The organism is Pseudomonas sp. FW300-N2F2 (assembly GCF_017351655.1).
GTDB lineage: Bacteria > Pseudomonadota > Gammaproteobacteria > Pseudomonadales > Pseudomonadaceae > Aquipseudomonas > Aquipseudomonas fluorescens_AA.
The window spans coordinates 1,030,998-1,087,516 of sequence record NZ_JACNDQ010000002.1; the positions used below are offsets into that span (position 1 = coordinate 1,030,998).

Annotated in this window: 52 protein-coding genes and 1 pseudogene (1 of these 53 only partly in view); 16 read left to right on the forward strand and 37 right to left on the reverse strand. The window is 61.3% G+C overall.

What is annotated here, in order from left to right:
* From J4E63_RS19285 to J4E63_RS19295, 3 genes are all read left to right on the forward strand, one after another.
* Positions 1–9, forward strand: the 3' end of a protein-coding gene (locus tag J4E63_RS19285; RefSeq protein WP_053122788.1) for a hypothetical protein. The gene continues 441 nt to the left of window position 1, outside the view; the window shows 9 of its 450 coding nt (coding positions 442–450); its start codon lies beyond the left edge, outside the window; the stop codon is at positions 7–9.
* 152 nt (positions 10–161) lie between these two features.
* Entirely contained in the window at positions 162–1,172 is a 1,011-nt protein-coding gene (locus tag J4E63_RS19290; protein ID WP_060741746.1) for an ABC transporter substrate-binding protein, read from the forward strand.
* A gap of 138 nt (positions 1,173–1,310) precedes the next feature.
* Positions 1,311–1,748: a DUF3995 domain-containing protein gene (locus J4E63_RS19295; protein WP_092204856.1), complete on the forward strand. Its 438-nt coding sequence runs from the start codon at positions 1,311–1,313 to the stop codon at positions 1,746–1,748.
* A 201-nt stretch (positions 1,749–1,949) separates the two neighbouring features.
* Here J4E63_RS19295 and J4E63_RS19300 read toward each other — a convergent pair whose 3' ends face one another.
* The 7 genes from J4E63_RS19300 to J4E63_RS19330 form a co-directional block, all read right to left on the reverse strand.
* Entirely contained in the window at positions 1,950–2,312 is a 363-nt protein-coding gene (locus tag J4E63_RS19300) for a Na+/H+ antiporter subunit G (RefSeq protein WP_207283004.1), read from the reverse strand.
* Positions 2,309–2,587, reverse strand: a complete 279-nt coding sequence (locus tag J4E63_RS19305) for a K+/H+ antiporter subunit F (RefSeq protein WP_003202841.1) — start codon at positions 2,585–2,587, stop codon at positions 2,309–2,311. Before J4E63_RS19305 ends, J4E63_RS19300 begins: the two co-directional genes overlap by 4 nt.
* On the reverse strand, positions 2,584–3,072 hold the full coding sequence (locus J4E63_RS19310; RefSeq protein ID WP_207283005.1) for a Na+/H+ antiporter subunit E: 489 nt from the start codon (positions 3,070–3,072) through the stop codon (positions 2,584–2,586). Before J4E63_RS19310 ends, J4E63_RS19305 begins: the two co-directional genes overlap by 4 nt.
* Entirely contained in the window at positions 3,069–4,754 is a 1,686-nt protein-coding gene (locus J4E63_RS19315; protein WP_207283006.1) for a monovalent cation/H+ antiporter subunit D, read from the reverse strand. The genes J4E63_RS19310 and J4E63_RS19315 overlap by 4 nt, the downstream gene beginning before the upstream one ends.
* Positions 4,751–5,095 (reverse strand): Na+/H+ antiporter subunit C, encoded by a 345-nt coding sequence (locus tag J4E63_RS19320; protein ID WP_003202835.1) that lies wholly within the window; start codon positions 5,093–5,095, stop codon positions 4,751–4,753. The genes J4E63_RS19315 and J4E63_RS19320 overlap by 4 nt, the downstream gene beginning before the upstream one ends.
* Positions 5,095–8,019, reverse strand: a complete 2,925-nt coding sequence (locus tag J4E63_RS19325) for a monovalent cation/H+ antiporter subunit A (RefSeq protein WP_192262340.1) — start codon at positions 8,017–8,019, stop codon at positions 5,095–5,097. The genes J4E63_RS19320 and J4E63_RS19325 overlap by 1 nt, the downstream gene beginning before the upstream one ends.
* A 205-nt stretch (positions 8,020–8,224) precedes the next feature.
* A complete protein-coding gene (locus J4E63_RS19330; protein WP_177431720.1) occupies positions 8,225–9,229 on the reverse strand; it encodes a DMT family transporter in 1,005 nt (334 codons plus the stop codon).
* A 12-nt stretch (positions 9,230–9,241) separates the two neighbouring features.
* Here J4E63_RS19330 and J4E63_RS19335 point away from each other — a divergent pair, with 12 nt between their 5' ends.
* Both J4E63_RS19335 and J4E63_RS19340 read left to right on the forward strand, forming a co-directional pair.
* Positions 9,242–9,805: a helix-turn-helix domain-containing protein gene (locus J4E63_RS19335; protein WP_060741753.1), complete on the forward strand. Its 564-nt coding sequence runs from the start codon at positions 9,242–9,244 to the stop codon at positions 9,803–9,805.
* A 17-nt stretch (positions 9,806–9,822) separates the two neighbouring features.
* Positions 9,823–11,262, forward strand: a complete 1,440-nt coding sequence (locus tag J4E63_RS19340; protein ID WP_207283007.1) for an FAD/NAD(P)-binding protein — start codon at positions 9,823–9,825, stop codon at positions 11,260–11,262.
* 178 nt (positions 11,263–11,440) lie between these two features.
* Here J4E63_RS19340 and J4E63_RS19345 read toward each other — a convergent pair whose 3' ends face one another.
* From J4E63_RS19345 to J4E63_RS19355, 3 genes are all read right to left on the reverse strand, one after another.
* Positions 11,441–12,556, reverse strand: a complete 1,116-nt coding sequence (locus J4E63_RS19345; protein ID WP_207283008.1) for a Gfo/Idh/MocA family protein — start codon at positions 12,554–12,556, stop codon at positions 11,441–11,443.
* A gap of 233 nt (positions 12,557–12,789) precedes the next feature.
* Positions 12,790–13,557, reverse strand: a complete 768-nt coding sequence (locus tag J4E63_RS19350) for an SDR family oxidoreductase (RefSeq protein ID WP_003180553.1) — start codon at positions 13,555–13,557, stop codon at positions 12,790–12,792.
* 23 nt (positions 13,558–13,580) lie between these two features.
* A complete protein-coding gene (locus J4E63_RS19355; RefSeq protein ID WP_207283009.1) occupies positions 13,581–14,648 on the reverse strand; it encodes a phosphotransferase family protein in 1,068 nt (355 codons plus the stop codon).
* Positions 14,649–14,843: 195 nt separating this feature from the next.
* Here J4E63_RS19355 and J4E63_RS19360 point away from each other — a divergent pair, with 195 nt between their 5' ends.
* Complete coding sequence (locus J4E63_RS19360; RefSeq protein ID WP_072404866.1) at positions 14,844–15,239, forward strand: DUF4280 domain-containing protein; 396 nt, start codon at positions 14,844–14,846, stop codon at positions 15,237–15,239.
* 172 nt (positions 15,240–15,411) lie between these two features.
* Here the strand turns inward: J4E63_RS19360 and J4E63_RS31330 are convergent, their stop codons facing one another.
* Together J4E63_RS31330 and J4E63_RS31335 are read right to left on the reverse strand one after the other, a co-directional pair.
* On the reverse strand, positions 15,412–16,329 hold the full coding sequence (locus J4E63_RS31330; protein ID WP_404943342.1) for a methyl-accepting chemotaxis protein: 918 nt from the start codon (positions 16,327–16,329) through the stop codon (positions 15,412–15,414).
* A gap of 3 nt (positions 16,330–16,332) precedes the next feature.
* A pseudogene (locus J4E63_RS31335) lies at positions 16,333–17,439 on the reverse strand (FIST signal transduction protein); the annotation flags it as partial.
* A 341-nt stretch (positions 17,440–17,780) separates the two neighbouring features.
* On the opposite strand from J4E63_RS31335, the gene J4E63_RS19370 reads away from it, so the two are divergent.
* Positions 17,781–18,887, forward strand: coding sequence for a hypothetical protein (locus J4E63_RS19370; protein ID WP_207283011.1), 1,107 nt, complete (start codon positions 17,781–17,783; stop codon positions 18,885–18,887).
* Positions 18,888–19,119: 232 nt separating this feature from the next.
* On the opposite strand, the gene J4E63_RS19375 is transcribed toward J4E63_RS19370, so the two are convergent.
* Entirely contained in the window at positions 19,120–19,494 is a 375-nt protein-coding gene (locus tag J4E63_RS19375) for a hypothetical protein (protein WP_207283012.1), read from the reverse strand.
* Between the two features lie 220 nt (positions 19,495–19,714).
* On the opposite strand from J4E63_RS19375, the gene J4E63_RS19380 reads away from it, so the two are divergent.
* The 3 genes from J4E63_RS19380 (at position 19,715) to J4E63_RS19390 (ending at position 22,125) form a co-directional block, all read left to right on the forward strand.
* On the forward strand, positions 19,715–20,386 hold the full coding sequence (locus J4E63_RS19380) for a transposase (RefSeq protein WP_259334033.1): 672 nt from the start codon (positions 19,715–19,717) through the stop codon (positions 20,384–20,386).
* A 1,037-nt stretch (positions 20,387–21,423) separates the two neighbouring features.
* Positions 21,424–21,714, forward strand: coding sequence for a DUF3077 domain-containing protein (locus J4E63_RS19385; RefSeq protein WP_207283014.1), 291 nt, complete (start codon positions 21,424–21,426; stop codon positions 21,712–21,714).
* 141 nt (positions 21,715–21,855) lie between these two features.
* The gene (locus J4E63_RS19390; protein WP_207283015.1) at positions 21,856–22,125 is read left to right on the forward strand and encodes a hypothetical protein; all 270 of its coding nucleotides are present in this window, start codon (positions 21,856–21,858) and stop codon (positions 22,123–22,125) included.
* 303 nt (positions 22,126–22,428) lie between these two features.
* On the opposite strand, the gene yghU is transcribed toward J4E63_RS19390, so the two are convergent.
* From yghU to J4E63_RS19415, 5 genes are all read right to left on the reverse strand, one after another.
* Positions 22,429–23,268 carry a glutathione-dependent disulfide-bond oxidoreductase gene (gene yghU, locus J4E63_RS19395; protein ID WP_207283016.1) on the reverse strand — a complete coding sequence of 280 codons (840 nt, stop codon included), beginning with the start codon at positions 23,266–23,268 and terminating at the stop codon, positions 22,429–22,431.
* Between the two features lie 43 nt (positions 23,269–23,311).
* A complete protein-coding gene (locus tag J4E63_RS19400; protein WP_207283017.1) occupies positions 23,312–24,046 on the reverse strand; it encodes an ABC transporter substrate-binding protein in 735 nt (244 codons plus the stop codon).
* Between the two features lie 28 nt (positions 24,047–24,074).
* On the reverse strand, positions 24,075–25,418 hold the full coding sequence (locus J4E63_RS19405; RefSeq protein ID WP_207283018.1) for a diguanylate cyclase: 1,344 nt from the start codon (positions 25,416–25,418) through the stop codon (positions 24,075–24,077).
* Position 25,419: 1 nt separating this feature from the next.
* The gene (locus J4E63_RS19410; protein WP_207283019.1) at positions 25,420–26,178 is read right to left on the reverse strand and encodes an ABC transporter substrate-binding protein; all 759 of its coding nucleotides are present in this window, start codon (positions 26,176–26,178) and stop codon (positions 25,420–25,422) included.
* Between the two features lie 123 nt (positions 26,179–26,301).
* Positions 26,302–27,297, reverse strand: a complete 996-nt coding sequence (locus J4E63_RS19415) for an aldo/keto reductase (RefSeq protein WP_207283020.1) — start codon at positions 27,295–27,297, stop codon at positions 26,302–26,304.
* 113 nt (positions 27,298–27,410) lie between these two features.
* Here J4E63_RS19415 and J4E63_RS19420 point away from each other — a divergent pair, with 113 nt between their 5' ends.
* Entirely contained in the window at positions 27,411–28,334 is a 924-nt protein-coding gene (locus J4E63_RS19420) for a LysR family transcriptional regulator (RefSeq protein WP_207283021.1), read from the forward strand.
* Positions 28,335–28,564: 230 nt separating this feature from the next.
* Here the strand turns inward: J4E63_RS19420 and J4E63_RS19425 are convergent, their stop codons facing one another.
* The 7 genes from J4E63_RS19425 to ppk2 all read right to left on the reverse strand — a co-directional run bounded on the left by J4E63_RS19425 (position 28,565) and on the right by ppk2 (position 35,528).
* Complete coding sequence (locus tag J4E63_RS19425; protein WP_207283022.1) at positions 28,565–29,308, reverse strand: SDR family NAD(P)-dependent oxidoreductase; 744 nt, start codon at positions 29,306–29,308, stop codon at positions 28,565–28,567.
* Between the two features lie 185 nt (positions 29,309–29,493).
* A complete protein-coding gene (gene phnE / locus J4E63_RS19430; protein WP_207283023.1) occupies positions 29,494–30,261 on the reverse strand; it encodes a phosphonate ABC transporter, permease protein PhnE in 768 nt (255 codons plus the stop codon).
* A complete protein-coding gene (locus J4E63_RS19435; protein ID WP_207283024.1) occupies positions 30,258–31,085 on the reverse strand; it encodes an ABC transporter permease in 828 nt (275 codons plus the stop codon). The genes phnE and J4E63_RS19435 overlap by 4 nt, the downstream gene beginning before the upstream one ends.
* Positions 31,079–31,879, reverse strand: a complete 801-nt coding sequence (locus J4E63_RS19440; protein WP_207283025.1) for a phosphonate ABC transporter ATP-binding protein — start codon at positions 31,877–31,879, stop codon at positions 31,079–31,081. The genes J4E63_RS19435 and J4E63_RS19440 overlap by 7 nt, the downstream gene beginning before the upstream one ends.
* The gene (locus tag J4E63_RS19445) at positions 31,876–32,727 is read right to left on the reverse strand and encodes a putative selenate ABC transporter substrate-binding protein (RefSeq protein WP_092204319.1); all 852 of its coding nucleotides are present in this window, start codon (positions 32,725–32,727) and stop codon (positions 31,876–31,878) included. Before J4E63_RS19445 ends, J4E63_RS19440 begins: the two co-directional genes overlap by 4 nt.
* 196 nt (positions 32,728–32,923) lie before the next feature.
* Positions 32,924–34,543: an inorganic phosphate transporter gene (locus tag J4E63_RS19450; RefSeq protein WP_207283026.1), complete on the reverse strand. Its 1,620-nt coding sequence runs from the start codon at positions 34,541–34,543 to the stop codon at positions 32,924–32,926.
* 67 nt (positions 34,544–34,610) lie between these two features.
* Positions 34,611–35,528, reverse strand: coding sequence for a polyphosphate kinase 2 (ppk2, locus tag J4E63_RS19455; protein ID WP_207283027.1), 918 nt, complete (start codon positions 35,526–35,528; stop codon positions 34,611–34,613).
* A 222-nt stretch (positions 35,529–35,750) separates the two neighbouring features.
* On the opposite strand from ppk2, the gene J4E63_RS19460 reads away from it, so the two are divergent.
* The 3 genes from J4E63_RS19460 to J4E63_RS19470 all read left to right on the forward strand — a co-directional run bounded on the left by J4E63_RS19460 (position 35,751) and on the right by J4E63_RS19470 (position 39,305).
* On the forward strand, positions 35,751–36,686 hold the full coding sequence (locus J4E63_RS19460; RefSeq protein ID WP_060741775.1) for a Ppx/GppA family phosphatase: 936 nt from the start codon (positions 35,751–35,753) through the stop codon (positions 36,684–36,686).
* Between the two features lie 251 nt (positions 36,687–36,937).
* Positions 36,938–38,035, forward strand: a complete 1,098-nt coding sequence (locus J4E63_RS19465) for a carboxynorspermidine decarboxylase (RefSeq protein ID WP_207283028.1) — start codon at positions 36,938–36,940, stop codon at positions 38,033–38,035.
* A gap of 25 nt (positions 38,036–38,060) precedes the next feature.
* Positions 38,061–39,305, forward strand: coding sequence for a saccharopine dehydrogenase family protein (locus tag J4E63_RS19470; RefSeq protein ID WP_041476374.1), 1,245 nt, complete (start codon positions 38,061–38,063; stop codon positions 39,303–39,305).
* Between the two features lie 964 nt (positions 39,306–40,269).
* On the opposite strand, the gene J4E63_RS19475 is transcribed toward J4E63_RS19470, so the two are convergent.
* From J4E63_RS19475 to J4E63_RS19485, 3 genes are read right to left on the reverse strand one after another with little or no spacing between them, the layout of a single operon-like run.
* Entirely contained in the window at positions 40,270–41,025 is a 756-nt protein-coding gene (locus tag J4E63_RS19475; RefSeq protein ID WP_207283234.1) for an NAD-dependent protein deacylase, read from the reverse strand.
* A gap of 14 nt (positions 41,026–41,039) precedes the next feature.
* Positions 41,040–41,519, reverse strand: coding sequence for a hypothetical protein (locus J4E63_RS19480; RefSeq protein WP_060741778.1), 480 nt, complete (start codon positions 41,517–41,519; stop codon positions 41,040–41,042).
* On the reverse strand, positions 41,512–41,940 hold the full coding sequence (locus tag J4E63_RS19485; RefSeq protein WP_207283029.1) for a DUF1810 domain-containing protein: 429 nt from the start codon (positions 41,938–41,940) through the stop codon (positions 41,512–41,514). Before J4E63_RS19485 ends, J4E63_RS19480 begins: the two co-directional genes overlap by 8 nt.
* Before the next feature lie 246 nt (positions 41,941–42,186).
* Here J4E63_RS19485 and J4E63_RS19490 point away from each other — a divergent pair, with 246 nt between their 5' ends.
* Positions 42,187–42,969 (forward strand): hypothetical protein, encoded by a 783-nt coding sequence (locus J4E63_RS19490; protein ID WP_207283030.1) that lies wholly within the window; start codon positions 42,187–42,189, stop codon positions 42,967–42,969.
* Between the two features lie 31 nt (positions 42,970–43,000).
* Complete coding sequence (locus J4E63_RS19495) at positions 43,001–43,621, forward strand: response regulator transcription factor (protein WP_259333970.1); 621 nt, start codon at positions 43,001–43,003, stop codon at positions 43,619–43,621.
* Positions 43,622–43,625: 4 nt separating this feature from the next.
* Here J4E63_RS19495 and J4E63_RS19500 read toward each other — a convergent pair whose 3' ends face one another.
* From J4E63_RS19500 to J4E63_RS19540, 9 genes are all read right to left on the reverse strand, one after another.
* Positions 43,626–45,278: a sensor domain-containing diguanylate cyclase gene (locus tag J4E63_RS19500; protein ID WP_207283032.1), complete on the reverse strand. Its 1,653-nt coding sequence runs from the start codon at positions 45,276–45,278 to the stop codon at positions 43,626–43,628.
* Positions 45,279–45,426: 148 nt separating this feature from the next.
* On the reverse strand, positions 45,427–46,125 hold the full coding sequence (locus J4E63_RS19505; protein ID WP_207283033.1) for an outer membrane protein: 699 nt from the start codon (positions 46,123–46,125) through the stop codon (positions 45,427–45,429).
* Between the two features lie 56 nt (positions 46,126–46,181).
* Positions 46,182–46,703: an SRPBCC family protein gene (locus tag J4E63_RS19510; RefSeq protein ID WP_219738716.1), complete on the reverse strand. Its 522-nt coding sequence runs from the start codon at positions 46,701–46,703 to the stop codon at positions 46,182–46,184.
* Positions 46,704–46,710: 7 nt separating this feature from the next.
* Positions 46,711–50,121: a beta-ketoacyl synthase N-terminal-like domain-containing protein gene (locus tag J4E63_RS19515; RefSeq protein ID WP_207283034.1), complete on the reverse strand. Its 3,411-nt coding sequence runs from the start codon at positions 50,119–50,121 to the stop codon at positions 46,711–46,713.
* 74 nt (positions 50,122–50,195) lie between these two features.
* Positions 50,196–51,287, reverse strand: coding sequence for an acyl carrier protein (locus J4E63_RS19520; protein WP_207283035.1), 1,092 nt, complete (start codon positions 51,285–51,287; stop codon positions 50,196–50,198).
* Between the two features lie 119 nt (positions 51,288–51,406).
* Entirely contained in the window at positions 51,407–53,170 is a 1,764-nt protein-coding gene (locus tag J4E63_RS19525; protein ID WP_207283036.1) for an FAD-dependent monooxygenase, read from the reverse strand.
* Between the two features lie 3 nt (positions 53,171–53,173).
* The gene (locus J4E63_RS19530) at positions 53,174–53,785 is read right to left on the reverse strand and encodes an HAD-IB family hydrolase (RefSeq protein ID WP_103309456.1); all 612 of its coding nucleotides are present in this window, start codon (positions 53,783–53,785) and stop codon (positions 53,174–53,176) included.
* Positions 53,775–55,295: a class I adenylate-forming enzyme family protein gene (locus J4E63_RS19535; RefSeq protein WP_207283037.1), complete on the reverse strand. Its 1,521-nt coding sequence runs from the start codon at positions 55,293–55,295 to the stop codon at positions 53,775–53,777. Before J4E63_RS19535 ends, J4E63_RS19530 begins: the two co-directional genes overlap by 11 nt.
* 81 nt (positions 55,296–55,376) lie before the next feature.
* On the reverse strand, positions 55,377–56,390 hold the full coding sequence (locus J4E63_RS19540) for an SDR family oxidoreductase (RefSeq protein ID WP_060741788.1): 1,014 nt from the start codon (positions 56,388–56,390) through the stop codon (positions 55,377–55,379).
* Positions 56,391–56,519 lie beyond the last annotated feature (129 nt).

A 56,519-nucleotide genomic window follows, 5' to 3' on the forward strand; every position in this document is an offset into this window, starting at 1 on the left:
AGTGAGTGACCGTTTCTGGGCCTGTGCGCCCACACCACTGACAGTTTCGCAAGAACTCGCTGGAACCTCGGCTACAGTCAATTGACTGAACTATTCAGGGACTTGCGTTCGGTTACGCAGGGCCGTTCAGCTATTGCGGTATCTGGCATGAGGTGCAAAGCATGAAACGAGTTCGACAGTGGCTGGCTGCCTGGGCCACCTTCGCTGTGTTGGTTTCACCCCTTCCGGTGTCGGCCGCCACCGCGCCGATCCACTTTGCCGACTTGAACTGGGAAAGTGGCAGCCTGATCACCGATATCCTGCGAGTCATCGTGGAAAAGGGCTATGGATTGCAGACCGATACATTGCCCGGCACCACCATTACCCTGGAAACCGCCCTGGCCAATAACGACATACAGGTGATCGGCGAAGAATGGGCCGGCCGCAGCCCCGTGTGGGTCAAGGCCGAGGCCGAAGGCAAGGTGGTTGCCTTGGGCGATACGGTCAAAGGCGCGACCGAAGGCTGGTGGGTGCCCGAGTACGTCATCAAGGGCGACCCGGCCAAGGGCATCAAGCCCCTGGCGCCGGACCTGCGCAGCGTCGAAGACCTGGCGCGCTACAAGCACGTGTTCAAGGACCCGGAGAGCCCCGACAAGGGCCGCTTCCTCAACAGCCCCATCGGCTGGACCTCCGAGGTGGTCAACAAACAGAAGCTCAAGGCGTATGGCTTGTCGGACAGCTACGTGAATTTTCGCAGCGGCTCGGGGGCGGCGCTGGATGCGGAAATCAGCTCGACGATCCGCCGGGGCAAACCGATCCTGTTCTACTACTGGTCGCCCACGCCGCTGCTCGGGCGTTTCAAACTGGTGCAGCTGCAAGAACCGCCGTTCGATGCCGAGGCCTGGAAGACCCTGACCGACGCCGATAACCCCAACCCGAAGCCGACCCGCTCCCTGGCCTCGAAGCTGTCGATCGGTGTCTCGGCGCCATTCCAGAAGCAATACCCGGAGATTGCCGAGTTCTTCAGCAAGGTCGACTTGCCCATCGAGCCGTTGAACAAGACCCTGGCCGACATGAGCGAGAAGCGCACGCCACCCCGTGAAGCCGCCGAGGCGTTCCTCAAGGCCCATCCTGAGGTCTGGCAGGCCTGGTTGCCCAAGGAGGTCGCCGACAAGGTGTCCGCCGGCCTCTAGCGGGCGCACGTGCCAGCGGGCTGAACGCTTGATCCTGGGCAATGAATCATTCACTGGAAACTGGCAACCTGCGCCCGTCCAGCGAAATACCAAATTCGAGCTAGGATGATTGTTCAACCTTTTTCAGGAGGCTGGCGAATGACGCTTTTATTGGCTCGGTCGCTGGTCGCAGTGTTTGCGACCATCAGCTTGATTCATTTGTATTGGGCCCTGGGTGGGCGGTGGGCGGCCCTGGCGGTGGTGCCCCAGGTGCCGGTGAGGCAGGGGGAGGCGCTGCGACCGGCGTTCGACCCTTCGGGCTGGCTGACGTTGCTGGTCGCCCTGGCACTGCTGATGATTGCGCTGCTGGTGTGCCTGCGAGGCGGTCTGCTGGCGCAGCCAGTCACCCATCGGGCGTTGCAGTGGCTGATCAGTGCGATCGCCTTGCTGATGTTCGCCCGGGCCATTGGCGAGTCGAACCTGGTGGGCTTCTTCAAGGAGGTCAAGGGCTCGACATTCGCCAGGCTCGATACCTGGGTCTATTCGCCGTTGTGCGTGGTGCTCGGGGCCGGGTTGTTGACGGTGGCGTGGGCTTGAACGGCAGTGCAAGGGTGGGAGGGACTTACACAAGACGACCCGCTTTTGTGGCGAGGGAGCTTGCTCCCGCTGGAGGGCGCAGCCCTCCCAAAAGCTGAACACAAACAGCCTGACACTCCGAGGTGACAGGTCTCGGGGCTGCTGCGCAGCCCAGCGGGAGCAAGCTCCCTCGCCACAAGGGTGTTCGCCGCAAGGTAGCGGTCAGCCGTCCTGTCCGGTTCGGCGACTGCTCACTTCCGCCGGCACATCATCCCCAGCCATGCGTTTGCGGAACAACGCCGCCCGAGCCAGCAGCAGGGTGGTCACCGGTACGGTGATCGATAGCAGGATCGGGATCAGCCAGGCGTGCAACACCGGCCCGGACTTGAGCGCCGAAAAATACACGATCGAGGCCAGCGCCACGCACCAGGCCCCCAGTGTGGAGGCCAGGGCCGGCGGGTGCATGCGCTGGAAATAATCCTTCAAGCGCATCAGGCCGATCGCCCCGGCCAGGGCGAAAAGGCTGCTGAGGACCAGCAGGATCGCCACCGGGATTTCGACCCACATCGACAGTTCGCCGTTCATTCGATCACCTCGCCACGCAGCAGGAACTTGGCCAGGGCAAACGAGCCGACAAAGCCGAACAGGGCGATCAGCAGCGCCGCCTCGAAATAGGTGTCACTGGCATAGCGGATGCCCAGCACCAGCATCATCAGCATCGCCACGATGTACAGGTAGTCCAGGGCCAATACCCGATCCTGGGCCGAAGGGCCCTTGAACAGCCGCCACAGGGTCAACACCATCGCCAGGGAGAACAGGAACAGGCTCAACAGGATCGCATTGGACAGCAACGGGCTCATTCGAAAATCTCCATCAACGGGCGCTCGTAGGTGGCCTTGAAATGCGCGATGAATGACGCCTCGTCGGCCAGGTCGAACACGTGCATCAACAGGATGCTGCGATCCAGGGCCAATTCCGACCAGACGGTCCCGGGAATCACCGTGGTGATCATCGACAGCGCGGCCAGGCCGTTGGCATCGCGCAGGTCCAGCGGCACCTTGATGAACCGCGAGCGAGGTGGCCGGCGCCCGGCGTTCAGCACACCCCAGGCCACCGCCAGGTTGGACATCAGCACGTCGCGGCCCACCAGCAGGAACAAGCGCAACACCACCCACGGCCGGCGGATGCGGATGGGCCGCGGTCGCAACGGGCGCATCATCAACGGGGCCAGGAACCCCAGTGCAGCACCCAGCAGCAGATGGCCGGCGCTGAGGGACACGTTCAACACCAGCCACAACAAGCACAGCGCCAGGGACAACCATGGGGCAGGAAACAGGCGCTTCATGGCTGCACCTCCCGCAACGCGGCGCGGGTTTCGGGGTTGGGCACGGCGCGGGTGGCAAGTACCGACATCACGTAATGTTCCGGGTTGTTCAGCGCATCGGCGGCGGATTGGGTATAGCGCAGCAACGGCTCGGCCTTGAAGGTCAGGGCGATGCCCAGGCCCAGCAGCACGACGATCGGCAGGCATTCGAACGGTCGCAGCAACGGCGAGGGTCGCTCCTGCGGCGTCCAGAAGCGCTGGATGCCCAGGCGCGAGAAGGCGATCAACGAGGCCAGCCCCGACAGGATCAACAACGCCAGCAAGCCCCAGGCCTGGTTCGACACCGGCGTTCCGGCGCTGGCCTCGAGCCCCTGGGGATTGAGCAGGGCACTGAGCAGGCTCAGCTTGCCGATGAACCCCGACAGCGGCGGCATGCCGATGATCAACAGCGCACAGAAGATAAAGCTCAAGCCGAGGAAGGCCATGGTCCAGGGAATCACCTGCCCGACCACGGCTTTTTGCTCGTCATCGAGGTTGATGCCCTTGGGCGGCTGCAAGGATTCCAACGGTCGCGGCAACGTGTCGAAGTCGTCGTCCAGGGACAGTTCATTGGCCGAGCGCGAACGTTCGATCAGTTCGGCCAGCAAGAACAGCGCACAGAGCGCCAGGGTCGAACTCACCAGATAGAACAGCGCCGCACCCACCAGGTTCGGTTGGGCGAAGCCGATGGCCGACAACAGGATCCCGGCCGAGACCAGGATGCTCAGGCTCGCCATGCGCTCCAGGCGCTGGGCGGCGAGAATGGCGATGGCGGCGCAGACGATGGTCGCCATGCCGCCGTAGACCAGCCAGTCGGCGCCGAAATACGCCGAGGCGCCGGCCTGGCCGGAGAACAGCAGCGTCCACAGGCGCAGGAGCGTGTAGACCCCGACCTTGGTCATGATCGCAAACAGCGCCGCCACCGGTGCGCTGGCGGCGCTATAGGCCGGCACCAGCCAGAAGTTCAGCGGCCACATGCCGGCCTTGGCCAGGAACGCCACCGCCAGAATGCCTGCCCCGGCGTGCAGCAGGCCGCGGTCGGCCTCCGGCACCAGCGGGATTTTCAGGGCCAGGTCGGCCATGTTCAACGTGCCGGTGACGCCATAGATCAGCGCCGCGCCGATCAGGAACAACGACGAGGCCAGCAGGTTGATGGAGATGTAATGCAGGCCCGCCGACACTCGCGCCCGGCCCGAACCGTGCAGCATCAGGCCGTAGGAAGCCGCCAGCAGCACTTCGAAGAACACGAACAGGTTGAACAGGTCCGCCGTCAGGAAGGCGCCGTAGAGGCCCATCAACTGGATCTGGAACAGCGCATGGAAACTGGCACCGGCGCGGTCCCAGCGGGCCGTGGCGAAGAGCAGGGCGCTGACGCCGATGATGCCGGTCAGTACCAGCATCAGCGCCGACAGCCGATCGACCACCAGGACGATGCCGAACGGCGCCTGCCAATTGCCGGGCAGGTACACGCCAATGGAGGCAGGCAAGGCCTGGTCCTGGGTCCAGTAGAGCAACAGCACGGCGATGCCCAGGCCCAGCAGGCTGGAAAACAGGTTGATCCGGGCCTTGAGCGGGCGGTGTTTCTCGCCCAGCATCAGCATCACCGCGGCGGTCAGCAGCGGCAGCAGGATGGGGGCGGCGATCAGATGGGGCGTCACTATCATTCCTTGGGCTCCCGACCGTCCACGTGGTCGGTACCGGTCAGGCCCCGGGACGCCAGCAGCACCACCAGGAACAACGCGGTCATGGCGAAGCTGATCACGATGGCGGTCAGCACCAGGGCCTGGGGCAGCGGGTCGGTGTAGTGCAGCAGGTCCTGGGGCACGCCGTCCTTGATGATCGGCTCCTTGCCGATGAACAGGCTGCCCATGCTGAAGATGAACAGGTTGACGCCATAGGACAGCAGGCACAGGCCCATGACCACCTGGAAGGTCCGAGGCCGCAGCACCAGCCAGACGCCGGAGGCGGCCAGTACGCCGATTGCGATTGCGATGACTTCTTCCATCAGACGGTGGCTCCTTTGGCGGGGGCGATGGGTTTGGCTTGCAGGCCCGGCTTATGTGCCCGCACCGACTGGTGAGCCAGGGCGGTGAGGATCAACAGGGTGGAACCGACCACCACGGCGTACACGCCAATGTCGAAGAACAGCGCGCTGGCCAGGTGAATGTCACCCAGCAACGGCAATTCGAAATGCCAGGTATGGGTGGTCAGGAACGGATAACCCACGGCCATCGCCCCCAGGCCGGTGGCGGTGGCGAACAACAGCCCGGTGCCCATCCAGCGCAGCGGGCGCAGGCTCATTTGCGCCTCGACCCACTGGGTGCCGGCGACCATGTATTGCAGGATGAACGCCACCGACATCACCAGCCCGGCCACGAAGCCGCCACCGGGTTGGTTGTGGCCGCGCATGAACAGGTAGAACGACACCACCAGGGCGATCGGCAGCAGCAGGCGCACCAGCACCGACGGCACCATCATGAAACCCAAGGCGGTGTCGCTGGCATGGCGCGGGTTGACCAGGTCGGTGACCACGTCCGGTGCCAGCAGGCGCTGTTGCGCCGGCAGTTGCATGCTTTCCTTCGGTGGTCGGAAACGCCGCAACAGGGCGAACACCGCCAGGGCTACCGCCACCAGCACGGTGATTTCCCCCAAGGTGTCGAAGCCACGGAAGTCCACCAGCATCACGTTCACCACGTTGCTGCCGCCGCCTTCGGGCAGGGCACGGCTCAAGTAGAACGAAGAAATGTCGTTGGGCGTCTGCCGCGTCAGCATCGCATAGGACAGCAACGCCATGCCGCCGCCCACCGCGATGGACAGCAGCAAGTCCCGCAGGCGCCGGATGCGCGCGCGCCGCTCGCTGTTGGGCAGTGGCGAGACGTCCTCGATCCGCCGGGGCAGCCAGCGCAGGCCCAGCAGGATCAGCACCGTGGTCACCACTTCCACCACCAGTTGCGTCAAGGCCAGGTCGGGGGCAGAGAACCAGACGAAGGTCACGCAGGTCATCAGGCCGCAGACGCTGACCATGGTCAGGGCCGCGAGCCGGTGATACTTGGCCTGCCAGGCCGCGCCCAGGGCACAGATGATTGCCAGCAGCCACAAGGTGACGAAGACGATGGAGCCGGGGATCTTCGGTCGGTCGCCCCAGACCAGCGTGCTGTGCAGCATCGGGATCAACCCGGCGAGCACGGCGGCCAGGACCAGCCAGAACAACTGGGCTTGCAGGCGCCGGGTGCTGATCCGTCGTTCCAGGCGCCGGCCCTGGCGCATCATCAGCACCAGGCAGCGCTCGAACAGGCGCTTGCCGCTGAGTCGGCCAATGAATGGCGGGTGCTTGATGTGGCCTTGCCGGAACTGATTGCGCAGCAACAGGTACAGGACGATGCCGCCGGACATCGCCACCAGGCTCATGATCATCGGCGCGTTCAGGCCGTGCCAGATCGCCAGGCTGTACTCGGGCAGCGTGCCGCCCACCACCGGCAACGCGGCGGCGGCGAGCAACGAGCCGACCACCTGGGCCGGAAAAATCCCCACCAACAGGCAGGTGAACACCAGCAGCTCCACCGGCGCGCGCATCCAGCGCGGTGGTTCGTGGGGGGTATGGGGCAGGTCGGTGGCGGTGGGGCCGAAGAACACATCCACGGTGAAGCGCAGGGAGTAGGCGACGCTGAAGGTCCCGGCGATGGTGGCGATGATCGGCAACGCCAGCTCGACCCAGGCCGTGGCGGAAATGAACACCGTCTCGGCGAAGAACATTTCCTTGGACAGGAAACCATTGAGCAGCGGCACCCCGGCCATCGCTGCGCTGGCGACCATGGCCAGGGTGGCGGTGAACGGAATCAGCCGCACCAGGCCGCTGAGCTTGCGAATGTCCCGGGTGCCGCTTTCGTGGTCGATGATCCCGGCGGCCATGAACAGCGACGCCTTGAAGGTGGCATGGTTAAGGATATGGAACACCGCCGCCACGGCCGCCAGCGGACTGTTCAGGCCCAGCAACAGGGTGATCAGCCCGAGGTGGCTGATGGTGGAGTAGGCCAGCAAACCCTTGAGGTCGTTCTGGAACATGGCGCAGTAGGCGCCCAGCAGCAAGGTACAGGCCCCCGCGCCGCTGACGATGTAGAACCATTCTTCACTGCCCGACAGCGACGGCCATAACCGCGCCAGCAGGAACACCCCGGCCTTGACCATGGTCGCCGAGTGCAGGTACGCCGACACCGGCGTCGGGGCGGCCATGGCGTGGGGGAGCCAGAAGTGGAAAGGGAATTGCGCGCTTTTGCTCAGGGCGCCGATCAGGATCAGAGGCAACAGGATGGGGTAGAGGGCATGAGCGCGGATCAGGTCGCCAGCGGCCAGGACCTTGTCCAGCTCATAGCTGCCCACCACATGGCCGAGCAGCATCACCCCCGCCAACAGGCAAAGCCCGCCGGCACCGGTCACCATCAAGGCCATATAGGCACCGCGCCGCGCGTCGGCGCGGTGGTGCCAGTAACCGATCAGCAGGAACGAGAACAGGCTGGTCAGCTCCCAGAAAAACACCATCTGGATCAGGTTGCCGGAGATCACCAGCCCGAGCATGGCGCCCATGAACGCCAGGAAGAAGGCGAAGAAGCGTGGCACCGGATCGTCCGGCGACATGTAATAGCGGGCGTACAGCGACACCAGCGTGCCGATGCCCAGCACCAGCAACGAAAACAGCCAGGCGAACCCGTCCAGGCGCAGCACGAAATCCAGCCCCAGGCTGGGCAACCAGGCATAGTGCTCGCGGATCACGCCACCGTCGGCGATCTGCGGGTACAGCAAGGCCACCTGAACGGTACCGGCCAGGGCTACGAGGCCGGCCAGCAGGGATTCGGCGTTACGGGCGTTATGCGGCAGCAGCGCCGCGACACAGCTGCCGATGAAGGGCAAAAGCAATAGAACTATCAGTGACATAGGCTTCTATTCGGCGGGAGGTTGTGAGGGATCATACGTGGCGTATTCCCGATCACCAACCGTGAGGGTGTCGCAGAATCCTACAAGGTAGGCAGTGTTTTCCGACTTTGCAGGGTTTCAGATGACCTCGGACGAAGCGTCAACGCCGGAATGGCCGCTGTCGAGGCGGCTTTTTTTTCGGTGGCGAATGGATTGCTGGCCGGCCTCAACCTTCCCGCTCAAGCGATTCATCGGCTGCAATGGCATCTTTGCTGCGGGTCTTCAGCTCACTGACAATCACCGCCGCCACGATCAGCGCCGCGCCGAACAACGCGATCGCCGGCAACCGCTCACCGGCCAGGCGCCCGGCGATGCCGGCCCACACCGGTTCGCCGGCATAGATCAGCGTGGCGCGGGTCGGCGAGACGCTTTTCTGCGCCCAGTTCATCGCTACTTGGATCGCGGCGCTGGCGGCGCCCAGGCCCACGGCACTGACCAGCAGCAACAGGGAAAAATCCGGGATCGCTTCCTGGGTCGGCACCACCATCAGGAACGCCAGCACAGCCGTGCTCGCCAGTTGCACCACGGTCACCCGACGCACGTCGACCTGGCCGGCATAGGCGCTGATCAGGATGATCTCGGCGGCAATCGCGATGGCGCTGATCAACGTGGCGATTTCACCGGGGCTGAAATTCAATGAAGCGCCCGCCGGCCCCGACACCAGCATCAAGCCGGTGAACGCCAGCATGATCCCGATGCTGGGCATCAGCCCAGGGCGACGGCCCAGCACCAGCCATTGCAGCAAGGGCACGAAGGGCACGTAAAGCGCGGTGATGAACGCCGACTGGCTGCTGGGAATGGTTTGCAGGCCGACGGTCTGCAAACCGTAGCCGAGCATGATCGCCACGCCGATGAAGCACCCGGCCTTGAGTTCGAACAGTGTCAGGTCGCGCAGGTGCCGCCAGGAAAACAGTGCGACGAACGCGGCGGCGGCCGCGAAGCGCAGGCCGACGAAAAACATCGGCCCGCTGACCGTCATGGCGTGCTGTACCAGCAAGAACGTTCCACCCCAGATCATGGTGATCAGCACCAGCACGCATTCGGCCTTGCTGAACCGGGAGAAACGGGGGGAAGCTTGAGGAGAGTTCACCGATGCCATGACCTTGCGCGCCACTTGAGGGGGACGCACAATGCGCCCGAAGGTGGGCAGTATAATGCGCAACCCAGCCATGTGAGCAATATAGTGCACAAAGAATCCGGCCAGCGGGCCTCCGTCCTGCAACACGTCAGCCAGAACGTCCGTCGTTTGCGGCATGCCGCCGAGCTCAGCCAGACCGCACTGGCGGAATTGTCCGGGGTCAGCCGGCGCATGCTGGTGGCCATCGAGGCTGGCGAAAAGAACGTCAGCCTGACGACGCTTGATCGGGTCGCCGAAGCCCTCGACGTGGCCTTCAGCGATCTGATCCAGGCCCCCGAGGCGCGAGATCCGAGCCGCATCAATGAACTGGCCTGGGCCGGCACCATCCCCGGCAGCAAGGCCGTATTGCTGGCCAAGGCCACCGCCAGCCGTGAAGTCGAGCTTTGGGAATGGCGCCTGGAGCCCGGCGAGCATTACCCTTCAGAGCCTGACGCCGACGGTTGGAGCGAGCAGCTCTATGTCTTCGAGGGTTGCCTGACCCTGCTGTTGGGCAGCGAGGAGCGCCGCATTGGCGCCGGTGAGTTTTTCATGTTCGCCAGCAACCAGCCCCATGCCTATCGCAACGATGGCCCGGTGGCGGCGAGATTCGTACGCAACGTGGTGATTTGATTCCTGGGGAGAGCGGTATGGACACAGCGCTGGAACGACAGGGGAGTGGCCTCATCCGCGAAGCCGACATCCTGATTATCGGTGGCGGCCTGAGCGGTGCCATGCTGGCCGCGCAGTTGCTGCGCCTGCCGGGCCGGCGCGAGGTGTTGATCGTCGAGCCGCGCAGCGAGCTGGGCCGGGGCGAGGCCTACAGTGCCGTGGAACTGGGACACACCTTGAACGGCAACGCCGCGCGGATGAGCGTCGATCCGGACAACGCCGATGACCTGACCCAATGGCTCACCGCGTTCATCGAAGCCGGCGGCTGGCCCGAGTCGGATCAGCAGCACGTGCCGATCAGCGAGTTGTTCCCGCCCCGGGGAATCTTTGGCCTGTATGTGCAGCAACGCCTGGCCGAGGCCCGCGAGTTGGGCGCACAAAGCGGTTCGACCGCCGAGCATGTGCGCGGAGAGGCTGTGGACCTGCGGCTTGCCGACGATGCCGTGATGGTTACGCTCGCCGACGGCCAAGTCTTGCGGGGCGGTTTCGCGGTGCTGGCCACCGGCATGTTCCCGGCGGCGCGCACCCCGCAAACCGAATCCAGCGGCTTGAATGCCGCAGCCCTGGATCCCTGGGATGTGGCCGCGATGCGTCAGCTCGATCCCCAGGCCACGGTGCTGATCATCGGCTCGGGGCTGACCATGGTCGACGCCGTGGTGTCCCTGGAGCAGGCCGGGCACCGTGGCCCCATCGAAGTGTTTTCCCGCCATGGGCTGTTGCCCCACGTGCGCCGCCAGCCGCCGGCCTGGGTGGATTTCCTCGCCGAAGACCACAGCCTGCGTTCGCCACGCCAGTTGATGTGCGCCCTGCGTGAGCAATGCCGCCAGGCTCAAGCTCAAGGCATCGATTGGCAAGCGCCGCTGGACACCGTGCGTGCGCATATCGGGCGCTTGTGGAACCAGGCCAGCGATGTGCAGCGCCGGCAGTTCGTGCGGCATGTGCGGCCGTGGTGGGAGAGTCATCACCATCGCTCGCCACCATTGAGTGCGGAGTTGGTGGCGCGTTTGCATGGGGAAGGGCGGTTGCGGATCCAGGCGGCGTCGTTCAAAGGGTTGGTACCTTCTGCCGGAGGGGCATTAAGTATCTACATCCGCCGACGGGGCGAGGCCGGGCTGACGGTGGTGGAGGGCGCGGCACTGATCAACTCCAGCGGCATCGAGTACGACTGGCGTCGCGTTGCACGGCCGTTGCCGCAACAGTTGCTGGCCCGAGGGCTGGTCCAGCCGGGGCCGTTGGCCCTGGGCATCGCCGCCCGCGCCGATGGTGCGGTGCTGGATGCTCGAGGCGAACCCGCCGAGCGCCTGTTCGCCATGGGCCCGCCGTTGCGGGGGATATGGTGGGAAAGCACCGCCGTGACCGATGTGGCGAGCCAGGCCAAGGCGTTGGCGGGGCGGTTGGTTCAATTGCAAACCCAGTGAACGCGATCCCCCGTGGCGAGGGAGCTTGCTCCCGCTGGGCTACGAAGTAGCCCCAAAACCATTCACCCGGGTGTGTCAGGTTGGTCGCATTCAGCATTCAGTTCTTTGGGGTTGCTGCGCAACCCAGCGGGAGCAAGCTCCCTCGCCACAGGGAGTTCACTGAAGTGAGCGGTTGCGGTTACAGCTCGCTGACCTTGACCCAGCGCTGCTCCCGCGCCGCCATCCGAATCGCTGCCGCCAGCCGTTCCACTTCCCAGGCCTCGTCGAAGTCCGTGCCGCTGCCGCCTTCGCCAGCGAGGGCCATGATCAGTTCCTGCACCTCCAACGTCTTCAATTCGTTGTACCCCAACTGGTGTCCGGCGGCGGGGCTGAATGCGGCATAGCCGGGCAGGTCCGGACCGGCCAGCAGGCGCTGGAAACCTGGCTGGCCGGCGCGACACAGGCGCAGTTCATTGAGCCGTTCCTGATCGAAGGCCAATGTGCCGAGGGTGCCGCTGATCTCGAAACTCAGATGATTCTTGTAGCCATGCTTGAGCCAACTGCTGCTCACCGTGCCCCGGGCGCCATTGGCGAAACGCAGCAGCCCGTGGACGTGGTCGTCCACCGCGATGGCCCGTTGTTCGGCATTGCCGGCGCTGGCAGGGCGTTGGTGATGCACGGTCTGGCTGTCGGCGCACACGGCCTCGACATCGCCCAACAAGTGCCGGGCCATGGCCAGCAAGTGGCTGCCCAGGTCGGCCAGTGCGCCACCGGCGTGGCTCGCTTCGCAACGCCATGACCACGGTGAAGTGGGATCGGCCATGAAGTCTTCGCTGAACTCACCCTGGAAGCTGATGATCTGTCCCAGTTCGCCGCGCTGGATCATGTCCCGCGCCAGTTGGATGATCGGGTTGTGCTGGTAGTTGTAGCCGACCCGCGTCACCACCCCCGCAGCCTTGGCCGCCTGGCGCATCTGCTCGGCCTGCTCCAGGGACACCGCCAGGGGCTTTTCACAATAGACCGGCTTGCCCGCCGCCAACGCCGCCATGGCCATGGGGAAGTGCAGGTGGTTGGGGGTGGTGATGGCGATCAGGTTGACCTTGGGGTCGTCGATCAGCTGTTGCCAGTCACTGTGGGCCGTCTCGAACCCCCAGCTTTGGGCGCACTGCCGGGCACGCTGCGGATCGGCGTCGGCCAGGGCCGCCAGTGTCAGGTTCAGGGGGAGGTCGAACACCGCCTTGGCATTGTGGAACGCCAAGGCATGGGCACGGCCCATGAAGCCGGTGCCAATCAGACCGATGCCGAGTTCACGCATGAGAAAGAGCCCTTTGAATTGTTATTTTCAGAAGGCTCTTTATGGAATAAATATTCTCAAATTGCAAATGTTGGAATAAATATTCATTTGCGCGATCGCAGAGGACCCCTTGTGGGAGCGAGCTTGCTCGCGATGGCGGCGTGTCAGTGAAAAAGATTCTTGGCTGACACACCGCCATCGCGAGCAAGCTCGCTCCCACAGGGTTTCTCACAGGTCTGCCATGGAGTTCGCTATCAGGACAGGAACCCACCATCCACATTCAACGCCACACCCGTGGTGTAGCTCGACGCATCGCTGGCCAGGTACAGCACCGCGCCGGCCATTTCGCTCGGGTCGGCCACGCGCTTGAGGGGGATCTGCGCCAGGGCGGTTTTCAGGATGGCGTCGTTCTTGACCAGCGCCGAGGCGAACTTGGTGTCGGTCAGGCCCGGCAGCAGGGCGTTGCAGCGGATGCCGAACTGCGCGCATTCCTTGGCGAAGACCTTGGTCATGTTGATCACCGCGGCCTTGGTCACCGAATAGATGCCCTGGAAGATCCCCGGCGAGATGCCGTTGATCGACGCCACGTTGATGATGCTGCCGCCGCCGTTTTCGCGCATCAGCTTGCCGGCTTCCACCGACATGAAGAAATAGCCGCGGATGTTCACGTCCACGGTTTTCTGGAACGCACCCAGGTCGGTGTCCAGGACGTTGCAGAACTGCGGGTTGGTGGCGGCGTTGTTCACCAGGATGTCCAGGCGCCCGAACTGTTCGCGGATACCGGCGAACACCTGGCTGATCTGCTCCATTTCCCCGATGTGGCAGGCGATGGCGGTGGCCTTGCCGCCGGCAGCGATGATCGCATCGGCCACGTGCTGGCAACCGTCGAGCTTGCGGCTGGACACGATCACATGGGCGCCTTGTTGGGCCAGCAGTTTGGCGATGGCTTCGCCGATGCCGCGGCTGGCGCCGGAAACGAAGGCGATTTTACCGTCGAGGTCGAACAACTGGGTCTTGGACATGCTGTTTCCTTGTGATGGGGCGCTCAGAGCGTGGATTTACCGATGACCTGCAGGCTCATCTGCTCCAGCAGTTTGTTCATCTGAACGAACTGCGCGAAGCGTTTGTCCTGGGTCTGGCCGTGGAAGAAGCGGTAGTAGATCTGCTGGACGATCCCGGCCAGGCGGAACAGGCCGTAGGTGTAGTAGAAGTCGAAGTTGTCGATGCGGATCCCGGCGCGCTCGGCGTAGTAATCGACGAATTCGCGGCGGGTCAGCATGCCGGGGGCGTGGCTCGGCTGGCGGCGCATCAGTTGCACCGGCGCCGGGTCGTCCGCCTCGATCCAGTAGGCGAGGCTGTTGCCCAGGTCCATCAACGGGTCGCCCAGGGTGGTCAATTCCCAGTCCAGCACACCGATGATCTGCATCGGGTTCTCCGGGTCGAGGATCACGTTGTCGAAGCGGTAGTCGTTGTGGACGATGCTCGAAGTGGGGTGGTCGGCGGGCATCTTGTCGTTGAGCCAGGCCTTGACCGCCTCCCATTTCGGCGCATCGGGGGTCAGGGCTTTTTCGTAGCGGTCGCTCCAGCCACGGATCTGCCGGGCCACGTAGCCTTCGGGCTTGCCCAGGTCGGCCAGGCCGCAAGCGGTGTAGTCGACGCGGTGCAGTTCGACGAGCCGGTCGATGAAGCTCTTGCACAGCGCTTCAGTGCGGGCAGCGTCGAAACCCAGCTCCGGCGGCAGGTCGGAGCGCAGGATAATGCCCTTGACCCGTTCCATCACGTAGAACTCGGCGCCCATCACCGACTCGTCAGTGCAGTGCACATAGGCTTTGGGGCAGTACGGGAACGCTTCGCGCAATTGGTTGAGGATGCGGAACTCACGGCCCATGTCGTGGGCGGACTTGGCCTTGTGGCCGAACGGCGGCCGACGCAGGACGAATTCCTGTTCGGGGTATTCCAGCAGGTAGGTCAGGTTCGACGCGCCACCGGGAAACTGGCTGATCCGTGGCAGGCCGGTCAGGCCGGGAATGTGGGCCTTGAGGTACGGGTCGATCAGGTTGGCATCGAGTTCTTCACCGTCGCGCACGCGGGTGGACTGATCAGTAAACGCCATGCTTATCCCTTCTGCTTATTTTGGAGGCCATCGATCATTGGCTAATCTAATGGCGCGTGGGAGGCGTCACAAGCACGCCAAGGTCTTATAGGTTAGCGTGTTGCCGGATAATCAGCGGGCTTGATGCATGGCGGCGTGCGCGTCGGAAGCGGGCGAGCTATGGTTCGGGGAGTCGCTGTCAAAGGAGCCACCGCGATGGGATGCCCGCAAGTCTGTAGCACCGCGACCCTGCAATGCAGCTTCGGCGCAGCCCCCGCGGTGCTCAATGTGCTGCCGGTCAATCGCCTGCTGACCGGCGGGATGCCGGCGGCGAACATCATGGATCACATCCCGCTGGTGAACATCACCACCTTCGGCATGTGCATGAGCCTGGCGAACCCCACCGTGGCCGCCGCCACCGCGGCGGCCCTGGGCGTGCTGACCCCCATGCCCTGCATCCCGGCCACTGCGGCGCCATGGATCCCCGGCGGCGCCCCGACCCTGTTGCTGGGCAACATGCCGGCCATCGACGCCAACAGCACCTTGATGTGCACCTGGGCCGGGGTGATCAAGATCGTCGTGCCGGGGCAGGTGCAGATGTTGATTCCCTGACGGTGACGCCTGTGAACAACCACAAACTCCCTGTGGGAGCGAGCTTGCTCGCGATGACGTCGGCACAGTCAATCACCGCAAACTGATCTACCGCTATCGCGAGCAAGCTCGCTCCCACAAGGGGACGTGTGCTGATCGCTCAATCTTGATCCATCGCCGGGGCGACTCGGCCTCAAGCATTGGCGTGGGTCAGCCCGGTCAAGGTGTCGGCGATGGCCTTCGTGCGTTGTGCCGTGCCTTCGGTGGTACGGCTGGAGTCTTCCAGGGCATCGAGCATCTCCCGCAGGGCGCTCACGGCAACGGACTGGTCTTCGATCTGTTGGGCGACGCCTTGGATCTCCGTCGAGAGCAGGCCGATGTCCATGCCGATTTCCGCGGCATTCTGGCGGGTGATTTCCGCAAGCTTGCGAACCTCATCGGCCACCACCGCAAAGCCTCTGCCCATCTCACCGGCCCGCGCTGCTTCGATGGCGGCGTTGAGGGCCAACAGGTTGGTCTGTCCGGCGATTTGCTGGATGACCTGTACGATCGACTGGATACGCAAGCTCGAGCTGGCGAGCGCACGGGCACCGACCACCGCTTCACCCGCTTGCGTGGCAAGCTGCTCGACGGTGGTGCCGGCCTGCTCGGCGACGCTGTTTTGCCGGTCGATGGTGCCCGTCAGGTCATCCATCGACAGGTGCAGTTCGCCGGAGTAATGCTTGATTTGCGTCACCATCGACGCTTGTTGCTGGCTGGCCTGCGCCAATACCTGGCCCAGGTCCGTCAGGCCGTCGAACACCGGCAGGATCGTCTGGTCCAGGCCGCGAGTGTCCAAGGCGCTGCTGAAGTCATTCATCTTGAACGCCATGATCTGCTTGACCACGACATGATTCAGGCCCGCCAGCTTCTTGATCTGGCGGCGCAGGAAAAATGCCTTGAACTCGCCATAGTGGGTGATGAAGTGATCGACGTACTCGTCGACAAAACCGGCGCCCTTGGTGACCCTGAAGAAGAAAATCGCCGTGAGTGTCTGGTTAAGATTCAAACCGAGGATTTCACCAAACGTCGAGAAGCCGGCCAGGGGCACATCCCCGAAAATACCGGCCATGCTGCCCAGGTCGCTGCTGTTGTTGAGCCGGCGCAGGATGCAATCGTTGAGAATGGCGGCCACCGGCTGGCCACCTTTACCCTTGAGGAATTTCTCGTAGTCGAGCCGGGTCGCCTCGCGCAGGGGCGTGCGCTTGACCATCACCAGCTCTTCGCCGGGCGCCACGTCGCAGAACAACTGGATGATCTGCTGCTGATGGTCGATGCGGGCAATGGAACGGACGAACAGCTCATCACCCACGCGGATGGCGAATGAATAATCGGCCAGCTTCTTTTCCAGCGCCTGGGCACTGCACTCGAAGGCCTCGCACAGCGCCTGGACCATGCTCTTGATGTTTCCACGACTGTCGATGACCTGGTCGATGGTGCGGTCTTCGACCGACGCGGTCAGCACGCTGAATGTCAGCCCGGCAGGTTGGAAGTTCTGGCTCTTGAACACCCCGAAGCGCACATCCGCCGCGGTTTTCAGAAAGACAATCTGCGCATGGTTCTGGTAACTGCGCTGCCCATCACTGATCAGGGTCTTCTTGAAATCCGCCTTGCCACCGGCTGAGCCGCCGACGAACAAGCACGGGAAGCGTCCAGACTCATAAAGCGCCTCCATAAAGAACGACTCGGAAGCCGAAAGACCATCGAACACCACGTAGGCCAAGGTATCGCGATGGTCAATGGGCGTGCTCACCTGCGCCTGCTTGATGTTATTCACCAATCGAGCGATTCGCTCACGCATGGCCAGGCGCTTGCCGCCACCGCGAATGTCCTCGCACTCCAGCGGCACCATCACCACCTCGGCCGACGCAATCACACTGGTGTCGAACAGCTGCAGCACCACCCGGTCCCAGGTCTCGCCGGTCTGGCAGTACAGCGTGTTCGCACCGTTGTACAGCTCACCGGACGTCGTGCACAGGCTGATGGCGCTTTGGGGAAAGCGCTGCTTAACCTTGGCGGCGACCCGGTCGATGTCCAGGTGAGGGGAGACAAACCCGGCGATCAATACCGGTGTGATGCGTACGTTGGCCAGCGCCGGGTCCAGTTCGCTCAACGTGCAGGCCAGGCTGACCGCCCCTTGTGTGCGGGCTCGGGCTTTGTTGAAGAGGTTCGATAGGTTCATGGCGGGACTCGGTTGAGCGCGACGTGACGCGTACGAGGTATGCGTGCGGAGTCCTTTCCCTGTAGCGATCACGGCTGGGGACTTGTATGGGCGTGAGCTTGTGCTATTTGCGGGGGCGGTCCATAGGGGCTTTTGGTTGGGGTTTACTCCGTCTGTTGGACGGCGACTTTCGTATCGGTCCCGGGAAACCTACGGAAAAAATCAGCGTTTGCTCGCTGGACGACAAAGCCCCACCCGCTATGCTATCGACGATGGCGTCTTGCCATTTACTATGCCCACCACAACCCATCCCCGGCGCGAGACGAGAACCTGCTCGTCACCGCCCTTTGCAGAGACGATTCATGAACAAACACAAAGCCGTGTCAGGAGTTGCCTGGGGTGTTCTGTTGGGTTGCATCGGACACGCCAACGCTTTTCAACTCTCGCCGGATGGCACGTTGGCTGAACGGGAGATGGCCAAGAAATACGGGGTTTCCTATAAGGCGACGGTGCCTTTCGCCAGTTTCGCGCTGCATAACTTTTCCGATCCTGCCCACGAGGCGCTGACGCAGAAGATCTATGGGTGTGACGGGGATTGGCAGGATTGCAGCAACCCCAACCTGGAGAACGCCGGCGCTTATGTCATTGCCGGGGTTCGCTGGAACGATGATCCGGTGTTCATGCCTGGCGCGGAAGATGCCAAGACCAAGGGCTGCGATGGACGCTACTCGGTTGGTTTCATCTCGCAGACGCGGTGCTGGGTCAATCTCTTCGAGAAAGCCGAGGACATAAGCGCTTCCGATCCGATGGCGTTCATGGGGGCGGGGAACTACATCTCCCGTTCGCATTTTGGCGACCTGCAATTCTTGCATGCAATGGCGTCCCAAGAGGGCGACGCGCCAGAGAAGACCAAGCGCGAAATCATGATGTGGGCCGAGTTCGCCTGGGGGGTTGCCGATGGTACCTACCCCCTCAATACCTATTTGAAAGACATCCAGATCGAAGGCTGGGAACAGCATTTCAATAACGGACAAACCGTGCAGGATCTTTTTGCGGTGGGGCGTCCATGGTTGCGGGCGAATGTGAATCAGGTGGCGTTTGGCAGTTTGCTTCATCTTGTCCAGGACAGCTTTGCCGGTGGACATGCGCAGCGGCGCGAAGAGGTCCTGGGTGACAAGTGCATGGGCGGTGCCGAGGCTGTGTTGGGGCGGATCGAGGAGTTTCACTCTTACGCTCGGCAGGATCATGCCAAGCACAAGGATGATGACGCCAGCTCAGTCGCCAGGCTCATGTTGATGGCCCATGAGCCGGATGTTGTGGATGCCGGCAAGAAGCTGCGGGGATTTATCGCCGATCGCAAGAAATGGGCGGATGTCAGGCCTTATCTGGATGAGTGTGTTTTTGCCCTGGCCAATGAGACGACTCCGGCGTCGGCGGGTGATAGGTACAAGCTGGAAGCCAACCGCTGAACATTTGACGAAAAACTGTGGGAAAAAACTGTGGGAGCGGTGCCAGTCGAGAAGGCGAGGTTCACCCCCGAACCAATGTGGGAGCGAGCTTGCTCGCGATGACGTCGGCACATCCAGCATCAATGCCAACTCATCCGCCGCCATCGAGTACAGCGCGTTTGCACCGTTGCACAGCTCATCCGATGTCGTGCACAGGCCTATACCAGGGGAGGCGCGCTCCCGGATCTTCCGGTCAGGGCTCAGGCGACACCATCCGATCAATGATCCCGTAGATGGCCCTCTCCAATGCCTGATCTTCCAGCATGGTTTCAGCGACTTTTTTTGAAATGCTGCCGAATTCGGGATGTTCCAGAATGCTTTCGCCGAACTCCCAGCGCAGGATTTCCTGCACGGTGATGACTGGGGCTGCCTCGTGGAAATCTTCAGTATTTCTTTTGAGGTCTCGAAGACGACTTTGCAAATGTACGCGCAGCACTTCGAGATCTTTTTCGCCCTTTTTGGTCTTGGCGGCGCTGGTGTTGTTTGTTGCGCTCGATGTTACTCGTTCCTTAGGCTTGGCCAGCGCAGCCAGGACCTGGGAGAGGCGAGTCGAATCGATCTTGCTCATCAGGGCGTCTCGAAGGCGTTGCGATAGGCGCCAAGAAATACCGCAGGTTCGGCGAAAACGGGGACAGACCACGTTTTCTATACGTTTTCTGTAGCGTGTTCTGATTGGCTGAAATAGTAGGAAATAGAAAGAGGTGATGTCCTTTCTTGAGTTAGCTAAGCTTTTGGCTCGACTTGTATAAAAGGACTCTCCATATATGCCACGCAGAGCACGCGTCTTAATGCCGGGTGTACCCTTGCATCTAATTCAGCGAGGGAATAATCGATCGGTTTGCTTTTTCTCGGATGATGATTATATTTTTTATATGGAGTTGCTCGCAGAGCAAGCCAGCAAAAGTGGGTGTGAGGTTCACGCGTGGTGCTTGATGAGTAACCATGTTCATTTATTGGTTAGCCCTCAAGAGCAAAGTAGTGCAGGCTTGCTTATGAAGGGGATAGGACAGAGATATGTTCAATACGTGAATCGTACATATGGGCGCAGTGGAACTCTATGGGAGGGGCGCTTTCGCTCATGCCTTGTCCAAAGTGAAAGTTATGTTTTGGCCTGCTATCGTTATATAGAAATGAATCCTGTTCGGGCAAAAATGGTAGCGCATCCGGCGGAATACCGTTGGTCGAGTTATCGTGTTAACGCACAATCAGAATTTTCATATTTTATTACCCCGCACTCTCAGTATCTGTCGCTTGGAGGGCCAAATACATCGAGTGCAGAGGCTTACAGGGACCTTTTTAGAGACGAGTTGGGAGTAGGGATGGTTGACCAAATTCGGGCCGCCACCAATGGTAACTATGTGCTCGGTGGCTCGCGATTTGCTGCAGAAACTGAAGCTATGATCGGACGCCGAGCTCAACGAGGCCACCCGGGACGTCCGGGAAAACGATCACTGTCTTAGTTGAAAAACGTGGTCTGTCCCCGTTGTCCTGCTACTCAGCTTCGATATCCAAGCCCGCTTGTCAAGTAACGAAGGAAGGACTTAAAAATATGGCTTTTTACATCGAAATGGACAGGATTGCTGACACCGAGGAGTACGTTGATTACTCTTTTGGGCGGGGTACAGACGTCGGTGTTCTTAGGCTAAATAAACTGCGCGGAACGTTAACGGTGCTTTCTGCGTGCCCACTAGATCAAGACGGAGGATGGTCGCATAGGGCAAGCATGAAACTGGCTAGGCTCTGGAAGGAAGGCGTATATCCTGAAAAAACCCAATGGGCCTCGTAAAGCAAGGGGAAAACGAAGAGATGATGGGGACAGATCCTAAGAGGTCCCCGAACTTTCTTAAGCGAAATCAAGAAGTTGAATAGTGAAGAGATCTGCATGAGTCGACAGCTTGTGTTGCACGACAGGAAACAGGAAAACGGGGACAGACCCTGAGGGATCCTCACAAATCTACTCCAATGCCTGTGCCTCTTGATGTGCCTCTGCTCGCAACGCGTGCTCAAGCCTCTCAAAGGTGCTTCGAGAATTTGAGCCGCGTCCACAAAACGTGTCTGTCCGTGATGGACTGCGAGCATTGCGGCCTCACGTAGGAAACTTCTGAAAATCCCACCAAAAGCACTATTCTGGCCCTGAGCCTCTCGCCGGAGGTTTTCTGTCGCGTTACGCTCTGGATGTCGCTGCACATTCAGCGACCGGGCTTGGTAACCCGGTGGAATAAGGCGTAACAGTGCACGGACAGGATTGCAGGTTTTCAGACCTGCGATTTTGTTTTATGGCAGCTGTGCGTGGGACGTCTTCTGACGTGCCGGTTTCCTTGATTCCCCGGTTTACCAACCTGCGCACAGCTGCCACCCATTCGCTTGGTAACGGATGCGGCAGCTCTTCGAATCAAGGGAGTTGAACAATGCATATCAATAGATCAAGAAAACGGCCTCATCTGCTCCGCAACTCTGTATCGCGGTCCCGCTGCATCTCAGTCAGTGGAGATAGCAAATGACCGAACAGGCAGAAGCAAAAACTATCGGCTACACCCCATTCCATTACTGCTCCGACCGTCCGCTGTTCCGCGTTAACGGCGGTGTTCCGTTAAATGAAGCGTTGCAACAAGCGTCAGATCTCTTGCATCTCGCCTACCGCCTTGCAGAGGACGCCACTTTCGAACGGAAAACGGACCGCCATGCCTGGGCCGCTCATTATCTAATGGAGATGAGCAAAGCAGTGATTGATGATGTAGTGAAAGTCATGACGGTTAGGCCTGAGGGATCAAAACACACCAATAGCTAACGGACACATCGAGACAGCAAGCATTAGATTCGCCGGAACGGGGAAAAACGGGGTAGGCCACGATTATGGGGCGGACCGATTACAGGAACTCAAATCGTGGTCTGTCCCCGGTTCCCACATCCATTATTAAGGGGCGCAAAAATGACTAATGATGAGTTGTGTGAGTATGCAAAAACTATTTCAACGCGGGAAGGGTTCGTAAAATTTGTTGGGTACTTAGCTGAAGATTATGAAAATCATGGCGGTGAATGGGAGAATAAAAAAATAGAGCAGTTTCTATCCGGTCTTTCGGGTTTTGCAAATGGCATGGCTGGGTATTACAAAAATATGAATGAAAATGTCGATGTAAATAATATCACTTGGCGGATCGCTGCAGAAATGTTACTTGCTGCCACAGTCTACGAAGGATAGGTTTAAGAGCATTTTCAAGTGTCGCGTGATGCATCGGCGACATATAGAAAATATGGGGTGGCCTGTCCGCCACCCCAATAATCTAGTTGGGTGTCAAGACAGTCGATATAGGACAAGAAGAAACGGGGACAGACCCTGAGGTTCACCCCCGATCCAATGTGGGAGCGAGCTTGCTCGCGAAGACGTCGGCATATTCAGATCGAGGCTAGCTGATCCACCGCCATCGCGAGCAAGCTCGCTCCCACAGGGGCTGTTTCAGTTGAGAAACCCAGGTTTACCACCCATTCAGCGTGCGACCTGGCCTCAGCCCAAATCCCCAACCTCATGCCGCTCCGGCACCTGGCTCGCCTCATCCCCCCACGTGCGGTTGACCCGCTGTCCGCGCAGGACGGCGGGGCGCTTGGCAATGTCTTCCGCCCAGCGCTGCACATGGGTGTATTCGTGGGCACTGAGGAATTCGGCGGCGCCGTACACGTTGTTGCGCACCAGTTGGCCATACCAGGGCCAGACCGCGATGTCGGCGATGGTGTAGTCGTTGCCTGCCAGGTATTGGCTTTCGCCGAGGCGGCGGTCCAGGACGTCGAGTTGACGCTTGGCTTCCATGGTGAAGCGATTGATCGGGTATTCGAGTTTCTCCGGCGCATACGCGTAGAAATGCCCGAAGCCACCGCCCAGGTACGGGGCAGAGCCCATCTGCCAGAACAGCCAGTTCAGTGTTTCGGTGCGGCCCGCCGGATCGCTGGGCAGGAAGGCGCCGAATTTTTCCGCCAGGTAAAGCAGAATCGAGCCGGATTCGAAGACCCGAATGGCGGGTTCCACGCTAAGGTCCAGCAGGGCCGGGATCTTGGAGTTGGGGTTGATCTCGACGAAGCCGCTGGAGAACTGGTCGCCCTCGTTGATGCGGATCAGCCAGGCATCGTACTCCGCGCCCGTATGACCCAGCGCCAGCAGTTCCTCCAGCAGGATGGTTACCTTCACGCCGTTGGGCGTGGCCAGGGAATAGAGCTGCAGCGGGTGCTTGCCAACCGGCAAGGTTTTGTCATGGGTCGGCCCGGCGACAGGGCGGTTGATGCTGGCGAACTGGCCGCCAGACGGGGCGTCGTTTTTCCAGACCTTGGGCGGAATGTAAGACGCTTTACTCATCGGGACATACCTCATCGTTGCTTGCGGTGTGATCCCCCAGAGTCTACCGCTGTTCGTTCATGATGCGTGCGACTTCACCGGAATCCTTGAGTTCTTCGAACGCGCGTTGGGCCTTGGCGACGACTTCATCCGGTGTGCTCAGGCTGAAGGCCAAGTGGACCCTGTGGGGTTGTTCGTCGAGGATATAGACCTCTTCCAGCGAAGCGAAATCCACTTGCGCATCCTGGCTCATCAGGCGTGCGGTGTTCTCCGGCATCGGCAGCAATTGGATCTGGCGATTGAGCAGTTTCTGAAAGTTGTCGTGGTTGTTGGCCGAGATGACCAGCCGGGTGAACCCGCGCTGCTGCAGGTAAATCTGCTTGGCGTCGTTTCGCACCACGCCGATGCTGTACTGCTTGGCCTGCTCGAGGCTGCTGACGGTGATGTCGCGGTTATCACGCAGTTTATAGAGCCGGCTCGCCACCCGATGTATTTCACCCACCCATTTGAACAATGTCTCGCGGGCCGGGGTGCGGTCCAGCGGGAAGATCAGTACGTTGGGCTCGTGCAGCGCTTTTTCGTAGGCCCGGGCCCACGGGTACAGCGACAGACTGTAGTCGGTGAGCTGCGCGTTTCTCAGTGTCTCCTCGGCAATGCGAATGCCCGGCCCGACGACCTTGTCGTCACGCTGATAGGCGTACAGGGAGTCTTCGGTGACGACTTCGATTGTGCCGGCGTGGCTTGCCAGGCTGATCGAGGCGAGTAGCAGGCATGAGCAGAGTGTCAGGCGAATGTGCATATGCAGACCTCATGGCGCGCGGTGGTCGTTACAGGGCAACGCGGTCGCGTCCCTGGTGTTTGGCCCGGTACAGCGCCTGGTCGGCGCGTTGCAGCACTTGATCGAAATGGTCCATGGTCTCCGGGTCCAGCTCGGCAACGCCGATGCTCACGGTGACGAAAGGCGAGACCTTGGAGCCGCTGTGGGGCAGCTCACGTTCCGCCAGGCTGGTGCGAAAGCGTTGAGCCGCTTGGCAGGCCTGTGCGGCGTCGACATTGGGCAGGACCACGACGAACTCTTCGCCGCCCACGCGGGCGGTCAGTTCGCCAGAGCGGCCGAACACGCTGCGCAGGGTCTCTGCGATTTCTTTGAGGCACAGATCGCCCTGCATGTGGCCGTAGGTGTCGTTGTAGATCTTGAAGAAATCGACGTCGCACATGAGCACGGCCAGCGGGGTGTTGTGGCGGATTGCCCGACGAAACTCGATTTCCTTCAGTTCGTCGAAGTAGCGACGATTGGCCAGGCCCGTCAAGGCATCGTGACGGGACAGCGCTTCGAGCGACTGGTTGGCGGCCTTCAGTTCCGCGGTGCGTGCCTCCACCAGTTCGGCCATTTGATCGCGGCTGGCGGCCAGGGCCAGTTCGTCCGAACGCTGGCGTTCGAGGTGGGCGCCCAGATTGTCCTGGAGTTCATTGACCTGGAATTCGAGCAGGCTCAGTTCGTCCTGGCGATTCACCGCCCGTTGCAGCTTGAGGTGATGTTTGAGGGTATGCGGCGCGAGTCCGCCCAGGTGACGGGCGATATGCACCACATGCACGGTCACCAGGCGATTGAACATGGTCATGACCAACCCGGCCAGCAGCAAGGACTGGATGAGCTGGGTGATGACGATGCTGCGTGCTTCGCTCCAGAGACGCTCCCACAGCAGGTTATTATCGCCTTCGATGGTCAGTTCACCGACTTTCTCATGGGCCCCGGCGTAGGGCTCGGCGATGAGCTGGCGATGCAGCACCGGCACCACGCCCGATTGACCGACGGCGTATCGATTGAGTTCGATGACTTCCGGCGCTTGCCCGGGGCGCAGGATGTTCAACACCACGCGCCCCACGGGGGCCGCCGCGGCGACGCTGGTGATTTGCTGGTCGAGGGATTCGCGGTCCAGTTCCCAAATGGCGTAGGCCAAGGTGTTCTGGAACACCTGATCGATCAGGGCCAGCTCCGAATTCATTTCCGCCAGGTTGTTTTCCCAGGCCAGCCAGGTGCGCCAGGTGACCATCGCCAGGGTAAAGAACAGGCAGAACAACAGCGTTGCCAGCACCAGGCGCCGCCCCAGGGAGCTGAACGCCTGGGTCGGTGGTGGCTGGGACGCCGCCGTGCGGAAAGAGTCACCCATGTCATAACCATTTGCGCAGGATGGCGTCGTAGACCCCATTGCGACGGATGGTCTCAAGGCCGGCGCGGAATTTCTCCACCGTCTCGGCCGGCGTCTTGCGGCTGAACGCCATGCTCAGGCCGTCCGGGCTGCTCAGTTCGGGAAGCGCCAACGAGCGGATCAGCACTTTGTCCGGGTCTTCGCCATTCTGGCGAGTCAGGTACAGCGCGTTGAGTTCGTTGGAGATCCACAGCTCCACGTGATCGACCTTGAGCTTGCGGTAGTTGTGTTCGTACTTGGTGCTCGACTGCAGTTCCTCGCCGATGCGAAAACCCTTCGAGACCAGGTATTGCTCGCCCACGTCCTGATTGACCGTGGCGATCTGGTGACCATGGGCGTCGGCCAGCGAGTCGAGTTTTACCGGTCGATCCGCCAGCGAGTAGATGTACCACTGCGTCGGGCCAATGGTGCCCACCCACTGGAAAAGCGATTCGCGAGCAGGCGTGCGGACGATCGAATAGATCAACACATTACTTTCGTTGAGCGCCAGCTCGTAGGCCCGGGCCCAGGGCATGGGCTGGATAGGCGCGTCCATGCCGACCTCCTTGAGCACGGCCTGGACCACTTCGGTGCTCATGCCGGTCACGCGTCCGTTCTGCGTCATGTTGTAGGGCGGCAGCTCCTCCGTCACGATGCGCAGGGGGGACTCTGCCGCGCAAGCGCTTGCAGCGAGGAACATCACGACGCCCCACGTCAGCAGGCGATTCAGCGACAAACTCATTGATCGTTACCCTATGCAACTGGCAGAGCCCGGCTAGGCCTGGGGCTATTATTGATAGGGTTATCGGCTGGGCTGGCGCCTGCTTGAATCCGGCCTGTCGAAACCGACAGCCCAGCCGACGGATCAACCGTTCAACAACGTCATCGTCTGCGCCTGGTATCGGTCGCCCGCTACCACACCTTCGCCTGCGAAAATCCCATCCAGATGGGCCAGTTCGTCAGCGCTCAATACCACTGAAGACGCTGCCACATTGCTCTCCAGGTACTTGCGCTGCTTGGTGCCCGGGATCGGAATGACGTGGTCACCCTGGGCCAATACCCAACCCAGGGCCAGTTGCGAGGCGCTGATGCCCTTGTCCGCGGCCAAGGCCTTGACCCGTTCGACCAGCGCCAGGTTGCGCTTGAAGTTGTCGGCCTGGAAGCGCGGGTTGAAGCGGCGATAGTCATCGGCGGCAAAATCCTCCGGTGATTTCAGCTCGCCGGTCAGAAAGCCCCGGCCCAAGGGACTGTAGGCAACGAACGCAATGCCCAGGCGCTTGCAGGTATCGAGCACGCCATTGTGTTCAGGCTCGCGGGACCACAACGAGTATTCGCTTTGCACCGCCGCCAGCGGATGCACGGCGTGGGCTCGTTGGATGGTCTCGGCGCTGGCCTCCGAGATGCCGATATGGCGGACCTTGCCGGCCTTGACCAGCTCGGCCATGGCGCCGATGGTTTCCTCGACGGGCACTTCAGGGTCGATGCGGTGCTGGTAGTAGAGGTCGAGGTAGTCGGTGGCGAGGCGTTTGAGGCTGCCTTCGACCGATTGCCGGACGTATTCGGGGCGGCCGTTGACGCCGCGGGCATGGGGATCGCTGCTGCGCACGAGGCCGAACTTGCTGGCCAGGTACAGGCTTTCACGCTTGCCTCGCAAGGCGCGTCCGAGCAGCTCTTCATTGGTATGCGGCCCGTACATGTCGGCGGTGTCGAACAGCGTCACGCACAACTCCAGGGCGCGGTGGAGCGTGGCAATCGCTTCTCCCTCGTCCACGCCCGTGGTGTAGAAGTCCGACATGCCCATGCAGCCCAGGCCGATGGAGGAAACGTAAGGGCCGCGATGGCCGAGTTGGCGGGTCTTCATGCTGATAGCTCCTGGAAATGAACGACCTGTGCAGTCTCCAGCAAGGGCTTTCCTGGATAAATCCACGATTATTGGTTTAACTATTCGGGATATCTAAATAATGAGGCGCGACAGTGGACCGATTACAGGCCATGCAAGTGTTCCGGCGTATCGTCGAGCTGGGCGGTTTTGGCAAGGCGGCCGATGACCTTGGCTTGCCCCGGGCCACCGTCAGTCTGTTGATCCAGCAGTTGGAAGCCCATCTGGGCGTGCAACTGTTGCAGCGCACCACCCGGCAGGTGCGCGCAACGCTCGACGGTCAAGCGTATTACCAACGCTGCGGCCAGTTGTTGGACGACCTCGCTGACCTTGAGAGTTCGTTGTCGGCGCAAAGGAGCCAGCCTCGCGGTACGTTGAAGGTGGACATGCCGATCGCCTTCGGTTGCACCTGGATCCTGCCGCGCCTGCCGGAGTTCTACCGGCGCTACCCGGCGCTGCAACTGGACATCGGTTTCCACGATCGCCAGGTCCATCTGCAGCGCGAAGGCGTGGATTGCGCGATTCGCGCTGGGCATGTCGTTGACCAGGCCCTGGTGGCCCGGCCTATCGTGCGCCTGCACCAACTGACCTGTGCCAGCCCCGACTACCTCGCTCGCGCCGGCACGCCTCGCCGGTTGGAGGATTTGCCGGCGCACCAGGCCATCGGCTTTGCCTCTGGCAATGGACGGTTCTTCCCGTTCGAATTCGAAGTGGCGGGGCGGGTGCGCGAAATGCAATTGCCGAGTGAGTTGACCGTCAATAACGCCGACGCTTATGTAACGGCCTGTGAAGCGGGATTCGGCTTGATCCAGGTGCCGCGTTACCACGTGCAACGGCAGTTGGCCGAGGGCGGCCTGGTCGAAGTATTGAGCGAGTACGGCGTGCCGACGTGGCCGATCTCAGCGGTGTACCCGCCGCACCGACAGCTGTCACCCAGGGTTCGGGTGTTTATCGATTGGGTGGTTGAGTTGTTGCAGGGAGAGGCGGATGGGCAACGGGCGTTGATGGAGAGGGCGTAAGGTAATGCCGAACCCTTTGGGGAGGACCGACCGCCCTTGTGGCGAGGGAGCAAGCTCCCTCGCCACCGCTCGGCACGAAAGCACGACCTGTGGGAGCGAGCTTGCTCGCGATGACGGCGACCCAGCCGACATGATGCTAACTGACCTGACCCTATCGCGAGCAAGCTCGCTCCCACAGGGTTACATGCTCAGCCAAACATACTGTCTCTTCTAGCCAGGACTCGCCGCAATCAACGCAAGGTGTAGCCGCTGTCCACCACCCAGTCCTGACCATACACGCCCCGTGCACCCTGGCCCAATTGGAACAGGATGACATCTGCCACGGCTCCGGGTTCGAGGAATTGCCCGCCCAGCAATCGTTGCTTGACCGTGCTCGCTACCGAGCCCAGAGCCTCTGCATCGAGGCCCAGGGTGCCCCAGATCGGTGTGGCGGTAGGCCCCGGCGAAACCATGTTGAGGCGAACGCCAAGGGGTGCCAGTTCAACGGCCAGGGTGCGCATCTGCGCGCGCAAGGCCGCTTTCGATGCAATGTACGCGGCCAACCCCGGGAAGGTGACCTGTTCGAGGAACGTGCCGATGAACACCACGGACGCCTCGGCTGCCAGGTGCTCGCGCAGGCTGCTCAGGGTATTGAGGGCGCCCGCGCCATTGACGGCCCATTGCCTGTCGAAAGCGGCCAGGTCCAGGCCGTCGGCCAGTTGCGCGATTCCCGCATTGGGTACCAGGCAATCCACCGGGCCGATGGAGGCGGCCAGTTGTGCCAGCCTGGCCTGGTCGGTCGCCTGTGTCACGTCGCCGGGCAGCCAGAACAGCCTGTCGCCAAATCGCTCGACCAGTTCGCCGAGGCCACCGATCTGTCGCGACATCGCGATCACGTTGGAACCGTGCTCCAGCAAACGTTGGGTGACGGCCAGGCCAATACCCGAACTGGCACCGGTGACTACGCTAAGACCAGGCTTGAATTCATTACTCATGTGCTTTCTTCCTAGGTTCGCCAAAAGGGGCAGAAGACCTGATCAGAAAGTGTGCCAATTAATAATGCCTTGCCAGTCAATGGGTTGGTGTTTGTTGGGTTATTTTGACTCGGATGCGTCGTGGTCATAAAGACCTTATTCTTGGTCTTTATGACCAATTCCATATTCGTCGCTGTGCACAGCCGTCAAGCCTTGACCCAGCGCTGGCGGCTCCAGCCGCTCAAGGTATCGACGGCGAGCACCAATAGCAGCATCGCCAGGATGACCGTGCTGCCCTGGGCCTCCTGGAACAGGCTGAGGCTGACATAGAGCATTTGTCCAAGCCCTCCGGCACCGACAAAACCGAGCACGCTGGCCATGCGGATGTTGTTTTCCCAGCGATACAGGACGTAGGCCAACAGTTGCGGCAGCAGGTTGGGCAGTGTCCCGTAGCAGAACGCCAATACGGCGTTGCCGCCTTGCAAACGGATGGCGTCGGCCGGTTCGGAAGGGGTATTTTCCAACGCCTCGGCGAACAAGCGACCGAGTACGCCGGTGGTGTGCAGGGCGAGTGCCAAGGTGCCGGCATTGGGACCGAGACCAGCGGCCAGGACCATCAGTGCAGCCCACACCAGTTCTGGAACGGCGCGCAAGGCGTTGAGCATCAGGCGCGACGCGCTCTGCAAAGGCCAGCCGAAGCGTCCGGCCGCGGGCAAGGCCAATAGCAGGCCGAACACCGCCGCGAGCAGGGTGCCGAGGGCGGACATGGCCAGGGTTTCCAGGGCGCCGTGACCGATTGCTTTCAGATGGCCCGGGCTCAGGTCCGGGCTGAGAAAACGCTGCGCATAAGCCCCCATCCGCTGCAGATTGCCGCTGTCGCCGAGCTCGCCCAGGTCGATGCCCAGGTAGACGAACGAGGCGATGACTGCCGCGCCGATGCACAGGACCATGACCACGTTGAGCAGGCGATTCATGCCAGCCTCCAGCGCAGCAGGCGGCTGAGTTGATCGGCGAGCAGCACCAGTGCCAGGAACGTCAGCAGCAGGCTGGCGACTTCACCGCCAGCGAACATTCGCAGCGACAGGTCCATCTGCTGACCCAGCCCTCCGGCACCGACGAAGCCCATCACCACCGAGGCGCGGATCGCGCATTCCCAGCGGTACACCGTGTACGACAACAGTTCCGCCGCGACATTGGGCAGGATCCCATAGCAAAAGGCTGCCAGCCGGCTGCTGCCGGACTGCAAGAGCGCGTGGGCCGGGCGCTGGTCGACCGACTCGTAGATTTCCGCGTAGACCTTGCCCAGCATGCCGCTGTAGGTAATGGCGATGGCCAATACGCCCGCCGTCGGGCCGAGGCCGACCGCGCGCACGAAGAGCAAGGCCCAGACGATTTCCGGCACGCTGCGCAAGAAGACCAACAAGCCGCGTACCGGCCAGCGCAGCAGTTGGCCCCAATAGCCCGGATGGCCGGCACGGGAGGCCGCCGACAGCGACAGGGCGCGGCTGGCCAGCAGGCTCGCGGGCACCGCCAACAGCAACGCCAAGGCCATGCCGGCCGTGGCGATCGCCAGCGTCTGCAAGGTGGCCTGCCACAGCAGTTCAACGAATTCGTCGCCATGGGCGGGCGGCCAGAACGCCGCTACGAACCGGCCCATTTCGCTCTGGCTGTCGCTCGCCAGCAGCACGCCGAGGTCCAGTTCGCTGAATTGGATGCCCGGCCACAGCAACACCAGGGCCAGCAGACTGAGCAGCAGGCGAGGGCGGGTGGCGGGGTCTCGGGTATCGCGTGTCAGCATCGGGGAATCTGCACGCTCAAGGACGCGTGGGGCGTTGTTGGTGAAGACTGCAGTTGTTCGTTGGCGTAGAGCGTGTCGAGCAACGGACGGTCGACCGCCTCGGTTGGCAGGTCGAACAGGATCTGCCCGTCCCGCAGGCCAATGACCCGGGAAAAGTGCGCCAAGGCCAGTTCCACCGCATGCAGGCTGGCGACCAGGGTGACGTTGTGTTCCCGGGCGTGGCGGCAAAGCACCGAAAGCGTGTGCTCGGCCAATACCGGGTCCATGGCCGAAACCGGTTCGTCGGCCAGCAACACCTCGGGCGCTTGGTACAGCACGCGGGCAATGCCCACGCGCTGCAGTTGTCCGCCGGACAGTTGCTGGCATTGGGCGAACAGTTTGTCGCCCAGGTCCAACCGGGCCAATGCCGCCCTGGCGCCTGGAATATCCAGCGGGTGCAACAGGTTCAACAGGCTTTTACCGATGCCCCACTGGCCGAGCTTTCCGGCCAGGACCGCCGTCACCACACGTTGGCGCGGCGGCAGAGGGGGCGATTGGTGAATCAGACCGATGCGCGCGCGCAGGCGTTGACGCTGGCGGGCCGACAGCTGCCAGGCGCGTTCGCCAAGTAGCTGCAGCTCCCCACTGCCCGGGCGCAGTGCGGTGGCCAGCAGGTTGAGCAGGCTCGACTTGCCGGCGCCGGACGGGCCGATGATGGCGACCTGTTCGCCGGCGCCGATGTGCAAGTCCACGCCACGCAGCGCCTGGACGCCGTTGGCATGGGTAACGCTGACCTGGGTCAGTCGCAGGGTCATTTGAGCAGTTCGGCGGCGCGTGCGGCTTCCTCGATGCCCTTGTAGTTCTCAGGCTTGGTTTCGATGAAGCGGCTGGCGGCTTGCAGGTCGAGGATTTCCTTGTCCTTCGGGTTGGCCGGGTCGAGGGCCAGGAAGGCGGCCTTGATCTTGGCTGCCAACGCGGGGTCGAGGGTTCCGCGCACTGTCCAGTTGTAGTCGAAGTAGGCTGGGGTGGTGGCGAAGACCTTGACCTTGTTCGTGTCGACCTTGCCGGCCGCGACCAGTTTTTCCCAGACGCTGGCGTTCAGTACCCCGGCGTCCACTTTGCCGGCCTGGACCCAGGCGACGGTGGCGTCGTGGGCACCCGAGTAGCCGACGCGGCTGAAGTAACTCTCTGGCTTGATGCCGTCCTGAAGCATGAAATAGCGCGGCATGAGACTGCCCGATGTCGACGATACCGAACCGAAGGCGAAGGTCTTGCCCTTGAGGTCGGCGAGGGACTTGACGGTCGGGTCGGCGGTGATGAATTTGCTGGTGAACTGGGCGTCCTGTTCGCGCTGGACCAGCGGGATGGCGTTGCCGGTTTTCAGGCGCGCCTGGACGAAGGTGAAGCCCCCCAGCCAAGCCATGTCGATCCGGTCGGTGGCCAGTGCCTCGACCACGGCCGGGTAGTCGCTCACGGGGACGAACTCGACCTTCATGCCGGTTTGCTGTTCCAGGTAAGCCCCCAACGGCTTGAACTTGCGCAGCAGCTCGGTCGGGGCCTCATCGGGAATCGCGCTGACTTTCAGGGTGTCGGCGGCCTGCGCCAGCCAGCTGCAAAACGACAGGGCAACACCAGCGGCCAATGCCAGGGAAGGCTTGAGCATGGAAGATCTCCGGTAGAGAAGGCAAGGAATGTCGAAGCATCACGCCCACATGGATGGCGGTACGCCGTTCTGTGAGGGTAGACGAAGGAGAGGGATGTTAACCGTTTCTGGTTGTGAACTCACCCAGTCCCCTGTGGGGGCTGTGGTGGACGGGAGAACGAGGCCTCTGTCAGGTGAGGCCTCGGCGAACAGCAGGTCAGAACAGCTTGGTGAACAACCAGTAGAGGCTGCCGGACAGCAGGATGGCGGCAGGCAGCGTCAGTACCCAGGCCATCAACAGGTTGCGGATGGTGCGCATCTGCAGGCCAGAGCCGTTGGCGACCATGCTGCCGGCCACGCCAGAGGAGAGCACGTGGGTCGTGGACACCGGCAAGCCGAACATGTCGGCGGCACCGATGGTGAGCATGGCGACGGTTTCGGCCGAGGCACCTTGGGCGTAGGTCAGGTGGGTCTTGCCGATTTTTTCACCCACCGTCACCACGATGCGTTTCCAGCCGACCATGGTGCCCAGGCCGAGGGCGATGGCCACGGCGATTTTCACCCACAGAGGAATGAAGCGGGTGGAGGTGTCGATTTGCTGTTTGAACAATTGCAACTGGGCGCTGGTGTCGGCATCGAAATTACCGACCTTGTTCTTGTCCATCAGGCGAATGGTTTCGCTGGTCAGGTACATGTCGTTGCGCACGTTGCCCACGGCTTCGGCCGGCACCTTGGCCAGCGAACCGTAGCCCTTGACCTCGGCGCCGATGCTGCCGGTCATGGCGGCCAGGGCCGGCACCAACTGAGGCGTCGCTTCCTTGCTGCCAACGTAGGTGGTAAGGATCGCTCGCGGGTCCGTTGGGGGCGGTAGCGGCGAGTGCTGCACCAGGGCTTGCTGGGTGACTTGCGCCACAGCGGCGAATTGCAGGGCCTGGTCGGCGGGCATGGTGCGGTTCAGCGCATACGCCATCGGCAGGGTGCCGACCAGGATCAGCATGATCAGGCCCATGCCTTTCTGGCCGTCATTGGAACCGTGGGCGAATGACACACCGGTGCAAGTCAGGATCAGCATGCCGCGAATCCACCAGGGCGGCGGGGTGTTGCCTTGCGGGGCCCTGTACAGCGAGCGGTTCTTGACGAAGGCCCGCAGCGCCAGCAACAACAACGCGGCGCAGCCGAAGCCCACCAGTGGCGAGAGCAGCAATGCATAGCCGATCTTGGTCGCTTGGGCCCAATCCACGCCGCTGGTGCCGTCGCGCCCGTGCATCAAGGCATTGGCGACGCCCACGCCAATGATCGAGCCGATCAGGGTGTGGGACGACGACGCCGGCAAGCCCAGCCACCAGGTGCCCAGGTTCCAGAGGATGGCGGCGATCAGCAGGGCGAAGATCATGGCGAAGCCGGCGGAGGAACCGACTTGCAGGATCAGTTCAACCGGCAGCAAGGCGATGATACCGAAGGCCACCGCGCCGCTGGCGAGCAGCACCCCGAGGAAGTTGAAGAAGCCCGACCAGGCCACGGCAACGTTTGGCGCCATGGAGTTGGTGTAGATGACGGTGGCCACGGCGTTGGCAGTGTCGTGGAAACCGTTGACGAATTCGAAGCCAAGGGCAATCACCAGCGCCACGCCCAACAGCAGGAACGGCGTCCAGGTGGTCACCACGGTGCCCAGTTCGTTCATGTCGTGCATCAGGCTGTAGGCGGTAAACAGCAGGCCGCTGCCCAGTACCGCGAAAAACACCACCAGGGTGAGCACGCTTGGCTTGCGGTTGAGTTGCGGTCTCGAGCTGGGGGCGATGGCACTCGATGAGTCCATGGCCAGGGTCTGGTTCGTCATGATGAAGTCCGGCTCAGTGAGCGGTGGAAGTGGGGGCTCGGTGCCGGGCGTCCCTGCCTGGCGGTTCTCAATAGACCTGGGGCACGATGAGCTCCGGTGGCGTCGGACTGCGGGAGTAGTCTTCCTGGCGTACCCGCTGCGGCAGTTCGATGGTCGGCAGCTCCACCTCTTCATAGGGCATTTGCCCAAGCAGGTGATGGATGCAGTTGAGCCGGGCTTTTTTCTTGTCGTCGGCCTGCACCACCCACCAGGGAGCCTCGGCGATGTGGGTGCGTTCGAGCATGATTTCCTTGGCCTTGGTATAGGCCTCCCAGCGCCGGCGGGACTCCAGGTCCATGGGGCTGAGCTTCCATTGCTTGAGCGGGTCATGGATGCGGCTGAGGAAGCGCAGGTGCTGTTCCTGGTCGGAAATGGAGAACCAGTACTTGATCAACTGGATGCCGGAGCGGGCGAGCATCCGCTCGAATTCCGGCACGGTACGAAAGAACTCTTCGTACTGTTCGTCGGTGCAGAACCCCATGACTTGCTCGACCCCGGCGCGGTTGTACCAACTGCGGTCGAACAGCACGATTTCACCCGCCGCCGGCAGGTGCGAAACGTAGCGCTGGAAGTACCATTGAGTCCGTTCACGGTCGTTGGGGGCGGGCAGGGCGGCGACGCGACATACCCGGGGATTGAGCCGCTGGGTAATGCGCTTGATCACGCCACCCTTGCCGGCGGCGTCGCGCCCTTCGAACAGGATCACGACCTTGTGCCCGGTCTTGACCACCCAACTTTGCAGCTTCACCAGCTCGCCCTGAAGGCGGAACAGTTCGCTGAAATACAGGCGTCGGGTTTCTTTCTCGCTGCTATCCGGGGCATGTTCATCGAACAAGGCGTTCAGGTCATGCCCGTCTTCGGATAGCTCCAGCTCCAGTTCTTCGTCGCTGTGATCGAGCAATTCGCGGTGGATGCGCTGTACCAAGGTGTCCTGGGTTGAAAGCATGATGGAAAACTCGGTCGTGGAGGCGCCATCCACGCTAGTTGCAATTTGTTACATAGTGGTGAACGTCATCTGTGCTTCATGCGCTGCCCTTGGCTAAAACAGTTACTGGGGCTCAAGGGGTGTCATCCAGGTGTCATCGAACCCATGGCAGGATCTTCGCAAACCATCGTGGGATGCCCGCAGCGCTTGTGCCTGCTGGCTGATGAATCAAGGAACACCCCTATGAAAGGCGACGCCCCCCTGTTCGCGGCCATTGACCTGGGCTCCAACGCCTTTCGCCTGATGATTGGCCAGTCGGTCAAGCGCAATCGACAACGGGTGATCCAGGAAGTGAAAACCCTGCGCGAGCCGGTCCGATTGGCCGAGGGCCTGCAAGCCGGGGCCCTGGACGAACTGGCGCTGGATCGAGGCTGGCAAGCCCTGGCCCGATTTGGCAAAAAGCTGCGAGGCTTCGAAGCCGGACGGGTGCGGGCGGTGGCGACCAGTGCCGTGCGCGAAGCGGCCAATGCCCAATTGTTCCTGGCCAGTGCCGAGCGGCACCTGGGGTTTCGGATCGACGTGCTGTCCGGACATGAAGAAGCCCGGCTGGTGTATGCCGGTGTCGCCCATGCAGTGCCCGGTGTCGAGCGGACGCGACTGGTGGTGGACATCGGCGGTGGCTCGACCGAACTGATTCTGGGGCAGGGCGCTCAGCCGCTGTTGACGGAAAGCATTGCCATCGGCAGCGGCACCTTTGGCGCCCGTTACTTTGCGGGCGGACGCATCACCGCTCAAGCGCTGCTGGAGGCTGAACGCGTGGCCGTCCTGCAGTTTGAAGCGATGGCGGCGCGTTATCGCGCGCAGGGCTGGCAGCAGGTGATCGGCTCTTCCGGTACGGCGCGGATGTTGGCCAAAGTGCTCAAGGCCAATGGTCTCAATGACGTTGGCCAAGGCGGCATTACCTACAGCGGGTTGTTGCGCCTGTCGTTGCGGCTGCTGGAAGTCGGCCATGTCGACCGCCTCAGATTGGCCGGCTTGCAGAGCCATCGCCTGGGCATCCTGCCCGGGGGCCTGGCGATCATGCTGGCGGCGTTCAAGGTCTTCGGTGTTACAGACATGATCGTTTGCGAAGCGGGCCTGAGGTTTGGTGTCCTTCATGACCTGATGCATAAACACTGATCACCCATGGCCTGTTGCGCAAGGCCGGTTATCCGCGACGGCTCAAGGTCGAGCGTCAGCGCTCTTTGCTTATCCTCCCTTTGCCAGATTCAGCATTTCGTCGCCTGGGCGGCCGGTATGTCCGGTGATCGCAAAGCGTCGATCTGGATCGGGATGATTGCGCGAACGGGGCTTTTCGCTCTTTCGATCTGCAGTCAGTGAAGGCACAATGCGCATCCTTTTTTGGCTCGCCTTGCCCGGAGGCCTCGAAAATGATCAAAACGCCGTACTACCTCATCGACAAACAAAAGCTGCTGGCGAACATGCAGAAGATCGCCTATGTGCGTGAGCAGTCCGGGGCCAAGGCCTTGCTGGCGCTCAAGTGCTTCGCCACCTGGTCGGTGTTCGACCTGATGCAGCAGTACATGGACGGCACCACGTCGTCGTCGCTGTATGAACTCAAGCTCGGCCGGCAGAAATTCGCGGGCGAGACCCACGCCTACAGCGTGGCCTGGGCCGACGATGAGATCGAGGAGATGCTCGCCAACTGCGACAAGATCATCTTCAACTCCATCGGCCAGTTGCAGCGCTACACCGAGGCGTCGGCCGGAAAGGTCCGCGGCCTGCGGGTCAACCCGCAAGTGAGCAGCTCCGATTACCTACTGGCCGACCCGGCACGACCGTTCAGCCGCCTGGGTGAATGGGATCCGGTGAAAATCGAACAGGTCATCGAGTATATCTCCGGGTTCATGTTCCACAACAACTGCGAGAACGGCGATTTCGGTTTGTTCGACCAGATGCTGGGCACTATCGAAGAACGTTTTGGTCACTTGCTGCATAAGGTCGAGTGGGTCAGCCTCGGTGGCGGCATCCATTTCACCGGTGAGGGCTACGCCCTGGACGCCTTTTGCGCACGGCTCAAGGCCTTCTCGCAGAAGTATGGCGTGCAGGTCTACCTGGAGCCGGGCGAGGCTGCGATCACCCAGAGCGCGTCGCTGGAAGTCACCGTGCTCGACACGCTCTACAACGGCAAGCACCTGGCCGTGGTGGACAGTTCCATCGAGGCACACATGCTCGATCTGCTGATCTATCGCCTGAACGCCAAGCTGGCACCGAGCGAGGGCGAACACACCTACATGGTGTGCGGCAAATCCTGCCTGGCTGGAGACATCTTTGGCGAGTACCAATTCGATCGTCCGCTGTCCATCGGCGATCGGCTGTCGTTCATCGACGCAGCGGGCTACACCATGGTCAAGAAAAACTGGTTCAACGGCCTGAAAATGCCGTCCATCGTTGTGAAGCAACTCGACGGCAGCGTCGAGGTGGTTCGCGAGTTTGTTTACGACGACTACTTGTCCAGCCTCTCTTGAGCTGGCGGAAGGAGAAATAAAGAAATTGAAGAAGAACGTACTTATCATTGGTGCAGGAGGTGTCGCCAAGGTGGTGGCCCACAAGTGCGCGCAGCACAACGACGAACTCGGTCGTATTGCTATCGCGTCGCGCAACATCTCCAAATGCCAGGCCATCATCGACAGCGTCAAGGCCAAGGGTAGCCTCAAGCAACCCGCCGACATCAAGGCCTTTGCACTGAACGCTCTGGATGTCGAAGCGACCAAGGCGCTGATTCGCGAGACCGAGTCGCAGATCGTCATCAACGTCGGCTCTGCTTTCCTCAACATGTCGGTGCTGCGTGCCTGCATCGATACCGGCGTGGCCTACCTGGACACCGCCATCCACGAAGAACCGGGCAAGGTCTGCGAGACGCCGCCCTGGTACGGCAACTACGAGTGGAACCATCTCCAGGAGTGCCAGGAGAAGAACATCACCGCCATTCTCGGCGTGGGCTTCGACCCGGGTGTGGTCAATGCCTATGCGGCACTGGCGCAACAACAGCATTTCGACCGCATTGATTCGATCGACATTCTCGACGTCAATGCTGGCTCCCATGGCAAATATTTCGCCACCAATTTCGATCCGGAAATCAATTTCCGTGAGTTCACCGGACAGGTGTGGAGCTGGCAGGACAGCCAGTGGACCAGCAACACCATGTTCGAGGTCAAGCGCACCGACGACCTGCCAGTGGTCGGCTCGCAGAACCTGTACCTGACCGGTCACGACGAAGTGCACTCGCTGTCCAAGAACCTCGACGTGCCCAACGTGCGTTTCTGGATGAGCTTCGGGGAGCACTACATCAATGTGTTCACCGTGCTCAAGAACCTCGGCCTGCTTTCCGAGCAACCGGTCAAGACCGCCGAAGGCCTGGAAGTCGTGCCGCTGAAAGTGGTCAAGGCCGTGCTGCCTGACCCGAGCTCGCTGGCGCCGGGCTACACCGGCAAGACCTGCATCGGTGACCTGGTCAAAGGCGTCAAGGATGGCCAGCCGCGCGAAATGTTCATCTACAACGTGGCCGACCACGAGGACGCCTACGCCGAAACCGACAGCCAGGGCATTTCCTATACCGCCGGCGTGCCACCCGTGGCCGCGGCCTTGCTGGTGGCCCGTGGCGAGTGGGACGTGCAGCGCATGGTCAACGTCGAAGAGCTGCCTGCCGAGGCGTTCCTCGAGGCGCTGGATGTGATGGGCCTGCCGACGCGCATCAAGGACGAACATGGAGACCGTCCCTGGAACCAGAACGCCTGAAGGACTTCAGGCGGGTTCCCCCGATAGGAACTGCAGAATCGCTCTGGATTCTGCAGGCGATTGAACCAGAAGACTCACCGTCGCGTGAATACCTGGCAATCCGCGGGAAGCCTTGAAGAAATGCTCCGTATCGAAAGGTACGGGGCATTTTTCGTTTAGGGGCCCATCAAATAGGCCCGTGGCGAGGGAGCCTGCTCCCGCTGGCGCGTGAAGCGGCCCTGAAGTCAGACCCTGTGGTGTTTCAGGCAGACCGCATTCAGCTTTTTGGGGCTGCTGTGCAGCCCAGCGGGAGCAAGCTCCCTCGCCACGGAGTTGTGTTGGGTTGGGCTGGGAGTCTTTAACCATTCGCCACAAAAGGCACAGGGGTGTGCGCCCATCATCTGTTCACCGTTTTTGTGGCGAGGGAGCTTGCTCCCGCTGGCGCGTGAAGCGGCCCTGAAGTCAGACCCTGTGGTATTTCAGGCAGACCGCATTCAGCTTTTTGGGGCTGCTGTGCAGCCCAGCGGGAGCAAGCTCCCTCGCCACGGAGTTGTGTTGGGTTGGGCTGGGAGTCATTTAACCATTCGCCACAAAAGGCACAGGGGTGTGCGCCCATCATCTGTTCACCGTTTTTGTGGCGAGGGAGCCTGCTCCCGCTGGCGCGTGAAGCGGCCCTGAAGTCAGACCCTGTGGTATTTCAGGCAGACCGCATTCAGCTTTTTGGGGCTGCTGTGCAGCCCAGCGGGAGCAAGCTCCCTCGCCACGGAGTTATGTTTGGTTGGGCTGGGAGTCATTTAACCATTCGCCACAAAAGGCACAGGGGTGTGCGCCCATCATCTGTTCACCGTTTTTGTGGCGAGGGAGCTTGCTCCCGCTGGGCTGCGCAGCGGCCCCTAACAACGCGACTGCGACAATTCATGATCGGCCTGGGCGACGACCTCCCGGTTCAGTCCAGCGGTGTCGGGCAAGCCTTGCAGGCCACCTCTCAGCCCAACGCGTCAACAAGCCGCGGTAACCAGTGGGTCGCATCGCCCACCAGCGTTTTATCGGAAGCGGCCCCCATCGGTTTGATATTGATATGCACCAGCCAGGCGCCATGCTCGGTTGCCAATGTTGGAATCCGTGCCGCCGGGTAGACCTCTCCAGAAGTGCCAATGGAGAGCATGACGTCGCAGTCGCGGGCCGCGCTGAAGGCCTGGTCCAGTTCCTGTTCCGGCATTTTCTCGCCGAACCAGACGACATTGGGGCGGATCCGGCCGTCGCAGTGTGGGCAACGCGGGGGGGCCAGGCTGTCGCAGTCCGGCCCGATGTCCACGGGCAACGCGCCCAGGTAGGGACGGTTGCACTGGAAGCAACGGGCGCTGGCCAGATCACCGTGAAGGTGAATTACCTCCTTGGATCCGGCTCGCTCGAGCAGGTCGTCGACGTTCTGTGTGATGACGGTCACGCGGGGCAAGCTCTGGGTCAGCCTGGCGACTGCCCGGTGCGCGTCATTGGGGGGCGCTTGGTTAACCAGCGTTCGGCGCCAGCTGTACCATGCCCATACCAGTGCAGGGTCTTTGGCGAAGGCGGCGGGGGTGGCCAGTTTCTTTGGGTCGTAACGTGCCCAGAGACCGGTCGAGGGATCACGGAACGTGGCGATACCGCTTTGTGCCGAAATGCCGGCACCGGTAAAAATGGCAAGGTGCCTGGCCGCTCGCAGGCGTTTCACCGTTTCAGCGAAAATGGCTTCTGGATTCACTGTCACAACCCCCGTCAGACCTTAGAGCACTGCTCGCGCAGCCAGTCGAAGTTGCTCCAGTACTTTCGGTCGCCGCCGGGCTGGGCGCGTTTTGTCTCAATGAAAGGGGCAAGTATCTGGTGGCAGTGCTTGATGCTCGGCGCCCAGTTTTCGATGATGATGTGCTTGTTCTTGATCAAGTCGGCCCGCAATAACGCCGCGACGACGTCGTAGTTCGCACAGGTCAGCGAGGCATGCTGGACATGGGTTGCGTCCCATTGGTCATGATGCAGGGTCGACAGCGTGGCGCGAACCGCTTGCCGGGCATCGCGGGCCTGGCTGGCTTGCAGGAACTCGACAATCGAAATGATGCTCTGGGCCTCGGAAGCCTGTTGAGTCGCCTTCAGTTGTGCCGTCAGGATGACCACCTGGCGAACAACCAGGTACATCGACAGCAGGGCCACCAGGGCCACGGCCACCTGGACCACCAACGTCCATGTTTCGTAATTAGACATTTTTTCTCTCTTGCTCCTTAAGTAGTTCCAGTGTTCTTGAGTCGACATTCACCCCACCCTCCAGCGCCTGGGCATACACGCAATGCGCGCCCGCGGCCGCTGCGAACAGCGTCATGCAGGACGCGAATTTCATGGCGTCGAGTGTCCCCAGGAGTTTCTCTACCGCGACTTCCGAGTCCAGGACGGCGCGGGTTGCGCACTCGAGTCGCGGTCCCAGAAGCGGGTGATGCAAATAGTCGCGCGCTTCTTCCAGGTCGCGCAGGCCGTAGTAGGTGGCGTTCTCGCTGACACCCAGGCCGCGTAGTTGGGGAAAGATGAACCACATCCAGTGACCTTCCTTGCGGCCGCGCCGTAGCTCGAGCAAAGCTTGGTCATAGGTTGACGCTTGCGCCTGGACAAAACGCTCCAGTGATTCGGTCATACGAGCCTCTGATACGGTTTCAAGGCTGAAGAATGAAGCGCGTCCAGGCTCGATCAAAAGTGGTGGCTTTATGATGTCATGGTCTGGCGCGTATCGGTAGTCTCGATCATCACCCCCCATCCAGAACGAGGGCAAAACCTATAGCACACTTGCGCTATAGCGCCGCTCGGCACTCGACCCTAACCTATGAGCGTTATCGGGTTTCCGATCGGTCGCAATGAGCCTATTTGAACAAGGATCTGTTTTTTGAAAAGCACACCTGCCAGAAAGTCCAGCATCTGCCCGGCTTATCGCAAGCGCCTCGCAACGGCATTCGCCGTCTCGGCCCTTGTCGCCAGTGGCTGGGGTTCTTTTATCGCCGGTGCGTCGGCTTCCACGGCCAGTGAGACATCCTCTGCGGCTTGCACCAACGAGGCGGATTTCCAGGCCGGGACGGTGGTGGAGTATGAAAGCCGGGACAACCTGTCGCCAGCCACCAGTCGCGGTAAAACCGAGACGCTCGGGCGCGAGGCGTTTGCCGGCGCCAATCCGGTGGCCTCGGTGCACACGTCGTTCCTGAACAATGCGCCGTTTTTCCTGACGACGACTTTCGCCGAGATCAAGGACGGTCGGCTGGTTCGCTACGGCGATCGCCATGGTGCCGGGGCATCGTTGGTGACCACCACCTACCAGCCTCCCGCTTCCACACCGATTGATCTGCAACCTGGGCAGACCGTCACCGTCAGCTACAAAAACAAAGCGGTGAGCGCCGGGGGAGCGGTCGAGTTCGATGTTGTCGAGAAGCTGACTTACAACGGACGTGAAACGATCAAGACGGCCCTGGGGACGTTCGATACCTGCAAGTTCACCAATGAAATCTCCACGGGCCCTGTTTCGGCCGAGCAGCCGAAACAGGTTGTCGTTGTCCAGAACTGGTTTCCCGCGGACGGACCTTATCGTGGTCAGTCGATCCGATCCGTTACGCCTCCGTTCAATGGCGTTGCGCAGAGAATCAGTGAAGTCGTCAAGATGCAGTATGGGACGCGATGAGAGACGCGTCTCGGGTCGGAAGATTTGCCGGATGATCGTGGCAGATGAGCATCCGCTGTTCCGAGAGGGGATGATGGTGTTGCTGGAACGCCTGATACCTGACGCAATGATCGAACAAGCAGGGAGCCTGGAGGAAGTACGGACGCTGGCAACGAATGGACAACCTCTCGATACGCTGATTCTTGAAATACGTCTTCCCGGCCTGGGCTCCATCAGCGAGCTCGCGCAGTTGCGCCAGGCACTCAAGCACACTGTGATGATTGTGGTTTCGACCCTGGATGACAGCGATGTCATTGGCCGTGTCATGGCCACCGGTGTCGACGGCTTTGTCGGCAAGAGCCTTTCCCCCGACCAGGTCGGCCAGGCCATCGCCGATATTCGCCGTGGCGAAGTACGGGTCAAGTATGAGCCTTCGGGCTCGCTGCCACTCGGTCCCGATGATGACATGAGCAAGCTCACGTCACGGCAGCGAGAGGTCTGGCAATTGATCGCCGAAGGCAAGACCAACAAGGAAATCGCCTCAGCGCTTGAGATCTCTCCCTTCACCGTGCGCATTCATGTCTCTTCGTTGATCCGTGCGCTGAACGTTCCCAACAGGGCGGTGGCCGCTGCTCGTTTTGCCGGGCGCGAGGCGCTTCAGACCTTGCGCTAGCGCCTCAGACCTTTGCTCCGGTATGTCCGGCCTCGGTGAACGAGGTGTCATGGAATTTCGCCTGGGACTTGCCCGCACGCTTGGCCCGGTAGAGCGCTTCGTCGGCCTGGGCCAGCGCATCGGTAAACTCGCCGCCGGTCCACAGCGTCCCGCCGATACTGCAGCCGATCGTGATCGACTCCCCGGCCAGCACGACCGGCTCGGCCAGTTTTGCGATGATGCGCTGGGCGGCACCCTGCATGCTGGACAAGGATTCTCCGGTACGCAGGCGCAGCAGCAATACGAACTCATCCCCGCCGTGGCGCACAGCGATGTCGCCATCGCGCACCGCGCCCAGGAGCCGGAGGCCGACCTCTTGGAGCAATGCATCGCCAACGGCATGGCCGAAGCAATCGTTGATGGGCTTGAACCCGTCCAGATCCAGGCATAGCACGCCAAAGCCAGGCTGTACGTCGACCTCGCTGCGTACCGCCTCGATGTACTTTTCCAAGGCTGCCCGATTTGGCAGGCCGGTGACGACATCGCGGTAGGCGATACCCTCGACCACGGCCAACTGACCTCTTTTTCGGGTGAGGCTGTCAACGAGGTGCCGGATCGCAACACTCAGCGTTTCGACTTCGCGTGTGCCCTTGAGCAAGGGAATCCCCACATCGGCGCCTTCGGAAAGGCGCGCGGCAGCCTTGGCGATGACGTTCACCGGCCCGGTGAGAATACCTGCCATGATCCATCCGATGACCGCGAACAGGATGGACAGCAGGCCGCCCCAGATGAGTATTTCATTGCGCATCTCACGTGCTGCCGCAAAGGCGATCTCGGCGGGCTGGCGTGTCACCACGGTCCATCCCAGGCCGGGATAGTCGTCGACACCGACACTTTGCGCCGCACCTGCCAGATAGAGCTTACCGTCCGGCCAGCGCTCCACCGACCAGCTTTGTCCGCGCCCATCGAGCGTGATTCCGGCGGGCTTGCCGATCATGTCCTTGGGGCCCAGCAAGAGGGTGCCGTCCTTGCTGATGACCAGGAACTCCAGGCCAGGCAGGCGCTCTTGCAAGGGGTCGAAAAGCGATCGACCAACTTCCGCAGCCCATTCCCAGGAAAGATGCGCCGCGAGCACCCCTGTGAGATTTCCGGCGACGTCCTTGATTGGCATGCTGATATCGACGAATTTCATCGCTTCCCCGGAAGGATTCGGCAGCAGCTTGGCCAGCAGGACGGCTTCGTGGACATCGCCAATGAACGTCTTTTCCCGCGCACTGGCAAAGACCGGCCGTTGCGAGATGTCGGCGCCTGCGAGCACCCCGTTGGTCGATGCGACCACTTTGCCGTGGGCGTCGGTGAGGCCGATCCAGGAATAGTTCGGGAACTGCTGGCTAAGGTGGTCGAGCAGGGCGCGTGCTTCGCCGGGGTCCGCAGTGTTGCGCAGGGTTTCCAGCTTGCTCAGGACCGTGAGCGCTTTTGAACGGTTACTCATGTCGCGATCGAGGCGATCGATCATCGAGTAGGCATATTCGCTCAGTTGCAGCCCGGTTTGCTCCTTGAGCCGCGAAATGGAGGACTCGCCGATAACGGTGCCGAAGATACAACTGAGCAGCAGCACCACCAGCGCCACGACGATGGCGAAGCGTGCCCGTAAGCTTTGGAAGAGAGGGATGTACATGTCGGACCGCCACGGGGATGGAAATTGGAAAGCCTGTATTCCATGGCGTTCTTGGCATGCATCCTCTCAAAATTTTCCAGTTTGGGGTACTGGCGCGGTCACCGCCGGACGCCCTGCGAATGAGGCAAGGCGCCGCTCCGTCTACCGCTTACAACCAGTACCGCAAACCCAGCATCAGGGACTGGGCGTTGTACTCCGTTTTCACATCGCCCTGGGGCAGGCCCTGGATGTTGCCGAAGTGCGCTTCACCGGTCTTGAAGTAGCGATAATCCAGGGACATGGACCAATGCTCGCTGAGCTCGTAGGCGACACCGGTGCCGAGTTGCCAGGCCGAGACGGTGTCGCGATGGGTGTCGCCGAACTCGACGCCGCCGGCTTCCAGGCCGGTGATGGTCAGCACGGCGTAGCCCAGGCCACCGCCGACATAAGGGGTGAACCTGCTCAGGGGGGCTGGCAGGTTCGTGACGTCATACCAGAGGTTGGCCATGAGGCTGGTGGCTTCCTCTTCGCCTTTGCCATCGATGCTGCCGCCACCCTCGTAGACCCGGTGATTGAACTGGGTCAGGGTGTTGCGGCGGTAGCTCAGTTCCACTTCAGGCCTCAGCCCGACCGGGAATCGCCAGCCCAGTGCCAGGCCGGTGGCGAAGCCGGAATGCAACGGTTGGTTGAATTCCATCTCGACGAAGTCAAGGTCGTTCTGGTTTAGGTCCTGTTCAGCGACCCAGTTCACGCCGCCCATGCCACTGACATAGGGGCCGAGTGTGTCGGCGAAACTCGATGCCGGGGCGGTACCACCCAGGCCAATGATGCCCATGACAAGATACCGGGTGCTTTTCTGTAGGTTCATGCTAGATCCGAAATGTTGCTGTTATCGATAAGTAGGCGAAGCGTGTCCGAAGACGTTCATACGAGGTGCAAGGGTGCCGCGCTCTTCCCGTGCACCGATGCGTCGCTGGCCCGTTGTTCAGCCAGCCTGCACAGGTTGTCCAGTGCGGTGGTCATCGCCTTGGCCAGCGCTTTGCGCAGCAGCCCGCGGTAGAGGAAGCTCAACGGGCCCGAAATCTTCGCGCTATGGATGACATGGGTTTCATCGGCAGAGAGCCTGCGCATCCGATGATCGAATTCGAGGTCGATCCAGAGCAGCCGGGCGCTGTTGCGATAACTTTCGTGCGGACTCACGGCTTCCAGTTTCAGAGGCATTTCCAAGCCATTCTTGAGGACACATCTGCCGCGGATTCCAGCTTGGAACGGGCCGTCGAGTTGACATTGGCGGACGTCGGTATCCCAGAGCGGCGCTTCGGGAAAATTGCTCCAGAGCTTCCAGATTTCAGAAGGGGGCGATTTGACTATGACTTGCACGTTGACATCGTTCACGGCGACACCTTGGTTGTGGGGGGCACGGTCATGCCGGGTGGGCAGATCCATTCAATGCTCAGGCTGCCGGTGCCGATTGACTCAGCACCTGGGCGGTAATGCTGGCTTGACCGATTTTTTCGCCCCGGTTGAACAGGTCGATATAGATGCGGTTGGTCTTGAAGGCCTGGAGCGACGCATCGAAACCGGCTTGCGGCGCCAATGACAGCGGGCTGTTCCTGGGGATGGGCCGGTCCAGGGTGAAACTCAAGGCCAGCAGGTTCATCGGGGTATTGAGCGGGATCCGCAGGTGGCTGTGGGCGATCTGCATGTAGCACTGGCGAGCCACTTCGAGGAAATACACCATCGAATAGTGCTGGGGATCGCCGGCCTGGAAGAAGTGTTCCGGCGGCAGTTTCACGGTGTCCACGCTCAGGCCCTGGGCGATGCCGCTCATGTCACTGACGATGACGTTTTCCGCCCTGGCCTTGTGCAACAGGGCCTTGTCGCGGCAGGGCGTGGCGCTGAATTCGCCAGCCGGCGAGGTCTCGAATGCCGAGCTGTAGGCCATGGCGAGGACGCAGGTGCACATCACTTTTCCGGCCTGCATGACCTTCGCGTTGAACACCAGGGGGGCTTCGCCCTGTTCGACGTGCAGGTCGACCGTGTCCTGCTTCTGTACGTAGTGCTGGAACCTGATCGTCAGGGTCTTGATGTAGGCGACCCGTCCGCTCAGAGGCGGCATGGCCAGTTCGAGCAGTTGCAGCACGCCCTCCAGTAGCAAGATGCCCGGGATGTGATCCAGGGGGTGATCGAAGAAGTACGGGTGCGCTTCATTCACCACGAGTTGGGCATGCAGCGACTGAGGGCTGCGCTGGGCGTTGGTGATCACGCTATGTTCCGCGCTGCGCTGCCAATGCGCCGGGCGCTGGGCGGTATCGCCACGGTGCAGGGCGAACAGGCTTTCCATGGCGCGCACCCGTACCCGCAGCCCGGAGAGCAGCGTGCTGGTGAGCATGTCGCTGAGCTGCTGCACGTCGACGCCATCGTTCTGCGGCTCGCGAACCAGGCTGACAGGCGTGATGACCTGCTGCAGTTCCTGGGATGACGAATGGGCAAAGCGCAACATGAACGGATGCTTGATGGGTGAGCTGACCTCGGCGGTGGTCGGGTTCCACTGGCGAAGCTGCTCGGTAAACAGCCACATCAGCGCCTTGCCGGCCTCGCGCACTTCGATCACGGTATGGGGCGCGCCCCGCAACATCACCGCCAGCAAGGTTTCGATGCCACTGGCTTCAGCGAGGAAACCGGTGATTTCCTGCAGCGATCCGCTGGCAGGCGTCGCAACCGGCTGCAACTCGCAGACTTCAACGTGCAAAGAGTGGCCGGGCGCTTTGCCCAACAACCGGCAAGCCTCTTCCAGCGAGCTGGCCGCATGGGCGAGGACCGCGGCGCGGATCACCAGCAAGGGCTTGTCAGTGGCCTGGGGGTGATAGCGACGCAGCGCGATCAACCCCAGGCCTTCACCTTGCTGGGTCGCGCTGCACCGAGCGCGCTCGACCTCGATTTCACCGCTGAAAAAACGCCCGGCGCCGAGCAGGAGCGTGGTGATGCCGTTGTCGAACCACTGTGGCGAGGCCAGCAAGGTTTGCCAGAACAGGCCCGCCGTGCCGACCAGGGTCTGATGGAAACCCTTGAAGTCGAAAATCTGCGCCGGGTAGCCGGACAGCATGTTTGGCAACATGGTTGCCACGTCGGTCACCTCGACGCCCGGTGCCGCACCGTGCGCCCGGGAATAGAAGTTGTGGGCGCTGCTATAGGCGTTGCTGAAGCGCTCGCCGCCCATGTTGCAGCACATGACCATCGCGGTGCCGGGCGAACCGGCCACGCCCGGCAAGCGCCGCAGCAAGTGATTGACGCGATCGGTGATCAACAGCTTGAACGGATCGACATGGGCCAGCGGTTTGGGGCCCATGCCGAAGCCGTCGATATCGATGACGTGGTCCTGGGCGAGGAATTTGCCCAGCAAAGGCTGACCGGGAGCCGGGGTGTAATCGACGAAGCGCCCATAAGGAAACACGACCGAGGGGGCGGCGGGTTGGTCGAGCTGCTGCTGGAATGCTTGCAACGAGCGGTGGCTGCCCAGCGCGGCTTCAGCCTCGACAATGGCAAGGTCCAGCATCAGCACGCCGGAGGTGGTTACGGGGGCAGCGGCAGGGTGGTCGCCGGGAAGGTATTCGTCCACCACCAGGTGCGCGTTGGCGCCGCCAAAACCAAAGCTGGAGATGCCAATCCGGAGCGCCGACGGACGCGCTTCCAGAGGCTGTACCTGCTGGGTGGCGAGTCGCAGGCAGGTGTCGTCGACCTTGGTGCTGGGGCGGTAGCCGGGCTGCGGTGGAATGCCTTTGTGGCGCAGTATCATCAAGGCCTTGGCGAGCGACGCGCCGCCGGCAGCGGCCAGGGGATGGCCGATGACCGACTTGATCGAACCGATGGTGATTTTCCGGTCGTCCGGGCGATGGGGGGCGAAGAAGCTGTTCAACGAGGCCAACTCCGTCGCATCCCCCAGCGGTGTGCCGGTGCCGTGGGTCTCGATGTAGTCCACGTCCCTTGGATCGAGGCCGCGATAGGCACGTTGGTAAGCCGAGTACTGGGCCTGTTTGCCGGGGGCGAACACCGAGCCCTCGGCACCGTCGGCGGACATGCCCAAGGCGCGCAAGACACCCAGGGGATGGCGCTGCGCCGTCAGGGCCTGGGCGACGGGTTCGACCAGAAACGCGACCGCACATTCGCCCGGCACGATGCCGTCGGCGTCCTGGCCGAAAGCTTCCATCCGCGCCCGTGCGGAAAATGCCGTCAACTGCGAGAACCCGAGGAACAGCGCCGGAGGCAGCACGGTGTTGAGGGCCATGACAATCGCGTTGTCCGCCTGGCCGCTGTTGACCAGCGCCTGGGCCATATCCAGGGCATAGGGGAACGAACTGCAGGCCGTGTCCACCGATAACGCCGGGCCACCCAAGGCAAAGGCCGCAGCCAGTGCCGCCACTTGTTCACCCGGTGTAAAACCCGGCGGCGCAGCGGTTTTTCCGGACATGCCGGTGACGAAATAACTCTCGTCGCTCCAAGACGTCGCGACTACCAGCGCCGTGCGTTCCCCGCCCAGTGGCGAGCCTTGTGCGGCGAGTTGGGTCAACAGCGTCTGAAGCACCTTCTTGCCGATGGCGACCTGCCGTCCTTCGTGCCGTGACGGGATCGAGGCGTCGTCGGTCAGGCAAAAAGCGCTGTCCAGATACGTGCGATCCTTCTCGCCGGCCTTGGTTGAATAGATTGATGCCTTATCCACTTCCCAGCGTGTCGGCATCGATTCCATCGGTGCGACCTGCCCTTGGGCGAGCAACTGCCAGAGCGCCTCCGTTGACGGTGCCCCCGGAAACTCGCCCGCCATCGCGCTGAAGCAAAAATCGCCCGCTGTCGTTACTGCGCCACTCATACCCTGTCTCCTGATCGCCAAAATGCTGGGTGACCTGTTCGGTCACCCGGATTCCATTCCTGTTGCTGCTGGGCTCAGCTCAGCCTGGCCAGCAGCGACAAGGCATCCTGGGGCGTGCGACGGGACATCAGCGCTTCACCGGCAAATTCGCTGGCCGAGCACTGCTGCGCCATGGATTGGCAGAGCGCCTCCCGGGCAAAACCGTTGAGCCCCAGTTGTGCGAAGGGCGTCTGGATATCGATCGCCTGTGCTGCGTCCGGGATCAACGGCGACAGGGCGTTGAACAGCAGGTTTTCTTCCTGTCCTTGAGTGTTCGTCGCGGCAGGGGAAGGCGTCTCGCAAGGCGTCGCTTGTGGCTGGGGATCGGCCAGGGCCGCTTGAATCAGGGCGATGGTTGCCTGCGGGAACCTGGCATTGGCCAGCTCGGAACTGTGAGCCTTGAGCTGCGGCCACAGGGCGACTACCGACTCGAGGAAATCCAACTGCACCAGCGAATCCAGGCCCAGGTTTTCATAGCTTTGTGTCGGGTCGATCTGCTCGACCGTAAAGCCGGTGATCGCCGCCAGTTGATCGAGTACCCAGCCCTGGACATCCAGCGCCGGTGCCTGCGGATCGGCTTCGAGCCTTGCCAGCAAGGCGGTCGGGGTCGGGGCATCGAAGAGCTGCGAGGTGAGTGCTTTCTTTTCCGGGAAGTGCTGGGCCAGGGATTCGAAGATATCCACCAGCCCCAGCGAGTCGATCCCCAGGCTTTCGAAACTTTGATCGAAGTCGATCTGTTGCGCCTGGAACCCGGTCACCGTGCCGATTTCGCTGCGCAACCATTGCCCGTAGCTGAGTGCGGTGGCCTGTTCGACGGTTTCGGCGGCGGGCACCGGGGCCAGTATTGTCGGGTTCGAGTGAACAGGCTCCAGCACCGCAACATTCTGGTTGACGGAGGTTTCGATCCCATGGGCATAAACGCCCTCGAGAACTTGTTGATGAGCATTGAAATAGTGGGCCGTGACGGATTCGGCCTGTTCCAACACCCGAAGCAATATCGCTTCCTTGGCGATATTGGATTCGCACAATGATTCAATGATCTTTTCGGACAGAGAGAAATAGCTGTGGGCTATTCTTCCGTTGGACACGATGAATTCCTGCACCACATCGTTAAGTTGCATGCGCATAAGGTTCTCCTAACCAAAGTCGGTGGATATTTCTATACAGAAGAAAGATCAGAAATCGCGGCCCAGGACTGGGCCGTGTTTATATCAATGAGGCAAACTGGCAGTAGCCATGGAGCGACTTAAAGTTGGAGTTCCATTGCGTCGATCTCGCGAGTCAGCGCTTTTCTGGCACCCTTGAGCAACCCGGACCTTACGTTCAGATACGTCACCAGCGTCATTGCATCGGCGCCCTGGAAAGCGATGTAGCCGTCAGGACGAATCAGCATCAACGTGCCTTCCTTGGCGTGGTAGCGCTTGTGCAATCGCCAATCGGGGTCCAGCAGTGTCGAGTGCCAGGCCGGTAGCCCGGCGCTGCTCAGGGCGTCGATCACGCAATAGGCCTTGATGCCCGGGTAGTCCTTTTCCACCGACTCGGCCAACGCGTAATAGCCCGGCAATAACGGCGAAAACTGATCGGCCGCGCTGAAGATCAACAACGTGAACGTGCCATGAAACAGGTCGATCAAGCGTTTCGTGGGCAGCCCTTGCAGTTGCCACAACTCGACATCCGGTGCCAGTTGCCCGGCGCGGGGCGCGGCGGTCTGGAACTCGGGTTTTTTCCCTTTTTTATTCCAGTTCTGGCGCTGCTTCTTCGTCAGCGATTCTTGGATGTAGTCACTCTTGTCATAGTGGTACTGGTGACCGGAAATCATTGACGGCAACCTGCGCTGGACCTTTTTCCGGTTGCTCAACAGCGGCAGGACATGGTCGCGCAGCCAGACCAGGGCGCGCCGCCGGACGGTAATCAGCCGTGTCAGGCGGTGTGCGGTGTTCTCGACTTCCAGGGCAACCGGATAACGCTCTTCGTTGTAGCTGTCGAGCAAGGACGGGTCCGCCAGGCCTTGGTCGACATAAGCGATTTTCCAGGCCAGGTTATAGGCCTCGGAAACCCCCAGGTTCATCCACTGGCCACCGATGGGGCTGCCGATGTGCGCCGAGTCCCCCAGCAGGAACACCGAGCCTTGTTGCATCGTTTGCACGCGGCGATGCTGGAACGAGGCGATGGTGGTCGATGAGATATTGGACAACGTCATCTTTTGCCCGCGTCCTTCGCACAGGCGCTGGAAGTTCTCCAGGCTCAAGGACGGGCGCTCGCCTTCGGGGGGCAGGTTATAGGGCATTTCGATGAACAGCCGATAACGGGACTGGGCGCTGATCGGTGCGACGGCCACATAACCGTCCTGCGCACCCAGGAAGAATGCGCCCTCATCCTGGCTGCCGGACCATTGGATATCGGCATCGGCCAGCATGAAGAAGCGGTCGTAGGACGAACCTTCGAAGGTCATGTCCAGGCGTTTTCTGATGTTGCTGCGAGCCCCGTCACAGGCGGCCACCCAGCGACTGGTGAAGGTTTCGTCGGTGCCGTCGGCATGCTTGAGCGTCATGCGTACCGACCCCGGCAGGTTTTCGATGTCCACCAGTTCGGTGTTCCACTCCACCTCTGCACCCAGTTCCTTCAACCGCTCCAGGAGAATCTTCTCGGTTTGCGGCTGTGGCAGGCTCAAGAGCAGGGGATAGGTCGCGTCCAGGTAGGAGAAGTTGTAGTTCAGCACCCGCCTGGCGTTCGACTGCACGGAGAATTGGTTGATCGTGAAGCCGTCGTGGATGGCTTGCTCGGCAACGCCCAGGTCTCTGAAGATTTCCAGGGTCCGGGAGTGGATCGCCATGGCCTTGGTCGCCGTCGAGGGTCCGGCGTTCTTTTCAATGATGCGAAACGCCACACCCCATTTTTTCAGCATGATTGCCAGGGACAGGCCAATGGGGCCGGCGCCGACGATCATGACGGCCGGGGCGCTGCCAGGGCGCTTGAAATGCTGGGGGGCCAACGTGCTCAGAGTGTTCATCGATCAGTACCAGTTTCTGTAGAAGGGAGAGTTGGCAATGCCGAGCAGGGCATCGTCGCCGGATGAGTCGCCGTAGGCATAAATGTAAAAATCATCAAGGTTGCTCAGGCAGCCTTTGAGCCGCGTGACTTTCTCTCGCTCTACACAGTTGGTACCGGCTATCCCGCCAGTCAGTTTGTTCTTCGCCGTGGCCAGGCGGGTGCCGCACACATAGTCGAACCCCGCGACCCGGCCCCAGGGAATCAGGTAGTTTTCCGGCGAGTTGCTGACCAGGGCGGTGACGTGCCCCATGGATTGATGCCATTGCAGCCGCCGCAACGCCTCGGGCCTGAGCCAGCGCGGGAGCTGTTCGCTGATGAAGTACTTGGCGTGCTCGCGTTCTTGTTCCACCGACAACCCGCCCAGGTAACAGGCGATGAAAGCCAGGCGCGCTTGCATCAGCGGTGTGATGCCCAGGATCACGCTGAGCATCTTGGGCAGCAGGGGAATGATCCTGAGCCAGAACGAACGGGTGCCCACGATAAAACGCATGTAGCGCCAGAACGTGTGGCGGTCGGTCAATGTGCCGTCGAAGTCGAAAACGGCCAGTACCGGTTGGGTGCTGTTAGCGTGCATGTGCCTCTTCCTTGAGCGAGATGATCTCGATGGTCTTGGGCAGCTTGAAGCCCGACAGGTAGCGCGAAAGCAGGGTGGAAAGCGCGTTCTGGGTCAGCTCGCCGGTCCCTTCGACGCACAGGTGCAGCACGTTGACTTCCTTGTGATCCGGGACGATATAGGCCCTGGCCCGCACCACATCGGGGTGCTTGAGGGCGATGGATTCGATTTCCACCAGGTCGACCATCTGCGCCTTGATCTTCGAGATCCGCAGGCGTTGGCAAAAGAAAAACACATGCCCAGCGTCGTCCCGCCAGACCAGGTCACCGCTGTGGAACCAGCCCTCGCGGAAGAACCGGGCATTGCTGTCCTCGGCATCGTTGTAGCCGTCGATCACCATAGCGCCGCGGATCAGTAATTCACCGATGCGCCCGGGTGCCACGTCCAGGCCCTCGGCATCGACGACGCGCAGTTCCACGCCGGTGATCGGCTGGCCCATGGCGCCGCGGTGGACCTCGCCGATCGAGCTCTGGACAATGACCGGCATGCTTTCGGTCAGGCCATAGCCTTGCAGCACCGGGTTGCAACCCAGCAGTTTGCCCAGTTTCTCGGCTTCATCGGCCGGCAGGTGGCTGCCGCCGGAATAAATCATCAGTTGCGGGTGCAGCGGCAACGGCGTGCCTTTGCGTTTGGCCAGGCGCGTATTGAAGTAGCGGATGACATCGGGCACCAGGCAGGCGAAGGTGACCTGATGCTCGGACAAGACTTCGGCCAGGTCGCGATTGAGCAGGGTGTTGGTCATGAGCAGGGTGGCGCCCACGCTCAAAGGGAACACCATCATCACCGACAGGCCGAAAATGGCATACAGCGGCAGCGTCACCAGGTGCACCGAGCCGACGCCCTGCAGGTGAAAGTGCTCGTGCAGGCCATCGCTCGATTGCGTCAGGTCGAGGTAGCGGTGAGAGACAGCCAGGGGCCTGCCGATACCACGGTAGGTGAACTGCACCGAGACGATCGGATTGCCGTCGGGCAACGACAAGGGTTCGAGCTGTCGAGGAAGTTCAGAGGCGGCCGTTGCATTGGCGGGCAGGGGCGATGACGGTTCGCTCCCACCGTCCAGCACCAGGGAGTGCCTGACGCCGTTGTCCGGCTGGAATACCTCGCTGTGTTGTCCCCACAACGTTTCGGTCGTGACCACCAGCGTCGGCCTGGCGAGGCTGACGACACTGTTCATTTCGAAGGGAGTCAACTTGTAGTTGAGGATGACCGGGATGGCACCCCGCCCGATAATCGCCAGGTAGTAAGCGATGAACGCCACCCCGTTGGGCAGCACCAGCGCTACTTTATCGCCTGGCAATACACCGAGTGCCGTCAGGGTACCGTTGCAGGCTTCGGCCTTGATGCGCAGCTCGCGGTAAGTGACGGTCTCTTCTTCCGTGTCCAGGTGCCGGATAGCAACTTGCTCGGGGAACGATTCCGAAAAACCGACAAAACGATGCAGAAAACCTTCTTTATATGAAAGGCTTTTCATTTACCAACCTCTTTCAATCCTTGGATATAGGGCGCGTCAAAATAAGTACTACTGAGGCAGGCTTTATATGAAGTGTTTCAATCAAGCATCTGTGTAGTTGTTATTCCGATACCAGTCCAGGGTATCGGTCAGGGTTTCAGCGACAGGGCGGAACTGGCATTCCAACTCCCTTGAACTTTTGTTGTGGCTGAAATGGGTACGGCCTTGTTCTTGCGCCATGAGCTTGACCGTGGAAGTACTGATGAGTACCGGTTTCTTGGTAATCCGGTAATAACCTTCATAGATCAGCGCGATGATTCGCAGCATGAACAAGGGCACTTTTCGTTCCGGGGCTTTCACGCCACTGACGCTGGACAGCGCCTGGAAAATGCTTTTCATGTCCATGTGATTGCCGGCGGCGAGGTAACGCTCTCCGGACCTGCCGCGGGTGATGGCCGCGATTTGATGTTCGGCCACATCCCGGGCATCGACGACGGAAAAGCTTCCGGGAAGTACGCCGGGCAATTTCTGTCCGACAAAGTCGAGCAGGAACTGGCCCGAGGAGGTCGGGCCGATATCCCCCGGGCCGAACATCCACCCTGGCAAGACCATGGCAATGAACATGTCCGGGTGCTGCGACAGGAATTGCTGGACCTTTTGTTCGGACAATATTTTGCTCAAGTAGTAATCGTCAGCCTCCTGTTCACTGCGAGACATGGTTTCATCGATCACTTGATCTTTATTGCCCTTCAACACGGCGATGGAAGAGGTGTGCACAGCACGACGGATGCCGGCGGCATAGGCGGCTTGCAACAATCGCTCGGTGCCGGTCACATTCGTGTCATAGAGTTTTTGCCAGTGTTTCCCGCCTTTGTAACTGTCGCGGAAATAGGCCGCGGTATGAAACAAGGCATCGCACCCCTGCAGGGCATGGCTGAAGGCATCGACATTGAGCATGTCGCCTTCGACCCATTCCACGGGCAGGCTGGCGAACTGTTTCTTGGCTTTCTCTGCGGAACGAACCAGTGCTTTTACTTTGATGTTTCGTTTTAACAGTGCACGAACGATATTGTTCCCGAGCAGGCCAGTAGCGCCTGTAACGAAGGCATATTCCATTAAAATACCGCTCCTGTGAGATGACCTGCCATTGCATCGAGACCCGTGTCACGGACGTGATGCCTGGATCAGGCGTTGGGCTCCACCAACGGCGCAATTAAAAACCATTCGGTATCTGAGAATCAAGTG

Excerpts from the sequence above, each read along its gene's own strand:
- J4E63_RS19290 (WP_060741746.1), top strand. The coding sequence starts at position 162 with ATGAAACGAGTTCGACAGTGGCTGGCTGCCTGGGCCACCTTCGCTGTG.
- J4E63_RS19295 (WP_092204856.1), top strand. The coding sequence starts at position 1,311 with ATGACGCTTTTATTGGCTCGGTCGCTGGTCGCAGTGTTTGCGACCATC.
- J4E63_RS19300 (WP_207283004.1), bottom strand. The coding sequence starts at position 2,312 with ATGAACGGCGAACTGTCGATGTGGGTCGAAATCCCGGTGGCGATCCTG.
- J4E63_RS19305 (WP_003202841.1), bottom strand. The coding sequence starts at position 2,587 with ATGAGCCCGTTGCTGTCCAATGCGATCCTGTTGAGCCTGTTCCTGTTC.
- J4E63_RS19310 (WP_207283005.1), bottom strand. The coding sequence starts at position 3,072 with ATGAAGCGCCTGTTTCCTGCCCCATGGTTGTCCCTGGCGCTGTGCTTG.
- J4E63_RS19315 (WP_207283006.1), bottom strand. The coding sequence starts at position 4,754 with ATGATAGTGACGCCCCATCTGATCGCCGCCCCCATCCTGCTGCCGCTG.
- J4E63_RS19320 (WP_003202835.1), bottom strand. The coding sequence starts at position 5,095 with ATGGAAGAAGTCATCGCAATCGCAATCGGCGTACTGGCCGCCTCCGGC.
- J4E63_RS19325 (WP_192262340.1), bottom strand. The coding sequence starts at position 8,019 with ATGTCACTGATAGTTCTATTGCTTTTGCCCTTCATCGGCAGCTGTGTC.
- J4E63_RS19330 (WP_177431720.1), bottom strand. The coding sequence starts at position 9,229 with ATGGCTGGGTTGCGCATTATACTGCCCACCTTCGGGCGCATTGTGCGT.
- J4E63_RS19340 (WP_207283007.1), top strand. The coding sequence starts at position 9,823 with ATGGACACAGCGCTGGAACGACAGGGGAGTGGCCTCATCCGCGAAGCC.
- J4E63_RS19345 (WP_207283008.1), bottom strand. The coding sequence starts at position 12,556 with ATGCGTGAACTCGGCATCGGTCTGATTGGCACCGGCTTCATGGGCCGT.
- J4E63_RS19350 (WP_003180553.1), bottom strand. The coding sequence starts at position 13,557 with ATGTCCAAGACCCAGTTGTTCGACCTCGACGGTAAAATCGCCTTCGTT.
- J4E63_RS19355 (WP_207283009.1), bottom strand. The coding sequence starts at position 14,648 with ATGGCGTTTACTGATCAGTCCACCCGCGTGCGCGACGGTGAAGAACTC.
- J4E63_RS19360 (WP_072404866.1), top strand. The coding sequence starts at position 14,844 with ATGGGATGCCCGCAAGTCTGTAGCACCGCGACCCTGCAATGCAGCTTC.
- J4E63_RS31330 (WP_404943342.1), bottom strand. The coding sequence starts at position 16,329 with ATGGCCGGTATTTTCGGGGATGTGCCCCTGGCCGGCTTCTCGACGTTT.
- J4E63_RS19370 (WP_207283011.1), top strand. The coding sequence starts at position 17,781 with ATGAACAAACACAAAGCCGTGTCAGGAGTTGCCTGGGGTGTTCTGTTG.
- J4E63_RS19375 (WP_207283012.1), bottom strand. The coding sequence starts at position 19,494 with ATGAGCAAGATCGATTCGACTCGCCTCTCCCAGGTCCTGGCTGCGCTG.
- J4E63_RS19380 (WP_259334033.1), top strand. The coding sequence starts at position 19,715 with ATGCCGGGTGTACCCTTGCATCTAATTCAGCGAGGGAATAATCGATCG.
- J4E63_RS19385 (WP_207283014.1), top strand. The coding sequence starts at position 21,424 with ATGACCGAACAGGCAGAAGCAAAAACTATCGGCTACACCCCATTCCAT.
- J4E63_RS19390 (WP_207283015.1), top strand. The coding sequence starts at position 21,856 with ATGACTAATGATGAGTTGTGTGAGTATGCAAAAACTATTTCAACGCGG.
- yghU (WP_207283016.1), bottom strand. The coding sequence starts at position 23,268 with ATGAGTAAAGCGTCTTACATTCCGCCCAAGGTCTGGAAAAACGACGCC.
- J4E63_RS19400 (WP_207283017.1), bottom strand. The coding sequence starts at position 24,046 with ATGCACATTCGCCTGACACTCTGCTCATGCCTGCTACTCGCCTCGATC.
- J4E63_RS19405 (WP_207283018.1), bottom strand. The coding sequence starts at position 25,418 with ATGGGTGACTCTTTCCGCACGGCGGCGTCCCAGCCACCACCGACCCAG.
- J4E63_RS19410 (WP_207283019.1), bottom strand. The coding sequence starts at position 26,178 with ATGAGTTTGTCGCTGAATCGCCTGCTGACGTGGGGCGTCGTGATGTTC.
- J4E63_RS19415 (WP_207283020.1), bottom strand. The coding sequence starts at position 27,297 with ATGAAGACCCGCCAACTCGGCCATCGCGGCCCTTACGTTTCCTCCATC.
- J4E63_RS19425 (WP_207283022.1), bottom strand. The coding sequence starts at position 29,308 with ATGAGTAATGAATTCAAGCCTGGTCTTAGCGTAGTCACCGGTGCCAGT.
- phnE (WP_207283023.1), bottom strand. The coding sequence starts at position 30,261 with ATGAATCGCCTGCTCAACGTGGTCATGGTCCTGTGCATCGGCGCGGCA.
- J4E63_RS19435 (WP_207283024.1), bottom strand. The coding sequence starts at position 31,085 with ATGCTGACACGCGATACCCGAGACCCCGCCACCCGCCCTCGCCTGCTG.
- J4E63_RS19440 (WP_207283025.1), bottom strand. The coding sequence starts at position 31,879 with ATGACCCTGCGACTGACCCAGGTCAGCGTTACCCATGCCAACGGCGTC.
- J4E63_RS19445 (WP_092204319.1), bottom strand. The coding sequence starts at position 32,727 with ATGCTCAAGCCTTCCCTGGCATTGGCCGCTGGTGTTGCCCTGTCGTTT.
- J4E63_RS19450 (WP_207283026.1), bottom strand. The coding sequence starts at position 34,543 with ATGACGAACCAGACCCTGGCCATGGACTCATCGAGTGCCATCGCCCCC.
- ppk2 (WP_207283027.1), bottom strand. The coding sequence starts at position 35,528 with ATGCTTTCAACCCAGGACACCTTGGTACAGCGCATCCACCGCGAATTG.
- J4E63_RS19460 (WP_060741775.1), top strand. The coding sequence starts at position 35,751 with ATGAAAGGCGACGCCCCCCTGTTCGCGGCCATTGACCTGGGCTCCAAC.
- J4E63_RS19465 (WP_207283028.1), top strand. The coding sequence starts at position 36,938 with ATGATCAAAACGCCGTACTACCTCATCGACAAACAAAAGCTGCTGGCG.
- J4E63_RS19480 (WP_060741778.1), bottom strand. The coding sequence starts at position 41,519 with ATGTCTAATTACGAAACATGGACGTTGGTGGTCCAGGTGGCCGTGGCC.
- J4E63_RS19485 (WP_207283029.1), bottom strand. The coding sequence starts at position 41,940 with ATGACCGAATCACTGGAGCGTTTTGTCCAGGCGCAAGCGTCAACCTAT.
- J4E63_RS19495 (WP_259333970.1), top strand. The coding sequence starts at position 43,001 with ATGATCGTGGCAGATGAGCATCCGCTGTTCCGAGAGGGGATGATGGTG.
- J4E63_RS19500 (WP_207283032.1), bottom strand. The coding sequence starts at position 45,278 with ATGTACATCCCTCTCTTCCAAAGCTTACGGGCACGCTTCGCCATCGTC.
- J4E63_RS19505 (WP_207283033.1), bottom strand. The coding sequence starts at position 46,125 with ATGAACCTACAGAAAAGCACCCGGTATCTTGTCATGGGCATCATTGGC.
- J4E63_RS19510 (WP_219738716.1), bottom strand. The coding sequence starts at position 46,703 with ATGGATCTGCCCACCCGGCATGACCGTGCCCCCCACAACCAAGGTGTC.
- J4E63_RS19515 (WP_207283034.1), bottom strand. The coding sequence starts at position 50,121 with ATGAGTGGCGCAGTAACGACAGCGGGCGATTTTTGCTTCAGCGCGATG.
- J4E63_RS19520 (WP_207283035.1), bottom strand. The coding sequence starts at position 51,287 with ATGCGCATGCAACTTAACGATGTGGTGCAGGAATTCATCGTGTCCAAC.
- J4E63_RS19525 (WP_207283036.1), bottom strand. The coding sequence starts at position 53,170 with ATGAACACTCTGAGCACGTTGGCCCCCCAGCATTTCAAGCGCCCTGGC.
- J4E63_RS19530 (WP_103309456.1), bottom strand. The coding sequence starts at position 53,785 with ATGCACGCTAACAGCACCCAACCGGTACTGGCCGTTTTCGACTTCGAC.
- J4E63_RS19535 (WP_207283037.1), bottom strand. The coding sequence starts at position 55,295 with ATGAAAAGCCTTTCATATAAAGAAGGTTTTCTGCATCGTTTTGTCGGT.
- J4E63_RS19540 (WP_060741788.1), bottom strand. The coding sequence starts at position 56,390 with ATGGAATATGCCTTCGTTACAGGCGCTACTGGCCTGCTCGGGAACAAT.